Source organism: Kitasatospora sp. NPDC058063 (assembly GCF_042885395.1).
Classification (GTDB): Bacteria; Actinomycetota; Actinomycetes; order Streptomycetales; family Streptomycetaceae; genus Kitasatospora; species Kitasatospora lactacystinica.
Map to the genome: position 1 here is coordinate 1 of NZ_JBHVSD010000009.1, position 56,241 is coordinate 56,241.

Annotated in this window: 54 protein-coding genes (1 of these 54 only partly in view); 14 read left to right on the forward strand and 40 right to left on the reverse strand. The window is 73.0% G+C overall.

Translation table 11 applies throughout. The features are described 5' to 3' along the window. Positions 1-463: 463 nt before the first annotated feature. Complete coding sequence (gene tyrS / locus ACFVUY_RS17175; protein WP_387731090.1) at positions 464-1,732, reverse strand: tyrosine--tRNA ligase; 1,269 nt, start codon at positions 1,730-1,732, stop codon at positions 464-466. Positions 1,733-2,023: 291 nt separating this feature from the next. On the opposite strand from tyrS, the gene ACFVUY_RS17180 reads away from it, so the two are divergent. Beyond that, positions 2,024-2,554, forward strand: a complete 531-nt coding sequence (locus ACFVUY_RS17180; RefSeq protein ID WP_359911434.1) for an HNH endonuclease — start codon at positions 2,024-2,026, stop codon at positions 2,552-2,554. Positions 2,555-2,702: 148 nt separating this feature from the next. Here the strand turns inward: ACFVUY_RS17180 and ACFVUY_RS17185 are convergent, their stop codons facing one another. The 7 genes from ACFVUY_RS17185 to ACFVUY_RS17215 all read right to left on the reverse strand — a co-directional run bounded on the left by ACFVUY_RS17185 (position 2,703) and on the right by ACFVUY_RS17215 (position 8,835). Continuing rightward, positions 2,703-4,757, reverse strand: a complete 2,055-nt coding sequence (locus tag ACFVUY_RS17185; protein ID WP_387730704.1) for a PQQ-binding-like beta-propeller repeat protein — start codon at positions 4,755-4,757, stop codon at positions 2,703-2,705. Positions 4,758-4,875: 118 nt separating this feature from the next. Beyond that, positions 4,876-5,181, reverse strand: coding sequence for a 4a-hydroxytetrahydrobiopterin dehydratase (locus ACFVUY_RS17190; RefSeq protein WP_387730706.1), 306 nt, complete (start codon positions 5,179-5,181; stop codon positions 4,876-4,878). A gap of 97 nt (positions 5,182-5,278) precedes the next feature. Next, positions 5,279-5,458: a DUF1272 domain-containing protein gene (locus ACFVUY_RS17195; protein ID WP_360354225.1), complete on the reverse strand. Its 180-nt coding sequence runs from the start codon at positions 5,456-5,458 to the stop codon at positions 5,279-5,281. Positions 5,459-5,496: 38 nt separating this feature from the next. Next, positions 5,497-6,255: a sulfite exporter TauE/SafE family protein gene (locus ACFVUY_RS17200; protein WP_387685879.1), complete on the reverse strand. Its 759-nt coding sequence runs from the start codon at positions 6,253-6,255 to the stop codon at positions 5,497-5,499. A 185-nt stretch (positions 6,256-6,440) separates the two neighbouring features. Beyond that, the gene (locus tag ACFVUY_RS17205; protein WP_380632112.1) at positions 6,441-7,490 is read right to left on the reverse strand and encodes an SPFH domain-containing protein; all 1,050 of its coding nucleotides are present in this window, start codon (positions 7,488-7,490) and stop codon (positions 6,441-6,443) included. Between the two features lie 10 nt (positions 7,491-7,500). Continuing rightward, positions 7,501-7,923, reverse strand: coding sequence for an NfeD family protein (locus ACFVUY_RS17210; RefSeq protein ID WP_359911452.1), 423 nt, complete (start codon positions 7,921-7,923; stop codon positions 7,501-7,503). A 120-nt stretch (positions 7,924-8,043) separates the two neighbouring features. After that, complete coding sequence (locus tag ACFVUY_RS17215) at positions 8,044-8,835, reverse strand: ABC transporter ATP-binding protein (protein WP_359911455.1); 792 nt, start codon at positions 8,833-8,835, stop codon at positions 8,044-8,046. Positions 8,836-8,985: 150 nt separating this feature from the next. On the opposite strand from ACFVUY_RS17215, the gene ACFVUY_RS17220 reads away from it, so the two are divergent. Next, positions 8,986-9,789, forward strand: a complete 804-nt coding sequence (locus ACFVUY_RS17220; protein ID WP_387730709.1) for a hypothetical protein — start codon at positions 8,986-8,988, stop codon at positions 9,787-9,789. 1,024 nt (positions 9,790-10,813) lie between these two features. Here the strand turns inward: ACFVUY_RS17220 and ACFVUY_RS17225 are convergent. From ACFVUY_RS17225 to ACFVUY_RS17235, 3 genes are all read right to left on the reverse strand, one after another. Continuing rightward, positions 10,814-11,470, reverse strand: a complete 657-nt coding sequence (locus tag ACFVUY_RS17225; RefSeq protein ID WP_380353187.1) for a response regulator — start codon at positions 11,468-11,470, stop codon at positions 10,814-10,816. Further along, a complete protein-coding gene (locus ACFVUY_RS17230) occupies positions 11,463-12,560 on the reverse strand; it encodes a GAF domain-containing sensor histidine kinase (RefSeq protein WP_380353200.1) in 1,098 nt (365 codons plus the stop codon). The genes ACFVUY_RS17225 and ACFVUY_RS17230 overlap by 8 nt, the downstream gene beginning before the upstream one ends. Positions 12,561-12,846: 286 nt before the next feature. Next, positions 12,847-15,474 (reverse strand): FHA domain-containing protein, encoded by a 2,628-nt coding sequence (locus ACFVUY_RS17235; protein ID WP_387685874.1) that lies wholly within the window; start codon positions 15,472-15,474, stop codon positions 12,847-12,849. A gap of 222 nt (positions 15,475-15,696) precedes the next feature. Between ACFVUY_RS17235 and serB the strand changes: the two genes are divergently transcribed. Beyond that, positions 15,697-16,959, forward strand: a complete 1,263-nt coding sequence (gene serB / locus ACFVUY_RS17240; protein WP_359911467.1) for a phosphoserine phosphatase SerB — start codon at positions 15,697-15,699, stop codon at positions 16,957-16,959. Between the two features lie 148 nt (positions 16,960-17,107). Here serB and ACFVUY_RS17245 read toward each other — a convergent pair whose 3' ends face one another. The 3 genes from ACFVUY_RS17245 to ACFVUY_RS17255 form a co-directional block, all read right to left on the reverse strand. Then, positions 17,108-17,635, reverse strand: coding sequence for a histidine phosphatase family protein (locus ACFVUY_RS17245; protein WP_359911470.1), 528 nt, complete (start codon positions 17,633-17,635; stop codon positions 17,108-17,110). A 139-nt stretch (positions 17,636-17,774) separates the two neighbouring features. Beyond that, positions 17,775-17,897, reverse strand: a complete 123-nt coding sequence (locus ACFVUY_RS17250; RefSeq protein WP_359911473.1) for an SGM_5486 family transporter-associated protein — start codon at positions 17,895-17,897, stop codon at positions 17,775-17,777. Positions 17,898-18,041: 144 nt separating this feature from the next. Continuing rightward, a complete protein-coding gene (locus ACFVUY_RS17255; RefSeq protein WP_387730712.1) occupies positions 18,042-19,331 on the reverse strand; it encodes a CynX/NimT family MFS transporter in 1,290 nt (429 codons plus the stop codon). Between the two features lie 126 nt (positions 19,332-19,457). Here ACFVUY_RS17255 and ACFVUY_RS17260 point away from each other — a divergent pair, with 126 nt between their 5' ends. Further along, the gene (locus tag ACFVUY_RS17260) at positions 19,458-20,135 is read left to right on the forward strand and encodes a FadR/GntR family transcriptional regulator (protein ID WP_387730714.1); all 678 of its coding nucleotides are present in this window, start codon (positions 19,458-19,460) and stop codon (positions 20,133-20,135) included. 195 nt (positions 20,136-20,330) lie between these two features. On the opposite strand, the gene fabI is transcribed toward ACFVUY_RS17260, so the two are convergent. Both fabI and fabG read right to left on the reverse strand, forming a co-directional pair. Next, entirely contained in the window at positions 20,331-21,098 is a 768-nt protein-coding gene (gene fabI / locus ACFVUY_RS17265; RefSeq protein WP_359911482.1) for an enoyl-ACP reductase FabI, read from the reverse strand. 2 nt (positions 21,099-21,100) lie between these two features. Then, complete coding sequence (gene fabG / locus ACFVUY_RS17270) at positions 21,101-21,820, reverse strand: 3-oxoacyl-[acyl-carrier-protein] reductase (protein WP_359911485.1); 720 nt, start codon at positions 21,818-21,820, stop codon at positions 21,101-21,103. A 312-nt stretch (positions 21,821-22,132) separates the two neighbouring features. Between fabG and ACFVUY_RS17275 the strand changes: the two genes are divergently transcribed. The 6 genes from ACFVUY_RS17275 (at position 22,133) to ACFVUY_RS17300 (ending at position 28,143) form a co-directional block, all read left to right on the forward strand. Next, a complete protein-coding gene (locus ACFVUY_RS17275; RefSeq protein ID WP_387730717.1) occupies positions 22,133-23,278 on the forward strand; it encodes an MBL fold metallo-hydrolase in 1,146 nt (381 codons plus the stop codon). A gap of 214 nt (positions 23,279-23,492) precedes the next feature. Beyond that, positions 23,493-25,091: a TldD/PmbA family protein gene (locus ACFVUY_RS17280; RefSeq protein ID WP_387731092.1), complete on the forward strand. Its 1,599-nt coding sequence runs from the start codon at positions 23,493-23,495 to the stop codon at positions 25,089-25,091. Then, positions 25,091-26,488 carry a metallopeptidase TldD-related protein gene (locus ACFVUY_RS17285; protein ID WP_387730720.1) on the forward strand — a complete coding sequence of 466 codons (1,398 nt, stop codon included), beginning with the start codon at positions 25,091-25,093 and terminating at the stop codon, positions 26,486-26,488. Before ACFVUY_RS17280 ends, ACFVUY_RS17285 begins: the two co-directional genes overlap by 1 nt. 31 nt (positions 26,489-26,519) lie before the next feature. After that, on the forward strand, positions 26,520-27,068 hold the full coding sequence (locus ACFVUY_RS17290) for an RNA 2'-phosphotransferase (protein ID WP_387731095.1): 549 nt from the start codon (positions 26,520-26,522) through the stop codon (positions 27,066-27,068). 186 nt (positions 27,069-27,254) lie between these two features. Further along, positions 27,255-27,638 (forward strand): DUF3099 domain-containing protein, encoded by a 384-nt coding sequence (locus tag ACFVUY_RS17295; protein ID WP_387685862.1) that lies wholly within the window; start codon positions 27,255-27,257, stop codon positions 27,636-27,638. Between the two features lie 265 nt (positions 27,639-27,903). Further along, positions 27,904-28,143: a hypothetical protein gene (locus tag ACFVUY_RS17300; RefSeq protein WP_387730722.1), complete on the forward strand. Its 240-nt coding sequence runs from the start codon at positions 27,904-27,906 to the stop codon at positions 28,141-28,143. A gap of 82 nt (positions 28,144-28,225) precedes the next feature. Here ACFVUY_RS17300 and moaA read toward each other — a convergent pair whose 3' ends face one another. The 4 genes from moaA to ACFVUY_RS17320 form a co-directional block, all read right to left on the reverse strand. Continuing rightward, a complete protein-coding gene (gene moaA / locus ACFVUY_RS17305; protein ID WP_359911515.1) occupies positions 28,226-29,215 on the reverse strand; it encodes a GTP 3',8-cyclase MoaA in 990 nt (329 codons plus the stop codon). A 75-nt stretch (positions 29,216-29,290) separates the two neighbouring features. Beyond that, on the reverse strand, positions 29,291-30,898 hold the full coding sequence (locus ACFVUY_RS17310) for a cation acetate symporter (protein WP_387730725.1): 1,608 nt from the start codon (positions 30,896-30,898) through the stop codon (positions 29,291-29,293). Continuing rightward, positions 30,895-31,251, reverse strand: a complete 357-nt coding sequence (locus ACFVUY_RS17315) for a DUF485 domain-containing protein (RefSeq protein WP_359911500.1) — start codon at positions 31,249-31,251, stop codon at positions 30,895-30,897. Before ACFVUY_RS17315 ends, ACFVUY_RS17310 begins: the two co-directional genes overlap by 4 nt. A gap of 348 nt (positions 31,252-31,599) precedes the next feature. Continuing rightward, on the reverse strand, positions 31,600-32,643 hold the full coding sequence (locus ACFVUY_RS17320) for a zinc-dependent alcohol dehydrogenase family protein (RefSeq protein WP_387685856.1): 1,044 nt from the start codon (positions 32,641-32,643) through the stop codon (positions 31,600-31,602). Between the two features lie 125 nt (positions 32,644-32,768). Between ACFVUY_RS17320 and ACFVUY_RS17325 the strand changes: the two genes are divergently transcribed. Then, complete coding sequence (locus ACFVUY_RS17325; protein ID WP_387730728.1) at positions 32,769-33,764, forward strand: DEDDh family exonuclease; 996 nt, start codon at positions 32,769-32,771, stop codon at positions 33,762-33,764. Positions 33,765-33,795: 31 nt separating this feature from the next. Next, the gene (locus ACFVUY_RS17330) at positions 33,796-34,593 is read left to right on the forward strand and encodes an SURF1 family protein (RefSeq protein WP_387730730.1); all 798 of its coding nucleotides are present in this window, start codon (positions 33,796-33,798) and stop codon (positions 34,591-34,593) included. Between the two features lie 46 nt (positions 34,594-34,639). Here the strand turns inward: ACFVUY_RS17330 and trxA are convergent, their stop codons facing one another. Both trxA and ACFVUY_RS17340 read right to left on the reverse strand, forming a co-directional pair. Continuing rightward, positions 34,640-34,969, reverse strand: a complete 330-nt coding sequence (gene trxA / locus ACFVUY_RS17335; RefSeq protein WP_359903302.1) for a thioredoxin — start codon at positions 34,967-34,969, stop codon at positions 34,640-34,642. 3 nt (positions 34,970-34,972) lie between these two features. Next, a complete protein-coding gene (locus ACFVUY_RS17340) occupies positions 34,973-35,380 on the reverse strand; it encodes a MerR family transcriptional regulator (protein ID WP_387685906.1) in 408 nt (135 codons plus the stop codon). Positions 35,381-35,485: 105 nt separating this feature from the next. On the opposite strand from ACFVUY_RS17340, the gene ACFVUY_RS17345 reads away from it, so the two are divergent. Beyond that, positions 35,486-36,247 (forward strand): SDR family oxidoreductase, encoded by a 762-nt coding sequence (locus ACFVUY_RS17345; protein WP_387685850.1) that lies wholly within the window; start codon positions 35,486-35,488, stop codon positions 36,245-36,247. Positions 36,248-36,290: 43 nt separating this feature from the next. Here the strand turns inward: ACFVUY_RS17345 and ACFVUY_RS17350 are convergent, their stop codons facing one another. From ACFVUY_RS17350 to ACFVUY_RS17390, 9 genes are all read right to left on the reverse strand, one after another. Further along, entirely contained in the window at positions 36,291-36,947 is a 657-nt protein-coding gene (locus ACFVUY_RS17350; RefSeq protein ID WP_387730733.1) for an alkaline shock response membrane anchor protein AmaP, read from the reverse strand. Next, entirely contained in the window at positions 36,944-37,645 is a 702-nt protein-coding gene (locus tag ACFVUY_RS17355) for a DUF6286 domain-containing protein (protein WP_387730735.1), read from the reverse strand. Before ACFVUY_RS17355 ends, ACFVUY_RS17350 begins: the two co-directional genes overlap by 4 nt. Next, positions 37,642-37,959, reverse strand: a complete 318-nt coding sequence (locus tag ACFVUY_RS17360; protein ID WP_380545310.1) for a hypothetical protein — start codon at positions 37,957-37,959, stop codon at positions 37,642-37,644. The genes ACFVUY_RS17355 and ACFVUY_RS17360 overlap by 4 nt, the downstream gene beginning before the upstream one ends. 119 nt (positions 37,960-38,078) lie before the next feature. Next, positions 38,079-38,270 carry a hypothetical protein gene (locus tag ACFVUY_RS17365; RefSeq protein ID WP_359903317.1) on the reverse strand — a complete coding sequence of 64 codons (192 nt, stop codon included), beginning with the start codon at positions 38,268-38,270 and terminating at the stop codon, positions 38,079-38,081. A gap of 64 nt (positions 38,271-38,334) precedes the next feature. Continuing rightward, on the reverse strand, positions 38,335-38,823 hold the full coding sequence (locus ACFVUY_RS17370) for an Asp23/Gls24 family envelope stress response protein (RefSeq protein ID WP_387731097.1): 489 nt from the start codon (positions 38,821-38,823) through the stop codon (positions 38,335-38,337). Between the two features lie 282 nt (positions 38,824-39,105). Further along, on the reverse strand, positions 39,106-39,912 hold the full coding sequence (locus tag ACFVUY_RS17375; RefSeq protein WP_387685842.1) for an enoyl-CoA hydratase/isomerase family protein: 807 nt from the start codon (positions 39,910-39,912) through the stop codon (positions 39,106-39,108). A 331-nt stretch (positions 39,913-40,243) separates the two neighbouring features. After that, positions 40,244-40,477 carry a helix-turn-helix domain-containing protein gene (locus ACFVUY_RS17380; RefSeq protein WP_030059940.1) on the reverse strand — a complete coding sequence of 78 codons (234 nt, stop codon included), beginning with the start codon at positions 40,475-40,477 and terminating at the stop codon, positions 40,244-40,246. 327 nt (positions 40,478-40,804) lie between these two features. Then, the gene (locus tag ACFVUY_RS17385) at positions 40,805-42,403 is read right to left on the reverse strand and encodes an ABC-F family ATP-binding cassette domain-containing protein (protein ID WP_387685840.1); all 1,599 of its coding nucleotides are present in this window, start codon (positions 42,401-42,403) and stop codon (positions 40,805-40,807) included. Between the two features lie 257 nt (positions 42,404-42,660). Next, positions 42,661-43,701 carry a hypothetical protein gene (locus ACFVUY_RS17390; RefSeq protein WP_387730737.1) on the reverse strand — a complete coding sequence of 347 codons (1,041 nt, stop codon included), beginning with the start codon at positions 43,699-43,701 and terminating at the stop codon, positions 42,661-42,663. Positions 43,702-44,070: 369 nt separating this feature from the next. On the opposite strand from ACFVUY_RS17390, the gene ACFVUY_RS17395 reads away from it, so the two are divergent. Further along, positions 44,071-45,312, forward strand: coding sequence for a glycoside hydrolase family 26 protein (locus ACFVUY_RS17395; RefSeq protein ID WP_387730739.1), 1,242 nt, complete (start codon positions 44,071-44,073; stop codon positions 45,310-45,312). 4 nt (positions 45,313-45,316) lie between these two features. On the opposite strand, the gene ACFVUY_RS17400 is transcribed toward ACFVUY_RS17395, so the two are convergent. From ACFVUY_RS17400 to ACFVUY_RS17440, 9 genes are all read right to left on the reverse strand, one after another. Next, positions 45,317-46,477: a GNAT family N-acetyltransferase gene (locus tag ACFVUY_RS17400; protein ID WP_387730742.1), complete on the reverse strand. Its 1,161-nt coding sequence runs from the start codon at positions 46,475-46,477 to the stop codon at positions 45,317-45,319. Continuing rightward, complete coding sequence (locus ACFVUY_RS17405; protein WP_387730745.1) at positions 46,474-47,583, reverse strand: Wzz/FepE/Etk N-terminal domain-containing protein; 1,110 nt, start codon at positions 47,581-47,583, stop codon at positions 46,474-46,476. Before ACFVUY_RS17405 ends, ACFVUY_RS17400 begins: the two co-directional genes overlap by 4 nt. Before the next feature lie 49 nt (positions 47,584-47,632). Continuing rightward, positions 47,633-48,748 carry a glycosyltransferase gene (locus ACFVUY_RS17410; RefSeq protein ID WP_387685829.1) on the reverse strand — a complete coding sequence of 372 codons (1,116 nt, stop codon included), beginning with the start codon at positions 48,746-48,748 and terminating at the stop codon, positions 47,633-47,635. Beyond that, positions 48,745-49,596, reverse strand: a complete 852-nt coding sequence (locus tag ACFVUY_RS17415) for a polysaccharide deacetylase family protein (RefSeq protein WP_387730748.1) — start codon at positions 49,594-49,596, stop codon at positions 48,745-48,747. Before ACFVUY_RS17415 ends, ACFVUY_RS17410 begins: the two co-directional genes overlap by 4 nt. Then, positions 49,586-51,325: a lipid II flippase MurJ gene (locus ACFVUY_RS17420; RefSeq protein WP_387730751.1), complete on the reverse strand. Its 1,740-nt coding sequence runs from the start codon at positions 51,323-51,325 to the stop codon at positions 49,586-49,588. Before ACFVUY_RS17420 ends, ACFVUY_RS17415 begins: the two co-directional genes overlap by 11 nt. Further along, the gene (locus tag ACFVUY_RS17425; RefSeq protein WP_387730753.1) at positions 51,322-52,668 is read right to left on the reverse strand and encodes an O-antigen ligase family protein; all 1,347 of its coding nucleotides are present in this window, start codon (positions 52,666-52,668) and stop codon (positions 51,322-51,324) included. Before ACFVUY_RS17425 ends, ACFVUY_RS17420 begins: the two co-directional genes overlap by 4 nt. Positions 52,669-52,674: 6 nt before the next feature. Beyond that, positions 52,675-54,198 (reverse strand): sugar transferase, encoded by a 1,524-nt coding sequence (locus tag ACFVUY_RS17430; protein ID WP_387730755.1) that lies wholly within the window; start codon positions 54,196-54,198, stop codon positions 52,675-52,677. A 396-nt stretch (positions 54,199-54,594) separates the two neighbouring features. Then, entirely contained in the window at positions 54,595-55,749 is a 1,155-nt protein-coding gene (locus tag ACFVUY_RS17435) for a glycosyltransferase (protein ID WP_387730757.1), read from the reverse strand. 331 nt (positions 55,750-56,080) lie between these two features. After that, positions 56,081-56,241: the end of an SRPBCC family protein gene (locus ACFVUY_RS17440; protein WP_359903353.1), read on the reverse strand. Its footprint extends 280 nt past the window's final position; 161 of the gene's 441 nt are visible here — the last part of the coding sequence; the start codon falls outside the window, past its right edge; it ends in the stop codon at positions 56,081-56,083.

Below are 56,241 nucleotides of genomic sequence, written 5' to 3' on the forward strand. Positions count from 1 at the left end.
GACTTTTGGCACGCTGTTGAGTTCTCAAGGAACGGACGCTTCCTTCGGACCGCCTTCCAGCGGACCCTCCGGGCTTCGTTCTTTCGTGTTTCCAGTTTATCAGATGTTTTCCGCTCCGTTTTCCGGAGTTTCATTCATCCAATTTCCCGAACTGGCCGGGTCCGCTTTTCGCGACGTCCCCCACATTAGCTCATTCCGAGTGCTACCCGAAATTCACGCTCACTCGGTCGGCGGGAATGCCAAGAAACCCATTTCCATGGGGATCAGAGTGAGAGTGGGTCTTGCTGAGTGGGATGGCCGCTCCAGCGACTCGTTCAACACTAGGCCACCTGGACGACATCGTCAAACGTCGAGGGCCGGATCTGTCCAGATCCGGCCCTCGGGGCTCAAAGACGCAGCTCAGAGCGGGTGTGTTTCCAGCCAAGCGTCAGCCGGCCGGTCCGTCGACCAGCCCGTCGGCCGGTCAGCCGGCGGCGACCAGCTCCGCCGCCGCCAGGTTGCGCTTTCCACGCCGCAGCACGAGCCAGCGGCCGTGCAGCAGGTCGGCCTCGGTCGGCACGGCCTCCTCGTCCGTCACCTTGACGTTGTTGAGGTAGGCACCGCCTTCCTTGATCGTCCGGCGGGCGGCCGAGCGGCTCGGCGACAGACCGACGGCGACCAGCAGGTCGACCACCGTCTGGAGCTCGGACACCTCGGCCTTCGGGACCTCGGCCAGGGCGGCGGCCAGGGTCGGGGCCTCCAGATCGGCGAGGTCGCCCTGGCCGAACAGCGCCTTGGACGCGGCGACCGCGCGCTCGTACTGCTCGGCGCCGTGCACCAGCGTGGTGAGCTCCTCGGCGAGGGCGCGCTGGGCGAGACGGGCGGCGGGGCGCTCGGTGGTCTCGCGCTCCAGTTCCTCGACCTCCTCCTTCGAGCGGAAGCTGAAGATCCGCAGGAAGTTGGGGACGTCCCGGTCGTCCGCGTTCAGCCAGAACTGGTAGAAGGCGTACGGGGTGGTCAGCTCGGGGTCGAGCCAGACCGTACCGGACTCGGTCTTGCCGAACTTGGTGCCGTCGGCCTTGACGATCAGCGGCGTGGCCAGCGCGTGGACGGACTTGCCGTCGGCCTTGCGGATCAGATCCGTGCCGGCGGTCAGGTTGCCCCACTGGTCGCTGCCGCCGGTCTGCAGGGCGCAGCCGTACCGGCGGTTCAGCTCCAGGTAGTCCATGCCCTGGAGGATCTGGTAGCTGAACTCGGTGTAGCTGATGCCCGCGTCGGAGTTGAGCCGCCGGGCGACGGCCTCCTTGGCGATCATGTTGTTGACCCGGAAGTACTTGCCCACGTCGCGCAGCAGGCTGATCGCCGACATCCCGGACGTCCAGTCCAGGTTGTTGACCATGCGCGCCGCGTACGGGCCCTCGAAGTCGAGGAAGCGCGAGATCTGGCCGCGCAGGCGCTCGACCCAGCCGGCCACCGTCTCGGGGTCGTTGAGCACGCGCTCGGCGGTGGGCTTCGGGTCGCCGATCAGGCCCGTGGCGCCGCCGACCAGGCCGAGCGGGAGGTTCCCCGCCTGCTGGATGCGACGCATGGTGAGGATCTGCACCAGGTTGCCGAGGTGCAGGCTGGGGGCCGTCGGGTCGAAGCCGCAATAGAACGTGACCGGGCCGTCCGCGAACGCCTTGCGCAGTGCGTCCTCGTCAGTGGACAGGGCGATCAGCCCACGCCACTGCAGCTCGTCGACGATGTCCGTCACGGTCACGCTTCTCCTTCGATCGGGCGTCCGACCAGTGCTGGCCCGGTTCGATCGGGCCCCGGGTCGGTACGACTCCAGCCTGATAGAGCCTACGCGGTTCCGGCCAGCGAGTTTCCCCGAGGCACCCCCATCAAGCTGGGCCCCACTCTCCCCGTCCCTCCCCCGATACCGGAAATTCCGTTGTTCGACGGCTGTGGGCCCATTCAGAGTGGTTCCACCGCCGTGCGGCGGCAGTGACGTGTGTGGAGACGGTCGTGCCGCCGTGGCACGCCCGCGGGAAGGGTGTGCCGAGTGCGCAACACGCTGGTTCTGAACGCGAGCTACGAGCCCCTGACGACGGTGTCGCTCCAGCGCGCCGTCGTCCTGGTGCTCCAGGACAAGGCGGTGGTGGAGCAGGCGCATCCGCTGCGCTCGATCCGGGGGACGGGCGTGGCCGTCCCGGTGCCACGGGTGATCAGACTGCAACGGTACGTACGGGTGCCGTTCCGACAACAGGCTCCGTGGTCACGGCGGGGTGTCCTGGCCCGGGACCAGCACCTGTGCGCGTACTGCGGCCGGCGGGCCACCACGGTGGACCACCTCCAGCCCAGGTCGCGCGGTGGTGCCGACAGCTGGATGAACACCGTCGCCGCGTGCGCGGAGGACAACCAGCACAAGGCGGACCGCACACCGGAGCAGGCCGGGATGAAGCTTCTGCGGCGGCCGTTCGAGCCGACGCCGCAGGCCAGTCTGATGCTGGCGCTCGGTCTGCGCAGTTCGGAGGTCCGGGACCTCGCCGACTGGCTGCCGGCCGTACCGGGCCGGCCCGTCTCCGCGGCGTGAGGCGATTGCCGGGAGACGGTTCGCGGGAGACTGCTCGCGGGAGGCGGTTCCGGGGAACGGGAGCACTCTCGACGTTCTCGACCTGAGGGCACTCTCGGCGCCGGGGCGGCGGATGGGGCGGCGCCGGCGTGGTACAGGGCGGAAGGCCTCAGTCCTTCGCCTGGTACCCCGCCGCCGTGCCGTAGTTGGTCGAGTGCTCGGGCACCACGACCACCTGTCCGCCGCCGATCAGCACTCGTCCGGAGATCAGCAGTGAACCGGTGCCGGCCGGGAAGTTGCCGCCGGTCGCCTCCTGGCCGCCCGCCAGCGGGAACCTGCTGAGACGGGCGGGCTGGTCACGGCGTTCGTCGGCGGCGAGCACCAGCGATCCGCCGTCGATGCCGACCGCCCGGACGGCGCCCTTCGCGGCGCTCGGCACCTTCCAGTGCTGCTTGCCGGTGTCCAGGTCGTAGCCGACCGCGGCCACCGGCCCGCCGCCGTTCGGCGGTTCCAGGGTGGTGACCATTGTGCGGCCCTCGAAGTAGACGCCAGGAGTGGCCGAAAATCTACCGTGGGCGACGTCCAGCCGGCCACCGTCGACGGCCACCGGGATCTCGGCGGCCGGGTCGCCGGCCGCGCCCCAGGCGAACACCCGGTCGTCCTCGGGCTTCCCGCCGGTCGTGAGGACCACGGACGGCTCGGCGGACAGCACCGTCACCGTCTTCGGCTGGTTGTTCAGGCCCCGCCACCAGCCGACCTTGCCGTCCGCGATGTTCAGCGCGACGGCCTGGTCTGTGGGGGTCGAATCGGCGCAGGAGGACGCGACGAGCACGGTCTTTCCGCTGACGCCGCCGGACAGGGTGCAGAACTTGCCCTGGCCGGTGTACTGCCAGACGTCCTTCCCGTCGGCCGACTCCCAGGCCAGCGCCCGGTCGTCGCCGACGGCCACCACCTTGTCCTCGGTGACACCGACCCGCGCCGAGTAGGCGCCCTTCGTGTCCGAGAGGGTCTTGGTCCACGCGGTCCTGCCGGTCTTGGTGTCCACGGCGGACACCAGCGTGCAGGGACTCTTCGGATCGGCCTGCGGACGGAACAGCGCCGCGCCCACGCCCGCCTGGTTCACTCCCGCCGACAGCCCGCACGGGACGGCCCCGGCGGCCGGCGGCTCCACCGACCAGGTCGGCTTGCCGCCCGCCCGGTCGTAAGCGCGGACACCGGAGCCGTCGGCCCGGACCACCGCGTCGGCCAGCAGCCAGCTGCCGATCAGCGTGTCGTCGCCCCCGGCCGGACCGGCCACGGCGGGCTGCGCGGCCCAGGCCCTGGTGTGCGCCACCGCGAAGCCCGGCTCACCGCCGCTGCTCGCCGCCGCGCTGCCACCGCCCTCGGTCCCGACCATCAGCCCCGCCGCCACCAGCACTCCCAGCGCGGCCACCCCGGCACCGGTCCGCACCAGCAGGGCCTTGCGGCTGGGCACGTGATCCCCTGCCAGCACCGCGTCGGCGGCCTTCCGCGCCTTGGCGGAGAGCGAAGAGCCCGCGCCCGTGCCCGCGCCGGCACGAGCACCGGAGCCACGACCGGCCCCTCGGCGCGCGGAGGCCCGCGACGGCGAGGCGGGCTCGGCCTGCGACTCGGGGACCTGCTCCGTAGCTGTCTCCACGGACTGCTCCGGGACGGTCACGGGCACCTGCCCGGCCTCTTCGAGGTGCACGTAGCCGTCCGCCGAGTACTCCGCCCCGGCCGGGACGTACAAGCCCTCCCCCGCGGGCTGCCGCGGGGCGGCGTACGGTGTGGCGGCCTGATGCGGCTGCGCGTGGTCCGGGTACTGCGGATACGGCTGGTACTGCTCCTGAACGCCGTAGTGGCCTTGATCCTGGCCCTGGACGTAGCCGCCCTCGACATAGCCGGTCCGACCGTATCCACTGTGGTCGTAACCGCTCTGGTCGTAGCCGGCCCGGTCATGACCGGCCTGGCCGTAGCCGGTCTGGTAGCTGGTCTCGTAGCCGGTGTGTCCGTAGACGTCTTGGCCGAGCTGCGGCTGCTGCCCGTACTCGACCGAGCCGTAACCCGCCTGCTGCTGCGGCTGCCACTGCGACGGCTGCTCCGGCGTCTGCTGCTGCTCGGAGTACCCGCCGTGCCCGCTGTGCCCGCCGTTCTGCCAGTCCGAGTGGCCCTCGGACGGCCACGGCTGTTGGGGGTGGGCGTCTCCGAAGGGCTCCTGCGCCATCCGTTCCGTCCCTCCCGAGCCATCTGCCTGCCGATGCGGCAGTCAGCATCTCACGCCCGCCCGGAGAGGCGGCCCGGGCCCTCGGTCGGACGGGCCCGGGCTCCTCGGTCGTGCCGCGTCAGGCCGCCGACTCGACGCGCAGGGCCTCGTCGATCCGGGCGGCGAGGGTGAAGTCCAGCCCGGTGAGGCCGCCGGCGCTGTGGGTGGACAGGACGAAGCGCAGGGTTCGCCAGCGGATGTCGATGTCGGGGTGGTGGTCGAGCGCCTCGGCCTGCTCGGCGACGGAGACGACCACCCGGATCGCCGCCGGGAAGTCCGGCGCGTCGGCGGTGCGGGCGATGCTGTCGCCCGCCCGCTTCCATTGGGGCAGCGCCGCCAGGGCTGCCGTGATCTCGTCCTCGTTCAGCCGCGCCCTGCTGCTCATCGCCGCACTCCTGGTGGGTCGTCCGGTGGGTCGTCGCTCCGGAGCCGGGGCTCCGGGGCCGGGATTCCGGGCCGTTCAGAGTGCCCGGGAACCGGTGTCAGGCGGCCTTCCGGCGCGGACGGGCCACCAGCTCGCCACCGCAGTTGGGGCAGGTGGCGGCCATGGCCTCGGTGCAGTCCGGGCAGAAGGTGCACTCGTAGGAACATATCGAGGCGCGGCCGTCCGCGGTCAGCGACACCGCGCAGCGCTCGCAGCTCTCACGCATCTCCAGGGCCATGGCGTACTCCTCCGACCTGCATACGGTCTGACAGTCGTTCAACTCAACAACAGCTTGGTGACGGCCACGAGGCCAACCACCACGATGACAACGCGCAGCGCGGTCGGCGGGAGACGACGGCCGACCTTGGCCCCGAGCAGGCCTCCGACCAGCGAACCCGCCGCGATCAGACCGGCGGCGGCCCAGTTCACGGTCGAGGTGAAGAGGAAGAAGAGCGCGGCGACCGTGTTCACGATCAGCGCCAGGGCGTTCTTCACCGCGTTGATCCGCTGGAGGTCCTCCTGGAGCAGCATGCCCATCAGCGCCATCAGCAGCACGCCCTGCGCGGCACCGAAGTAGCCGCCGTAGATGCCGGTCAGGAACACCCCGACCAGCAGTACCGGGCTGCCGTCCGGATCGCCGCCGGGGCGGCGGCGGGCGGCGACGGCCTTGGCCACCCGGGGCTGGATCACCACCAGCACGAGTGCCAGCAGGATCAGCGCCGGGACGATCGCGTCGAAGGCCCCGCTCGGCAGCTTGATCAGCAGCAGTGCGCCGAGCAGCCCGCCGAGCAGGGAGGCGGTGCCCATGCGCAGCACGCGGCGCCCCTGGTCGGCCAGTTCGCGCCGGTACCCGATCACCCCGCTGAGCGAGCCGGGGACCAGGCCGAAGGAGTTGGAGACATTGGCGGTGACCGGTGGGATGCCCACGGCGAGCAGGACCGGGAAGGTGATCAGCGTGCCGGAGCCGACGATCACGTTGATCATCCCGGCGCCGACGCCGGCCACCAGGACGGCGATCGACTCCCAGAGCGTCATGGGTCACCTCTCCTCTCGGTCCTGTCCGAGGGGATCATGCCGGACGGCCCTGCGGGCCGACCAGACCCGCCCACGATTCGGGACGCACGCCACAGTGCCCAGTACGTACGCTTCGGCACCGTGAAAGGCCGAGGGCCCGCCACCTCTCGGCAGCGGGCCCTCGGCGAAGCACGGTTTTCGGCCGATCACTCCGGGTCGATCTTCGGGTACTCCCGGGCCGGGTCCACCCGGGGACGGGCGGCGCCCTTCTCGGTGTCCACCGGCCGCGGGCCGGACGCCGGGTCCAACGGCACCTGGGTGGCGGCCGGGATCGTCTGCGGGACACTGGGCGCCGCGACCGCGCCGCCGTTCACCCCGCCGTTGCCGGTCAGGCCGGTGAAGGCACCGCCGAGGCCCTTGAGCGCGTCGCCGACCTCGCTGGGGATGATCCAGAGCTTGTTGGAGTCGCCCTTGGCCAGCTCGGGCAGGGTCTGGAGGTACTGGTAGGCGAGCAGCTTCTGGTCGGCGTCGCCGTCGTGGATGGCCTCGAAGACCGTCCGGATCGCGGCCGCCTCACCGTCCGCACGCAGGACCGCGGCCTGCGCCTCACCCTCCGCCTTGAGCACCTCGGCCTGCTTCTCACCCTCGGCCTTGAGGATCTGGGCCTGGCGCTGGCCCTCGGCGGTGAGGATCGCGGCGCGCTTGTCCCGGTCGGCGCGCATCTGCTTCTCCATCGAGTCCTGGATGGAGGTCGGCGGCTCGATCGCCTTCAGCTCGACACGGTTGACCCGGATGCCCCACTTGCCGGTGGCCTCGTCCAGGACACCGCGCAGGCCGGCGTTGATGACCTCTCGCGAGGTCAGCGTGGACTCCAGGTCCATCGAGCCGATGATGTTGCGCAGCGTGGTGACGGTCAGCTGCTCGATCGCCTGGATGTAGCTGGCGACCTCGTACGTCGCGGCGCGGGGGTCGGTCACCTGGTAGTAGATGACGGTGTCGATGTTGACGACCAGGTTGTCCTGGGTGATCACCGGCTGCGGCGGGAACGGCACAACCTGTTCACGCAGGTCGATCCGGTTGCGGACGCGGTCGATGAACGGGACGACGATGTTCAGCCCTGCGTTGAGCGTCCGGGTGTAGCGGCCGAAGCGCTCCACGATCGCGGCGCTGGCCTGCGGGATGACCTGGATCGTCTTGATCAGCGCGATGAAGGCCACCACGACCAGGACGACCAAAACGATAAGGACGGGTTCCACGGACTCTCCCCTAGACGACCAGGGCGGTCGCGCCCTGGATTTCGACGACGTCGACCTGCTGTCCAGGCTGGTACACCTGGCCCGGGTGAAGCGCACGGGCCGACCAGATCTCACCGTTCAACTTGATCCGCCCGCCCTCCCCGTCGACGGTTTCCGCGACGACCGCGGTGGCGCCCTGGAGCGCCTCGATGCCCATCTTGACCTGCGGGCCCTTCTGAAGCTGCCGGTAGGCGATCGGGCGGACGAAGACCACCAGTGCGACCGAGACGACGACGAAGGTCAGGGTCTCGGCGACCACTCCCCCGCCCAACGCGGCCACGACGGCGGCGGCCAGCGCCCCGACCGCGAACATGGCGAACTCCGGCATCGCGGTGAGCACCAACGGTATGCCGAGCCCTGCGGCGGCCAGAAGCCACCAGATCCAGCTGTCCACACGTCCATCCTAGGGAGCGAAGGCCTTCGAAGCGGACAGTTCCCGCAGGTCGAGGGGCGGAAACCGGTCGCGCGTGCGACCGGTTTCCGACGGCCTTCCGGATGAGCGGACGAAGGGGCCTCAGCCCAGCGGCAGACCCTGGGCCGACCAGCGGTCTCCGTGCCGCTCCAGGGTGAGCGGCAGGCCGAAGCACTTGGAGAGATTACGGGCGGTCAGCTCTGTGTCGATCGGGCCGGCCGTGAGCACCTTGCCCTGTCGGATCATCAGGACGTGGGTGAAGCCCGGCGCGATCTCCTCGACGTGGTGGGTGACCATCGCCATGGCCGGGGCGAACTCGTCCTGGGCGAGCGCGCCGAGCCGGCGGACCAGGTCCTCGCGGCCGCCGAGGTCGAGGCCGGCCGCAGGCTCGTCGAGCAGCAGCAGCTCGGGGTCGGTCATCAGGGCGCGGGCAATCAGGGTGCGCTTGCGCTCGCCCTCGGAGAGGGTGCCGAACTTGCGGTCGGTGAGATTGGCCATACCGAGGCGGTCGAGCAGGGCGAGGGCGCGGACCTCGTCCGACTGCTCGTAGGTCTCCTGCCAGCTGACCGTCATGCCGTACGCGGCGGTGAGGACGGTCTGGAGCACGGTCTGCTCGGCCGGCAGCTTGTCGAACATGGCGGCGCCGGCCAGGCCGATCCGGGAACGCAGCTCGAAGACGTCGATCTCGCCGAGCTTCTCACCCAGCACCGTGACCTTGCCCGAGGTCGGGAACAGGTACGAGGAGGCGATCTGCAACAGCGTGGTCTTGCCGGCGCCGTTCGGGCCCAGGATGACCCAACGCTCGCCCTCGGAGATGGACCACGAGACCTGGTCGACCAGCGCGCGCCCCTCCCGGACCACGGATACGTCCACCAGCTCCAGCACGTCGCTCATGCCTACGCCTTCCCCAAAAAACAAGATTCTCGGCCGTCGGTGCGGGCGGCGAGCCTACTCCGGCAGCCGGTGGGCACGGGGTGGGTGCGCCGCACACGCATGGGCAAACCTACGCCACGCGGATGACCGCCGATTCCGTAGGCTGGCCGGATGCTCGTGACTCCTGCCGACAATCCGTACGAAGAGCCCCGTTCGGGGCGGCTCACCGCATGGGGCAATGCCTTGCTGGCGGGCCTGGTGCCGCCGGACGACGCCGCCACGGCCGTCCTGAGCCGGGACGAGATCCATCGGGTCACCGGACTGCCCGGCGACGAGCCCGGTGAGCAGCACGGGCTGACCTGGGCGCTGGGGCGGCTGCGGGTGCTCGGTGTGAAGGGCCTGCGTCTCGCGCTGCCCTCAGCCGGGCATCCGCTCGGGCTGGCCGGTCCGAAGGCCTTCAACGAGCAGGCCATGAGTGCGGGTGAGGCCGTCCTGGCCGTGGGTGCACCACTCGGGCTGGTGCCGGAGGTGGAGGTGTACGGCCCGGCCGGCGACCGCTCGGCCACGGTGCTGTGGCGTTGTTCCGAGGTCAACGACACACCTCCGGCGGACGTGCCGTCGCTCCACGAGGCCGAACGTGAACTGGCCGACGGGCTGCGGGAGGCGACCGTCATGCTCGCCCGCCTCGACGTGGCCGGCGCCGGACCTGAGGCCTTGCGCGCCCTGGATGCCTACCGCCGCCGTGGCCACAGCGAGCTGCTCGCTCCCGGGTACCCGCCCCGGGCCGTCCGTGTCCTGGAGTCGGCCCGCCAGGTGTCCGCCCTGCTCTCCATCGCCTCCGGCGGCCACGGCGCTGCCGTCAGCGCCTCCGAGATGGCGGCCCGCCAATCCGCCCTGGCCCCGCTGTGGCGTACCGCCCGGCGCGCCCAGGTCGCCGCCTACAACGCCCTCGTGGACGAGCGAGACGATCGCTGAGAGGTGCTGGGCCCCGGAGTCGGCGATGGCGAGCGCGATCACCTCGGCGCGCTCGTATCTGCCGTCGGGCCCGGCGGCCAGGCCTCCCTGCGCCGTCGTGGCCACCAGCCGGCACCGGGGCCACCCCAGGACTTCGACTGCCTCCTCCGCCGAGTAGCTCTCCGCGAGTCTCCGTTCCAGCGCCTCGGCCGCGGCCCGTGCCGTGGCCGCAGCCTTGTGCATGCGCTCCGTGACAGTCTGCTGCACCACGGCATACGGGACGGCGGCCAAGGCCTCCCGGCTGTAGGTCGGCCAGCCCCGGTATCCGCCGCAGGGGCGTAGCTCTCCTGCGGCCGCGAGCCGCCTGATGTCTTCGGCGATCACCAGCAGACCTGTGGTGTGGCCCAACACCGTGGCCGCCTTGGCCGCCCCCACGGGCGGCACGGCGCCGAGCGCGAGGATGATCTCCTCGGTGCGGGCCTTCAGCTGTACCTCGACGAGCGCCGACCAGGTGCCGTTGTCGAGGTCCGGCTCGGGGATCAGTTCACGTTCCCGTGCCAGGTTGAACTGCCAACGCCGCATCCGCAGTCGGCGTCTCAGCAGCTCCGGCCCGTAGGCCTCCCGGTCTCGGGCTGTCTCCCGGGCCAACCTCGCTCTGCGCTCGACGGCCTCTGCTGCACGATTCTCCGCCCCCGCCACCTGACACCCCGACAAGGGGCGTCCTGGCGCCCGCCCTCGGCCCCCGTCCTCGACAATCGGTTGCGACCCGGGCCCGGACATCGGAGGCTCGTCGAACAGGTGGCATGTCACCTCAAGCTCATGGGCCAGCACGACAGGCCCGCACTGATTGCGCATCGCGTTCATCCGGCCCTCCCTCGGGATCGGTGTCGGCGATCAGCCTGGCACAGCCGAATGGCGATGGATCACCTGAATTCGGGCTAGCCCTGCCGAACGGCACATGCTGGACCACCGTTTGACGCCCTGCCTGGTCGAAAACCTGCCGATCGGCACGGCGCCCGCGCCAGTACGTCGCGCCCCCGGCGCGCTACCCCTCTCGGGCCTCGCCGTGACGAACGGCCCAGAGTGCCGCCTGGGTGCGGTCGCTCAGGTCCAACTTCATGAGGATGTTGGACACATGGGTCTTCACCGTCTTCTCCGAGAGGTGCAGACTGCGGGCGATCTCCCGGTTGGAGCGGCCATCGGCGATGTGTCCGAGCACTTCGCGCTCGCGCTCGGTGAGCGTGCCACCTCGACCCTGCGGAACGCGCGGGCCGTCGTCGGCGAGCAGGGCCTCGGCCAGTTCGGGCTGGAGCAGAACGTGACCGGCGTGCACCGACCGAATCGCCCCGGCCAGCGCCTCCGGGTCCACGTCCTTGTACACGTACCCGGCCGCACCGGCCCTCAGCGCGGGAACCATCGTGCGGTGCTCGGTGAAGCTGGTGACGATCAGGATCCGGGCGCGGCTGCCCTCGCCCTTGAGCGTGCGCAGCGCCTCGATGCCGTCGACGCCGGGCATCTTGAGGTCCATCAGGACGACATCGGGGTCGAGCTCACGGGCCCGGTCAATACCTTCCGCCCCGTCGGCGGCCTCCCCGACCACCTCGATGTCGTCCTGGACCTCCAGGAAAGTGCGCAGCCCGCGCCGAACCACCTGGTGGTCGTCGACCAACAGGACACGGATCGACGGTGTGCTCTCAGGCACCGGGGACCTCCATCTCGACGAGCGTCCCCCGACCGGGGGCCGATTCCAGGGTGAGTGTGCCGCCGACGGCAGCCGCGCGGTCGCGCATCGAGGCCAGACCGAGGTGACGGCCTGCTCGCCGGACGGACTCCGGATCGAAGCCGCGCCCGTCGTCGTGCACGCGCAGCACCGCACCGCGCGCAGGCGTCCCGGCCAGGGTGACAGTGACCCTGCGGGCGCCGGAGTGGCGCAGCGCGTTGTGCAGCGCCTCCTGGGCGACTCTCAGCAGTGCGGCCTCCTGGGCAGGCGGCAGAGCCCGGACCCCGTCGGCGGCGAAGGCGACGTCGGCGGTGTGCGCCCGGTCCAGGACCTGCACCTGAGAGGCGAGAGTGGCGCTGAGCCCGTCCTCCTCCAGGGCTGCGGGACGCAGCTCCACGACGACCGCGCGCAGCTCGTCGGCGGCCTCGGCGGCGAGACGGGCGACCTCGGCGAGTTCGGCACGTGCCCGGACGGGGTCGCGGTCGACAAGCTTGGCGGCCGCCTTGGCCGTGAGCCGGAGCGAGAAGAGCTTCTGCGAGACGGCGTCGTGCAGGTCGTGGGCGATCCGGGCACGCTCGCCGGCCAGCGTGAGCTCGCGGCTGCGCTCGTACAGTCGGGCGTTGGACAGCGCGAGGGCCGCGTGCGCGGCGAGGATCCGCAGGAGCTCCTCGTCGTGATCGGTGAAGAGGCCGCCGCCACGCTTGTTGGCGAGGAAGATGACGCCCATCACCTGCGGCTCGTCCTCGGCCGCGTCGGTGTCCAGGATCGGCATGCCCAGAAAGGCGTCCATATCGGGGTGGGCTGCGGGCCATCCTTCGAAGGTGGGCGCCTTGCGGACGTCCGCCAGCCGGGTGGGGCCGGTCTCGTGCAGCATCACGGCGAGTACGCCGTGCTGTCGGGGCAGCGGGCCGATCGCCCGCCACTGCTCGTCGGTGACACCGTCGACAACGAACTGGGCGAAGCCCCCGTGGTCGTCGGGCACGCCCAGGGCCGCGTACTCGGCGCCGAGCAGTCCCCTGGCGGAGGCGGTGATGCGGCGCAGCACCTCACGAACCTCCAGGTGCCGGCTCATGGCGAGCAGTGCCTGGCTGACGGCCTCGATCCCGGACAGGCAGGGTTCGCAGGCGGGCAGCGGGCCCCGGTGGGTCCGGTGGTCTCCGGTGGTGCTGGACATACCGCCAAACTACCGCCGCCCCGGCGACCGCCGCGTCCGTCCGCGGCCGCCCCGGGCCCAGGTCCGGGGACCTAGGCCGCAGGGCCCGCCCGGAGCTTCGTGGGAGCGCCCGGAACGCCGAGAGGCGGCCCTCCCTGTTGGGAGAGCCGCCCCTCGGCCTGCCGCCGGAGAGTCGGAGAAGGGGTCAGCCCTTCTGCATGACCTCGGGTTCGTGCCGGCGCTGGAGCCGGGTCACGAGGACGCCGATGGCGACGGAGATGGCGATCAGCACACCCGCGTCGATCGCCCACTGGGCGACGCTGTGCTTCCAGAGCGGGTCGTAGTTGGGGTTCTGGAAGTCCTTGTTCCAGGGGCCCATGAGCACGGACAGGTCGAGCGTGGTGGACACGATGCCGGTGCCCCAGCGGGCCGGCATCAGCCAGGCGACCTGCTCCAGTCCGGGCTTGCTGAAGATCTGGAAGAGGCAGCCGGTGAAGACGACCTGGATGATGGCGAACATGACCAGCAGCGGCATGGTCTTCTCGGCGGTCTTCACCAGCGCGGAGATCATCAGGCCGAACATCATCGCGGCGAAGCTCAGCAGGATCATGCCGATGGTCATCTCGATGATCGGCAGGTTCTTGACGATCAGGCCGTGCTCGGGGAGCTTGCGCGGCAGGAAGCCGACGGCCGAGATGATGGCGCCCTGGATCACGCTGAAGAAGCCCAGCACGATGATCTTGGACATCATGTACGCCGAGCGGGAGAGGCCGGTGGCTCGTTCCCGCTCGTAGATCGCCCGTTCCTTGATCAACTCGCGGACCGAGTTGGCCGCCCCGGAGAAGCAGGCGCCGATCGCCAGGATCAGCATGATCGTCGCGGCGCCGCTGTTGAGGTGGAGCTGTGTCTTGGGGTTGGGTGCGAGCCCCGGTTCGTTGGGGATCAGCACGCTGACCGCGCCGATGACGGCGGGCAGCAGCACGGACAGCGCGAGGAAGCCGCGGTCCGAGGCGAGCACCGACATGTAGCGGCGCATCAGCGTCCACAGCTGCGAGCCCCAGCTCTGCGGCTTCGGCGGCTTGACGGCCTCCTGGGCGACCTGGACGTGCTGCACCTCACCCGCCTCCACGGTGGGCGCGGAGTACTGCTGGTAGTGCACCGAGCCGCGGTAGCGGCCGGCCCAGTCGTGGTCCGGGTAGTTCTCGAAGGCCTGGAAGACGTCCGCCCAGGTCTCGTACCCGAAGAAGTGCAGCGCCTCGTCCGGCGGGCCGAAGTAGGCCACCGAGCCGCCCGGCGCCATCACGAGCAGCCGGTCGCAGAGTGCGAGTTCGGCCACCGAGTGGGTGACGACCAGGATGGTGCGGCCGTCGTCGGCGAGGCCGCGCAGCATCTGCATGACCTCGCGGTCCATGCCCGGGTCGAGGCCCGAGGTGGGCTCGTCGAGGAAGATCAGCGAGGGCTTGGTGAGCAGCTCCAGAGCGACCGAGACGCGCTTCTGCTGGCCGCCGGAGAGCGCGGTGATCTTGTTGTCGGCTCGCTTGTCCAGGCGCAGCTCGTACAGCACCTCGTCGATCCGGGCGTCGCGCTCGCGCGCCTCGGTGTCGCCGGGGAAGCGCAGCTGGGCGGCGTACTTGAGGCCCTTCCGGACGGTGAGCTCGCGGTGCAGGATCTCGGACTGCGGCACCAGGCCGATGCGCGAGCGGAGCTCGGCGAACTGCTTGTAGAGGTTGCGGCCGTCGTACAGGACCTCGCCGCGGTCGGCCGGGCGGTAGCCGGTGAGGGCGCGCAGCAGCGTGGACTTGCCGGAGCCGGACGGGCCGATGACCGCGACCAGGGACTTCTCCGGGACGCCGAAGCTGACGTCGTCGAGCAGGACCTTCTTGCCGCCCTTGTGGTCGACCTCGACGGTCAGGTGGCGGGCGGAGAAGGAGACCGCACCGGTGTCGACGAACTCCTGCAGCTGGTCGCCGACCAGGACGAAGCTGGAGTGGCCGACGGTCAGCCGGTCCTGCGGGCCCATCAGCTGACGCTGCACCCGCTGGCCGTTGAGGAAGATGCCGTTGTGGCTGCCGAGGTCGACGATCTCGTAGCGGCCGTCCGGGAGCTGACGCAGCTCGGCGTGGTGGCGGGAGACCTGGAGGTCGGACACCACGATGTCGTTGTCGAGCGCACGACCGATCCGGGCGGTGCGCATCGACGACGTCAGGTTGCGGATGATGGTCGGCTGCGGCCCGCCGCCACCGTGCTGCGGCGGGGCCGGGAAATCCTGCTGCTGCGGGAAGCCACCGTGCTGAGGCTGGGGCTGGGGCTGCTGCGGGGCCGGCTGGGCCTGCGGCGGCGCGTACTGCTGCTGCGGGAACGGCGGCTGGTCCTGCGGCTGCCCGGGCCAGGCCTGCTGCTGCGGCTGCTGGTACGGGTCGTGCTGCGGCCAGCCCTGCTGCGGGGCGGGCTGCTGGGGCGTGGGCACCGGGCCTCGGCTGGTGGCGGCCTCGTGCATCGGGGTGGCCTGTGGAGCCGCGGCCTGCGGAGCGGCGGCGTGCACGGGTGCGGAAAAGCCGAGCCGGGGGCCGTTCTCCGGGTTGCCCAGGTTGACCACGGCACCGGGGAACAGCTGGGCCTGCAGGGTGCGGGCCCCGGCCACGTACGTTCCGTTGGTGCTGCCGTGGTCGTCCAGCTGCCAACCGCTGCCGTTGAAGCTCATGGTCCCGTGCTGCCAGGAGACCCTGGCGTCCTCGAACGGGAAGTCCGACTGAGGGTTGCGCCCGATGGTGTAGGACCGCCCGGGCTCCAGAGTCCGCTGCTGTCCGTTGATCTCAATGACGAGTTGCGGCACTGCTCGCCTGCCCCGCTCTCTCGGTTCCCCCGAATTGTGGCCCCCGGCCGGGGCTGCGATGTTTCTCTGACTGACGGGGGGAATCATTCCAGCCCGCCGACCGCCGGTGAAAGTCGGCCCGGGCGACTGTGACCAGGCTGCTACCGACCCCGGACCGCGCCGTCCCGCGAGGTGGGACGGGTGCCCCCGGGCCGTCGGGCGCCCGGTAGCGTGGGAGGCACCATGAACGCATCGCCCCTGGCCGCTGAGCCCCTCCCCGCCGCCCAGCACCGGACCGCGGACGAGCGCACCCTGCTCGTCAAGGTGTTCGGCAAGGACCGCCCCGGCATCACTGCCGGCCTCTTCGCGACGCTGGCCGGCTTCGGCGTCGACGTCATCGACATCGAGCAGGTCGTGACCCGTGGCCGCATCACGCTCTGCGCGCTGGTCACCCCGCCCCCCGTACCCGCCGCCGAGGGTGGGCTGCGGGCCACCGTCCACCGCTGGGCCGACGAGCAGAAGCTCCAGGCCGAGATCCTCTCCGGCATCGGTGACAACCGGCCGCGCCGTGAGGGCCGTTCGCACGTCACGGTGCTCGGCAATCCGCTGACCGCCGCCGCCGTCTCCGCGCTCACCTCCCGGATCACCGCCTCGGGGGGCAACATCGACCGTGTCTTCCGACTCGCCAAGTACCCGGTGACGGCGGTCGAGCTGGCCGTCTCCGGTGTGGCCACCGACGAGCTGCGGGCCGCGCTGGCCCAGGAGGCGGCCACCCAGCGGGTGGACGTCGCGGTGGTCGCCGCCGGGCTGGAGCGCCGGGCCAAGCGCCTGGTGGTCATGGACGTCGACTCCACGCTCATCCAGGACGAGGTGATCGAGCTGTTCGCCGCCCACGCGGGCTGCGAGGAGGAGGTCGCCGAGGTGACGGCGGCGGCGATGCGCGGCGAGCTGGATTTCGCCGAGTCGCTGCGGGCCCGGGTGGCGCTGCTGGCCGGGCTGGACGCCTCGGTGACCGAGAAGGTCCGCGCCGAGGTCCGTTTCACGCCGGGCGCGCGCACCCTGATCCGTACGCTCCAGCGCCTCGGCTACCAGGTCGCGGTGGTGTCCGGCGGCTTCACCCAGGTCACCGACCACCTGGTGGAGCAGCTGGGCCTGGACTTCGCGGCCGCGAACACCCTGGAGGTGGTGGACGGCAGGTTCACCGGCCGGGTGGTCGGCGAGATCGTGGACCGGGCGGGCAAGGCCCGCTGGCTGGCCCGCTTCGCCGAGCAGGCGAAGGTGCCGCTGGAGCAGACGGTGGCGATCGGCGACGGCGCCAACGACCTGGACATGCTGAACGCGGCCGGCCTCGGGGTGGCGTTCAACGCCAAGCCGGTGGTGCGCGAGGCCGCCGACACCGCGGTGAACGTGCCGTTCCTGGACACCGTGCTGTACCTGCTGGGCATCACCCGTGAGGAGGTCGAGGCGGCCGACGCGCTGCACGGCACCCCGACCGAGACCGAGTAGGAGCCGGCCCGGCAACGGCCGGTGGAGTGAGGCCCGAGGAACAGCCCGAGGAAGGCGCGCGGCCCGCGGACACGGACCGTACGGCCTGCGGGCACAGGTGAGGGGCGCGCGGATCGCATCCGCGCGCCCCTCACCTGTGTTCCCGGGGTCAGTCCTGCGGCGTGTGGTACGAGACCAGCTCGGCCACGCCCGGCTCGACGCCCTTCCAGGAGCCGCTGAAGCTGAGCACCGCGATCGCCGCCGTCGGGAAGCCACCGAGCCGCAGCCGCTCCAGCGCGTCACGGTCGCCCGCGTCCCCGGCCAGCACCTGGGTCAGACCCAGCACACCCGGGTTGTGGCCGACCAGCACCACGTCCGAGTACTCCTCCGGGGTCTCCTGGAGCACGGCGATGATCTCGCCGGGGCTCGCCTCGTAGACCCGTTCCTCGTAGACGGTCTTGAGGGGCCGCTGCGGCAGCTCGTGCACCGCCAGCTTCCAGGTCTCTCGGGTGCGCAGCGCGGTGGAGCAGACCACGTAGTCGGGGTTGATGCCGGAGTCGACCAGCCAGCGGCCGGCGTCCGGGGCCTGGTGACGGCCCCGGTCGGCCAGCGGCCGGTCGTGGTCGTCCACGCCGTTCGGCCAGTCGGCCTTGGCATGGCGGAGAACGATGATCCTGCGGGGCGTGTCGGCGCTCATACCCAGCAAGCTTGGCAGAAAAGCGGCCCGGCGGCGCGATGCTCCCGGACGCCGCCACTCCGAGGGACGACGAGTGTCACCGTGTCCCGTTCACCGGAGCGTCGGGTGGAGTACGGGCGCGGGGGCGCGGAGGCGTCCGTCAGCCGATCGAGGCCGCGACGGTGGCGATGAGCGCCACCAGCACCACGATGGCGGAGAAGGCGAGGGCGATGCGGCCGAGCTGCTTGCGGCCGTCGGTGGGATTGGGATCGAGAACGGGCATGTCCGGAATTCTCCCATCCCGAACACGCCCGCCGTCCGCTGGCCCCATCCCCTTGGCCGGGCCTTGACCTTCGCCGCCGGGCCCTGGGCCCGGGCCCGGGCCCCACCGCCGCGTCCGGCCGCTCGGTGTCAGGCTGTCAGGCTGTCAGGCCTCGGCCCGCTCCGCCGGGCGCACCGCCTCGTCCTCGATGTGCCGGGCCCGCGCGGCGCGCAGGCCGAACAGCATCTGCGGCACCAGCAGCAGCGACAGGAAGCCCAGCGGCCAGTACCACTCACCGGTGGCCCCGTAGAGCCAGCCGACCAGGATCGGGCCCGGGATGGACACCAGGTAGCCGATGCCCTGGGCGAAGGCGGAGAGTTGCGCGACCCCGCCCGCCGACCGGGCCCGCAGTCCGATCATGGTCAGCACCAGCGGGAAGGCACAGTTGGACAGGCCCAGCAGGACCGCCCAGAGCCAGGCGCCCCCGGCCGGGGCGAGTGCCAGCCCCGCGTACCCGGCGATGCCGCAGCAGGCCAGCACGACCACGAACAGCCGCTGGTCGCCGCGCCGTGCGGCCAGGTTGGGCAGCACGAAGGAGACCGGCACGCCGATCACCATGGTGACCGCGAGCAGCACCCCGGTGGTGCTCTCGCCGATGCCGGCGTCCTGGAAGATCTGCGACATCCAGCCCATGACCACGTACGCGCCGGTGGCCTGGAGGCCGAAGTACCCGGCCAGCGCCCAGGCGGTCCGGCTGCGGGTGATCGGCAGCCGGACGGGGGCGGCGGCGCCGTCGGCCCGCTCGCCGCGCTCCCGCTTGGCGATCAGCACCAGCAGCCAGAGCACCAGGGCGAGCGCTCCCAGGACGGCCCAGACACCCAGGCCGTAGCGCCAGTCACCGCCGAGCGACTTGGTCAGCGGCACGGTGACGGCCGCGGCCAGCGCGGTGCCGGCGGACAGCGCCATCGAGTAGAGGCCGATCATCGGCCCGACCTTGTCCGGGAAGTACCGCTTGATCACCACCGGCAGCAGCACGTTGGAGACCGCCACCCCGGCCAGGGCGAGGGCGGTGAGCAGCAGGAACACGGCAGTGCCCCCGGCGAACGAGCGGGCCAGCACGCCCGCCGTGATGGCGCCCATGCCCGCGGTGACGACCGCGATCGGACCGATCCGACGGGCCGCCGCGGGCGCGGCGAAACCGAACAGCCCGAAGCACAGCGACGGGACGGCGGTGAGCAGCCCGGCGAGCGTCGGGTTCATCCCGAGGTCGTCGCGGACCTGCTTGAGCAGCGGCCCGAGGCTGGTGACCACGGGGCGCAGGTTGAAGGCGGCGGCGGCGATCGCGACGGCGAACAGCCAGCCCAGGTACTTGGCCGAGCCGGAGGCGGCGGGCCGCTCGGCGGTCGGTGTCCGGCTCTCGGTCCGGGCGGAAACGGTGGTGTCTGCTGCGGGCATGGACAGCATCATAGAATGATGGGATGAATTGATGCACCTTGGAATTGGCATGATGTGCCGACCGTTCATCGTCCGGCCACTTCCCACCCAGGCCCCATCCGAGCCGTAGCCGTCAAGGAGTCCCCCGTGGCGCTGTCCTCGCCGAGGCGCACCCCGCTGTCCGACCAGGTGATCGCACAGCTGCGTGCCCAGATCACGTCCGGGGAGTGGCCGGTCGGCTCGCGCATCCCCACCGAGGCCGCCCTGGTCGAACAGCTCGGCGTCGCCCGCAACACCGTCCGTGAGGCCGTCCGCGCCCTCGCCCACAACGGACTGCTCGACATCAGGCAGGGCTCCGGCACGTACGTGCTGGCCACCAGCGAGCTGGCCGGAGTGATGCACCGCCGCTTCGCCGACGCCGACCAGGGCCAGGTCGCCGAGCTCCGTTCGGCGCTGGAGACCTCGGCGGCGGCCCTCGCCGCCCGCCGCCGCACCGCGCACGACCTGGAGCTGCTGGACGGCGCGCTGGCCCGCCGGGAGGCCGCCTGGCACTCCGGCGGCGCCGAGGACTTCGTCCAGGCCGACGCCGCCTTCCACCAGGCCGTGGTGGCCGCCGCCCACAACGACGTCCTGCTCGCGGTCTACGCCGACCTCGGCGAGGCCACCCGCGAGCTCCTGCGGCACGACGTCGGCCCCGAGCTGATCGCGGAGCGCTACATCGGCCACCAGTCCATCCTGGAGGCGATCCGGGCCGGTGACGCCGAGCGCGCCGCCGTCGAGGCCGGCCGCGCCGCCCCCGGTGGCTGCACCCCCGCCGATGCCTGACCGCCCCCGGCCCGACACCCCGGCCGCCCCGCCCCAGGAGGCCACTCCCGGAAGGCCACGCTCAGGAGGCTCCTCCCGAAAGCGACCGTCCCGAGAACCCCGGCCGGGCGGAGAACCCCGGCCGGACGAAGCACGAAACGCCGCTGCCCGGCACCCCCGCGAGGGAGGGCCGGGCAGCAGCGTACGGGCGGAGCGTCAGGCGCCGATGGCGTGCAGACCGCCGTCGACGTGGATGATCTCGCCGGTGGTCTTCGGGAACCAGTCCGACAGCAGCGCGACGATGCCGCGGCCGGCCGGCTCCGGGTCGCTCAGGTCCCACTTCAGCGGGGAGCGGTGGTTCCAGGTGTCGGCCAGGTCGCCGAAGCCCGGGATGGACTTGGCGGCCATCGAGCCGATCGGACCGGCCGAGATCAGGTTGCAGCGGATGTCCCGCTCGCCCAGGTAGCGCGCCAGGTAGCGGTTGGTCGACTCCAGGGCGGCCTTGGCCGGGCCCATCCAGTCGTACTGCGGCCAGGCGAACTGCGCGTCGAAGGTCAGGCCGACCACCGAGCCGCCGTCCTGCATCAGCGGCAGCAGCGCCGTGGTCAGCGACTTCAGCGAGTACGCGGAGACGTGCATCGCGGTGGCCACGGACTCCCAGGGGGTGTCCAGGAAGCTGCCGCCCAGCGCATCCTGCGGCGCGAAGCCGATCGAGTGGACGATGCCGTCCAGGGTCGGCAGGTGCTCGCGGACCTGGTCGGCGATGCCGGCCAGCTGCTCCGGGTTGGAGACGTCCAGCTCCAGCACCTTGACCGGGTGCGGCAGCTTCTTGGCGATCCGCTCGGTCAGGCTCGGGCGCGGGAAGGCGGTGAGGATGATCTCCGCGCCCTGCTCCTGCGCGAGCCTGGCGGTGTGGAAGGCGATGGAGGACTCCATCAGCACACCGGTGATCAGGATCCGCTTGCCTTCGAGGATTCCGCTCATGATCAGTGACCCATGCCCAATCCGCCGTCGACGGGAATGACGGCTCCAGTGATGTACGCGGCCTCGTCCGACCCGAGGAACCGCACGGTGGAGGCGACCTCGGCGGGCGCCGCGTAGCGGCCCAGCGGCACGCCCGAGACGATCTCCGCGCGGCGCTCGTCACTGAGCACGGCGGTCATGTCGGTGTCGACGAAGCCGGGGGCGACCACGTTGACGGTGATGTTGCGCGGGCCGAGCTCGCGCGCCAGCGACCGGGCGAAGCCGACCAGGCCGGCCTTGGAGGCGGCGTAGTTGGCCTGGCCCGGGGAGCCGGACAGGCCCACCACGGACGAGATCAGCACGACACGGCCCTTCCGGGCACGCATCATCAGCTTGGAGGCGCGCTTGACCACCCGGAAGGTGCCGGTCAGGTTGGTGTCGACGACGGAGGTGAAGTCCTCCTCGGACATGCGCAGCAGCAGGGTGTCGTTGGTGATGCCCGCGTTGGCGACCAGCACCTCGACCGCGCCGTGCTTCTGCTCGATCTCGGTGAAGGCGGCGTCGACCTGCGCGGCGTCCGTGATGTCGCAGCGGACCGCGAGGACGTCGTACTTGGCCAGCGCTTCGGGCACCTCGCCCGAGCGGCTGGTGATGGCCACCTTGTCGCCCGCTTCGGCGAAGGCCTGGGCGATCGCGAGGCCGATGCCCCGGTTTCCTCCGGTGACGAGAACCGAGCGGCTCAACGATCCACCTCTCTCCGTGTGTGAGCACGTACGTCGGAATGCGTACGCAGTGTGACGCTATCGGGCGGTCGGCGGCGGCGGCGCATCGGGCTCCCACAGCGCCTCCCCGGCGGATCTGTCGCAATCCGACAATCCGTGCCCGCTCGTACCGTCCCGGCGGCGGACATCTCCCAGGCCCCGGCGCTGCCCGGATCGGGGCGACTGTACGGGAACAACACGGACGGGCGCACCCGTTGCCCCCGTGGTGCGGTCCGGCCCGGGAGCGGCCGTACCGATCCCCGACCATCCCGGCGAGCGACGAAGGCAGAGCGGATGACCATGGCACGGCCCGGGAGCACCCACCGACGCGGACGACTGCTGGCCCTCACCGCCCTGGCGGCCGGCCTGGGCACGGCCGCCTGGGCGCTGCGCGACCTGCCGGCCGCGTTCGGGCGACGGCCGGACGGCGAGCGCGAGGAACGGGTGCGCAACTCCCCGCAGTACCGTGACGGCGTCTTCCACAACGCGCCCTCCACCCTCGCCCGCACGGCCGGCGCCCCCGGCTTCGACGGCGCCGCCGCGCGCCGGATGCTGTTCGAGCGGGCCGGCCGCGTCCCCGCCCGTCCGGTGCCGACCGTCCGCCCCGTCTCCCCGCCCGGGCCGGCCGCCGAGGGCGTGGAGGTCACCTGGTACGGGCACGCCTCCGCGCTGGTGGAGATCGAGGGCTTCCGGGTGCTGCTCGACCCGATCTGGAGCGACCGCTGCTCCCCCGCCGCGCACGTCGGCCCCAAGCGCCTGCACCCGGTGCCGGTGGAGCTGGAGGAGCTGCCGCAGGTCGACGCGGTGCTGATCTCGCACGACCACTACGACCACCTGGACATGGCGACGGTCAAGCGCCTGGTGCGCAGCCAGTCCGCGCCCTTCGCGGTGCCGCTCGGCATCGGTGCCCACCTGCGCCGCTGGGGCGTCCCCGAGCACCGGATCATCGAACTGGACTGGGACGAGACCTGCACCCTGGGCGACCTGGTGCTCACCCTCACCGCGGCGCACCACTTCTCCGGCCGCGGGCTGACCCGCAACACCACCCTGTGGGGGTCCTGGGTGGTCGCCGGCCCGAACCGCAAGGTCTTCTACACCGGCGACTCCGGCTACTTCGAGGGCTACACCCGGATCGGCGCCCAGCACGGCCCGTTCGACGCCGCACTGGTCCAGATCGGCGCCTACGACGCCGCCTGGGCGGACATCCACATGACCCCCGAGGACGCCGTCCTCGCGCACCGGGACCTGGCCGCCGGCCTGCTGGTGCCCGTCCACTGGTGCACCTTCAACCTGGGCCTGCACCCGTGGGCGGAGCCGATCGAGCGACTGGTGAAGGCCGCCAAGGAGCAGGCCGTCCCGCTGGTCGTGCCGCGCCCCGGCGAGCGGGTCGACGTCGACAACCCGCCGGAGCTGAACGGCTGGTGGGAGACCGTCGGCTGACGGCTCGCGCGGGCGCGCCGGGAAGGCGGGCCGGGAGGGCGGACGGGCGCGCCGGGAGGGCGGGCCCCGGTGGCCGGACCGTCCCGGCCGAAACCGCGGCGCACCGGTGGAAATGCGCTGGCCGGAAACCCGGTGGGCGGGAAATGATGCGGTGCGGGCGCCCCTGTGGCGCCGCACCGCCACCCTCCGCGACCTGGGAGCACGATTGCCTCCGATCCCTCCGGCCGATCGCTCCGGCGCCCCGCACGGGCGCGCCGTCGACCCGCTGTTCCTCGCCCTGCCGCTGCGGCCGCTCGCGGACGCCGCCCTCGCCCGGGCCCGCGAACTGGGCGCGAGCCACGCCGACTTCCGCCTGGAGCGGATCCGCAGTGCCTCCTGGCGGCTGCGCGACGCGCGTCCGGCCGGCACCTCCGACGGCGTGCAGCTCGGTTTCGCCGTCCGGGTGGTGCTGGACGGCGCCTGGGGCTTCGCCGCCGGCGTCGACCTCACCCCCGACGCGGCGGCCCGGGTCGCCGAGCAGGCCGTCGCGGTGGCCCGGCTCTCCGGCGGGATCAGCCGGGCGGCCGGCTCCACCGAGCGGGTCGAGCTGGCCGACGAGCCGGTCCACCGGGACGTCACCTGGGTCTCCGCGTACGAGGTCAACCCCTTCGAGGTGCCGGACGCCGAGAAGACCGCCCTGCTCGCCGAGCGCAGCTCCCGGCTGCTGGCCGCCGAGGGCGTCTCGCACGTCCGGGCGGCCCTGCGGACCGTCCAGGAGAACAAGTTCTACGCGGACACCGCGGGCACGGTCACCACCCAGCAGCGGATCCGGGTGTACTCCGACCTGGAGGCCACCTCGGTCGACGAGCGCACCGGTGCCTTCGAGTCGATGCAGACCCTGGCCCCGCCGGTCGGCCGCGGCTACGAGTTCATCGTGGGGGCCCGGGGGTCGTCCCCCGACGGGCGCGGCCTCACCGGAGCCGGCACCGGCTGGGACTGGGACGCCGAGCTCGCCGAACTGCCGGTCCTGCTGGCCGAGAAGATGCGGGCCCCGAGCGTCCAGGCGGGCCGCTACGACCTGGTCATCGACCCGACGAACCTCTGGCTGACCATCCACGAGTCGATCGGCCACGCCACCGAGCTGGACCGCGCGCTCGGCTACGAGGCCGCCTACGCCGGCACCTCCTTCGCCACCTTCGACCAGCTCGGCTCGCTCAAGTACGGCTCCGAGCTGATGCACGTCACCGGCGACCGCACCGCCGAGCACGGGCTGTCCACCATCGGCTACGACGACGAGGGCGTGGCCACCCAGTCCTGGGACCTCGTCAAGGACGGCATCCTGGTCGGCTACCAGCTCGACCGCCGCATCGCCGAGCTGAAGGGCTTCGAGCGCTCCAACGGCTGCGCCTTCGCCGACTCCCCGGCGCACGTCCCGGTGCAGCGGATGGCCAACGTCTCGCTGCAGCCGGCCGCCGACGGCCCGGACACCGAGGGCCTGTTCGCCGGGGTGGAGAACGGCCTGTACATCGTGGGCGACCGCTCGTGGTCGATCGACCAGCAGAGGTACAACTTCCAGTTCACCGGGCAGCGCGCCTACGCCATCAAGAACGGCGAACTCGCTGGTCAGGTCAAGGACTTCGCCTACCAGGCCACCACCACCGACTTCTGGGGCTCGATGGCGGCGGTCGGCGGCCCGCAGACCTACTTCCTCGGTGGCGCCTTCAACTGCGGCAAGGCGCAGCCCGGTCAGATCGCGGCGGTCAGCCACGGCTGCCCGTCGGCGCTGTTCCGCAACGTCAACGTGCTCAACACCCAGCAGGAGGCGGGTCACTGATGACCGCGAAGCAGCCCCACGAACTCGTCGAGCTGGCGCTCGGCTTCTCCCGCGCCGACGGCTGCGTGGTAATCGCCGACGAGGAGTCCACCGCCAATCTGCGCTGGGCGGGCAACGCGCTGACCACCAACGGCGTCACCCGCGGCCGCCGCCTCACCGTGATCGCCACCGTGGCCGGCGCCGAGGGCACCGCCTCCGGCGTGGTCTCCCGCGAGGCCGTCACCGAGCAGGAGGTGGAGGAACTGGTGCGGGCCGCCGAGGAGGCCGCCCGCGCAGCCGGACCGGCCGAGGACGCCCAGCCGCTGATCGCCGACCGGCCGTCCTCGCCGGACTTCACCGAGCCGCCCGCGCTGACCTCCGTCGAGGTGTTCGACGCCTTCGGCCCGGCCCTCGGCGAGGCCTTCGCCCGCGCCGCCGCCCAGGGCGAACTGCTGTACGGCTTCGCCCGGCACGAGATGACCTCCAGCTACCTGGGCAGCTCCACCGGCCTGCGGCTGCGCCACGACCAGCCCACCGGCATGGTCGAGATCAACGCCAAGACCGCCGACCTGTCCAGCTCCGCCTGGGTGGGCGCGTCCACCCGGGACTTCGCCGACATCGACGTCGCCGCCCTGCACACCGAGCTGACCAGGCGGCTCGGCTGGGGCGCCCGCAAGGTGGACCTGCCGGCCGGGCGGTACGAGGCGCTGCTGCCGCCCTCGGCCGTGGCCGACCTGCTGATCGTCCTCAACTGGTCCTCCGGCGGCCGGGACGCCCAGGAGGGCCTGACGGTCTTCTCCAAGCCCGGCGGTGGCACCCGGATCGGCGACAAGCTCAGCGGCCTGCCGCTGACGCTGCGCTCCGACCCGCACGAGCCCCACCTGGAGGCCGCGCCGTTCGTGCTCACCCACTCCACCGGCGGGGACTACTCGGTCTTCGACAACGGCCAGCCGGTCGCCGCCACCGAGTGGATCCGCGACGGCGTGCTGAACGACCTGATCACCAGCCGTCACGCGGCGGCACTCACCGGCCTGCCGCTGCGCCCGGCGATCGACAACCTCGTCCTGGAGACGGCCGACCAGGAGTCGGCGCCGACCCTGGACGAGATGATCGCCCGCACCGAGCGCGGCCTGCTGCTCACCTGCCTCTGGTACATCCGCGAGGTGGACCCGGCGACGCTGCTGCTCACCGGGCTCACCCGGGACGGCGTCTACCTGGTGGAGAACGGCGAGGTCGTCGGCGAGGTCAACAACTTCCGGTTCAACGAGTCCCCGGTGGACCTGCTGAACCGGATCACCGAGGTGGGCCGCACCGAACGCTGCCTGCCCCGCGAGTGGAGCGACAACGTCACCCGCACCGCGATGCCACCCGTGCGTGTCACGGATTTCAACATGAGTTCGGTCAGCCGGGCCTCCTAGCCGCTGACCAACGGGGGATACGAGAGACATGATGGACGAGAAGCGCATGGTCAGATCGAGCAAGATGCTGTCGCGCATCCTGCGGCACGAGCCCGGGCTGGTGGGGATCACGCTGGACGGGGCCGGCTGGGTCCGGGTCGACGAGCTGCTCGACGCGCTCGCCGCCCGGGGCAGGCCGCTCACGCGGGCCGAGCTGGACCACGTCGTGGCGAGCAACAACAAGCGCCGCTTCGGCTACTCGCCGGACGGTCTCTCGATCCGCGCCAATCAGGGCCACACGGTGGCGGTCGACCTCGGTCTGGCCGCCGCCGTACCACCGCCGGTGCTCTACCACGGCACCGCCGACCGGCACCTGGCGGCGATCTTCCGCGAGGGCCTGCGCCCGATGGCCCGCCAGGACGTCCATCTCTCGGCGGACACCGGGACGGCGACCGGGGTCGGCGCCCGGCACGGCCGTCCGGTGGTGCTGACCGTGAACGCGGCGGCGATGACGGCGGCCGGCCACGAGTTCCGGCTCAGCGAGAACGGTGTGTGGCTCACCGACGCCGTGCCCCCGCAGTACCTCTCCCGGCGCTCGTAGCCCGCCGGGCCGCGCCCCGCGCCGGCGCCCGCCACCGTTGGGCCTGTCCGCTCCGCCGGACAGGCCCTTCGCGTACCCGACCGGGTGGGTCCGGCCCACCCGGTCTCGTCGCCACCCGTGCCCGGGCGTACCGTGAGGAGGCCGCGCGGCCAGGCGCGCGGGTGCGCGACGAGGGCGGTAGGACACATGGGCAAGAGCGCCGACGACGGGCGGGTCTTCCGGATCACGGGGGCGCGCAGCAGCCTCACCGAGGACGTCCGGGGACGCCAGCGCCGCTACGTCATCTCGATGCTGGTCCGCACGGCCTGCGTGCTGCTCGCGGTGGTGCTGTGGGACGTCCAGCGGGTGCTGGCGTTCGCCGCCCTGGCGGGCGCCGTCCTGCTGCCGTACTTCGCGGTGCTGATCGCCAACGCGGGCCGGGAGCGGGCCCCGGGGCTGCCGAGCACCTTCGACTTCCCGCTCGACACCCCGTTGATGCTCGGCCCCGGTGGGACGGGTGGGGCTGGTGCGAAGGCTGGTACAGGAGAGGCAAAGGCCGTTCCCACCGATCCTTCACAGGACGTGGACTGACCGTCCGTTTCACGCCACTTCGCCCTCGTTCAGCTCGTCGAAAGCTCAAAAGAAGCTCAGATTAATCATGCAAGACCTCCCCATCCGAGGGTGGTGGCGTGACATACTGCGTACGCGCTCCGCATCCCCCGTCGGAGCGACGGACCGACGCCGGGCGGCTCCCCCCGTGGCTGCCCGGCGTCGCCATGCCCGGATCCGGTCGGCCCGAGCGGGCGTGACAGACTGGCGGTGCAGACGTCACCCGCCAATCGTTGAGGACGGCCCGATGGACACCCCGCAGACGCCGACCTGCTCCGCCAAGGGCTGCCGGGCGGACGCCGGCTGGGTGCTGGTGTGGAACAACCCCAAGCTGCACACCCCGGACCGCCGCAAGACCTGGCTCGCCTGCGACGAGCACCGCGAGCACCTCTCCCAGTTCCTCGGGGTGCGCGGCTTCCTCAAGGAGGTCGTCGCCTTCGCCGACTGGACCCCCGAGGCCGTCGAGAGTTCCGGCGGGGCCGCCTAGCAACCCGTCCGAGGGTTCCGGCGAGTCGATCCGGATGTACCGGTGAGTCGGTCCGGAAGCCGGTCGGCCGCCGAGGGGCCGCCTAGCCGCCGATCGCGGACATCGGCCGCTCGGGCTGGAGGAACTCCGGGTCGTCGATCCCGGCCCCGGCCTTCTTGCCCCACATCGCCGCCCGCCACAGCGCGGCGAGTTCGGCGTCGTCCGCGCCCGAGCGCAGCGCGGTGCGCAGGTCGGTCTCGCCGGTGGCGAACAGGCAGTTGCGCACCTGGCCGTCGGCGGTCAGCCGGGTGCGGTCGCAGGCCCGGCAGAACGGACGGGTGACCGAGGCGATCACGCCCACCCGGCCGGGGCCGCCGTCCACCAGCCAGCGCTCGGCGGGTGCCGCGCCCCGGCGCTCGGACGGCTCCGGGGTGAGCGCGAAGCGGGCCCGCAGCAGGTCGAGGATCTCCGTCGCGGTGACCATCGACGCGCGGTCCCAGCCGTGCTGGGCGTCCAGCGGCATCTGCTCGATGAAGCGCAGCTCGTAGCCCCGCTCCAGGCACCAGGCCAGCAGGTCGGCCGCCTCGTGGTCGTTGACCCCGCGCATCAGTACCGCGTTCAGCTTCACCGGCGCGAGCCCGGCGGCCTCGGCGGCGGCGAGCCCGTCCAGCACGTCCTGGTGGCGGTGGCGGCGGGTGAGGGTGTGGAAGACCTCGGGGTCGAGAGTGTCGAGCGAGACGTTGACCCGGTCGAGGCCGGCCTCGCGCAGCGCCGTCGCGGTGCGGGCCAGCCCGATGCCGTTGGTGGTCAGTGAGAGTTCCGGGCGCGGTTCCAGCTCCGAGCAGGCGGCGACGACGGCGACCAGCCCGGGGCGCAGCAGCGGCTCGCCGCCGGTGAAGCGGACCTCGCGCACGCCCAGGTCGCGCACGGCGACGGTGACGAGTCGCACGATCTCCTCGTCGGTGAGCAGGTCCGGCTTGGCGAGCCACTGCAGGCCCTCCTCCGGCATGCAGTAGGTGCAGCGCAGGTTGCACCGGTCCGTGAGGGAGACCCGCAGGTCGACGGCCTGTCGTCCGAAGGTGTCGAGCAGCACGTGCGTCCTTCCCCGAGATGCGGCCGGCCCGGCCACCGTCACGGCGGGCCGGGCCAGCATAGTCACGCGGGACGATCAGTGGGCGCCCAGCCCGGTCAGCGAGCGCACCTCCAGTTCAGCGTACTTCGCCGGGTCGGACCGTTCCCTGGACAGCAGCGTGCCGAGCCAGCCGGCCAGGAAGCCGACCGGGATGGAGACCAGGCCGGGGTTCTCCAGCGGGAACCAGTGGAAGTCGGAGTGCGGGAAGAGCGAGGTCTTCGCGCCGGAGACCACCGGGGAGAAGACCACCAGCGTCACCGAGGTGATCAGTCCGGCGTAGACCGAGCTGACCGCGCCGACGGTGGTGAAGCGCTTCCAGAACAGCGAGTAGAGCAGGGTGGGCAGGTTCGCCGAGGCGGCGACCGCGAAGGCCAGGGCGACCAGGGCGGCGGTGTTGAGCTTGTCCGCGAAGAGGCTGAGCACGATCGCGACGGCCCCGATCGCGACCGCGGCCCACTTCGCCGAGCGCACCTCTTCCTTCTCGCTCGCCTTCCCGCGCCGGATCACGTTGGCGTAGAGGTCGTGCGCGAAGGAGGCCGAGGAGGCGAGCGTGAGCCCGGCGACCACGGCCAGGATGGTGGCGAAGGCGACCGCCGAGATCACCGCGAGCAGGATCGCGCCGCCGGTGGTCCCGGCGCCTCCGCCGAGCGCCTCGGCCAGCTGGGGCGCCGCGGTGTTGCCCGCCGCGTTCGCCGCCTTGATCGCCTTGGAGCCGACCAGCGCGGCGGCGCCGAAGCCGAGCGCCAGGGTCATCAGGTAGAAGACGCCGATGATGCCGATCGCCCAGAGCACCGACTTCCGGGCCGCCTTGGCGGTGGGCACGGTGTAGAAGCGGACCAGGATGTGCGGCAGGCCGGCGGTGCCGAGGACCAGCGCGATGCCCAGGCTGATGAAGTCGAGCTTGGCGGTGCCGCTGCCGTACTTCTGCCCCGGTTGGAGGAAGGCCTCGCCCTTGCCGCTCGCGCTCGCCGCCGCGCCGAGCAGTTCGGAGGGGTTGAAGTGGTACTTGGCCAGTACCAGGACGGTCATCAGCGCGGCGCCGGCGATCAGCAGTACCGCCTTGACGATCTGCACCCAGGTGGTGCCCTTCATTCCTCCGATCACCACATAGATGATCATCAGCGCGCCGACCCCGACGATGGTCCAGCGCTTGGCGGCGTTCCCCTCCGCGCCCAGCAGCAGCGCGACCAGGGTGCCGGCGCCGACCATCTGGGCGAGCAGGTAGAAGATCGACACCACGATGGTGGAGACGCCCGCCGCGGTGCGCACCGGGCGCTGGCGCATCCGGAACGCGAGGACGTCCGCCATCGTGAAGCGACCCGAGTTGCGCAGCGGTTCGGCGATCAGCAGCAGCGCGACCAGCCAGGCGACCAGGAAGCCGATCGAGTAGAGGAAGCCGTCGTAGCCGGTGAGCGCGATGGTCCCGGCGATGCCGAGGAAGGACGCGGCGGACATGTAGTCGCCGGAGATGGCCAGGCCGTTCTGGAAGCCGGTGAAGCCGCGGCCGCCGGCGTAGAAGTCGGAGGCGCTCCTGGTCTGCCGCCCGGCCCAGACGGTGATGCCGAGGGTGGCCAGGACGAAGACGCCGAACAGGGCCATCGTCAGACCGCGGTGCTCGGTGGCGGAGCTGGCGAGCAGAGTCATTCGGCGGGCTCCCGGGGTGCGTGGACGACGGCGCCGTGCGCCTCGCGGATCGCCGCGGCGGACGGGTCGATCCGCCGGTCCGCGTAGCGGGCGTACCAGGCGGCGATCGCGAAGGTGGTCACGAACTGCAGCAGCCCGAGCACCAGGGCCACGTTGACGTGCCCGAGGACCTTGGTGCGCATCAGTCCCGGCGCGTAGCAGGAGAGCAGGACGTAGAGCAGGTACCAGAGCACGAAACCGATGGTGACCGGGAAGGCGAAGCTCCGGAACGAGCGCCGCAGGGTTCGGAACTCCTCGCTGTCGTCGATGAGTTGGGCTTCCGTGGCGGCGGTGGTGAGCGGCGGCGAATCCACGCTGTCTCCTCACTCCTTCGGCGTATTTGTCACACGGGGGGAACGATCGAACGTGAGGGGCGTCACATGTCTGGCGCCGCGCAATGCTAGGAGCGTCCTGCCCGCCCCGGAAGGGGTTGACCGCGATCAGTCGAGCGTTCACCCCCTCGCACCATCCGATTGGCCGAAAAGCAGTCCATCTCAGCGACTTCGCCGCACCGGACCGACCTCGACCCCCGACCCCCGACCCCCCGGCCGCCGCCCGCGCCCTCCCCCGCGCCCTCCCCCGGGAAACGACACCGGTAACGACACCGGCCCGTGCCGCACCCCGAAGGGGCGGCACGGGCCGGGTGCCGGGAGGCCGAGGTCTCAGAACGCGATCCGCACCTTCAGGGCCGAGCGGTCGTCCATCGCGCGGTAGCCGTCCGGAACGCCGTCCAGGCCGACGGTGCGGTCGAAGACCAGGCCCGGCTCGATGGCGCCCGAGAGCACGTCCGGCAGCAGCTCGGGGATGTACGCGCGGGCCGGGGCGACGCCGCCGTTCAGCGAGACGTTTCGGCCGAACATCTGACCGATGTCGACGCCCGCGCTGCCGCCGTGCGGCACCCCGACGTAGCCCACCGCGCCGCCGTCCCGGGTGATCGAGATGGCCGTCCGCATCGACTCCTCGGTACCGACCGCCTCCAGCACCGCGTGCGCGCCCTGGCCGCCGGTCAGCTCCTTCACCGCCTCGACCGCGGCCTCGCCGCGCTCCGCCACCACGTCCGTCGCACCGAAGCGACGGGCCAGCTCGGTACGGGCCGCGTGCCGGCCCAGCGCGATGATCCGGCCCGCGCCCAGCCGGTGCGCCGCCAGCACCCCGCACAGGCCCACCGCGCCGTCGCCGACCACCGCGACCGTCGCACCCGGCCGCACCCGCGCGGAGACCGCCGCGTGGTGCCCGGTCGACATCACGTCGGACAGCGCCAGCAGCCCGGGCAGCAGCTTCGCATCACCCGCCGCCTCCTTCGGCAGCTTCACCAGAGTCCCGTCCGCGAACGGCACCCGCACCGCCTCGCCCTGGCCGCCGTCCGAACCGACCTGCCCCCAGAACCCGCCGTGCGGACAGGAGGTCTGCAGCCCTTCGAGACAGAAGTCACACGTCCCGTCCGACCAGACGAACGGCGCCACCACCAGGTCGCCCCTGGCGAAGCCGCGCACCTCGGCGCCGACCTCCTCGACCACGCCCAGGAACTCGTGCCCGATCCGCTGCCCGGCCACCCGCTGCGCCACGCCGCGGTAGGCCCACAGGTCGCTGCCGCAGATACAGGCGTTCACCACCCGGAGCACCACGTCCGTCGGATGCTGGATCACCGGGTCCGGGACCTCTTCGATCCGGATGTCGTTGGGGCCGTGAATCACGGTGGCACGCATGCGCTGTTCCTTAGCTGAAAGATCTCGACCAGGTGTACGACACCCCCGTCGACCACTCTATTCCGGCCGGTCGGTCGCAACATTCCGGCCGGAGCCCCCCGCCCCGCCCCTTATCCTGTTGGACCATGCAACCGATCCAGCCCGAGACCTACGGAGTGCCGCGGACCGCGCCGGTCCCCGCGCAGCGCTCCGCCGTCCCCACCGGGGGGTTCGCGGTCGTCGACGTCGAGACCACCGGTCTCGGCCGCTCGGACCGCGTCATCTCGGCGGGCGTCTACCAGCTGGACGCGGACGGCGACGTCGTCGACCACTGGTACACCCTGGTCAACCCCCAGCGGGACCCGGGCCCGGTCTGGATCCACGGCCTCACCGCCGAGCTGCTCGCCACCGCCCCGACCTTCCCGCAGATCGCCGACGAGTTCGCCACCCGTCTGCAGGACCGCGTCCTGGTCGCGCACAACGCGCTCTTCGACTGGAACATGATCTCCCGCGAGTTCTCCCGGGCCGGCCTGCGCGCCCCGGTCGAGCAGCGGCTGTGCACCATGGTCCTCTCCCGCGACCTGCGCCTGCCGCTGCCCAACGGCAAGCTGTCCTCGCTCGCCGCCCACTTCGGCGTCCAGCAGCGCCACGCCCACAACGCCCTGGACGACGCCCGGGTGCTCGCCGAGGCCTTCCGCCCCAGCCTGCGCCTCGCCCGCGACGGCGGCGTGCCGCTGCCGCTCCAGAACTGCGTCGCGGTCACCGACCTCGGCGAGGAGGAGCCGGCCGCCCCGGGCCGCAGCACCTGGACCGGCGCCACGTACCGCCAGGCCAAGAAGCGCCCGCCCTGCCCGTACCCCAACCCGGGGCGCTGGGAGGACGGCAAGCCCCTGGTGCAGGGCATGCGGGTGGCCGTCACCGGCGACACCGCCACCGACCGCGAGGTCCTGGAGGACCGCGCGGTCGAGGCCGGCCTGCACATCGCCACCTCGGTGAGCCGCCTCACCAGCCTGCTGGTCACCAACGAGCCGGACAGCTGGAGCGGCAAGGCCCGCCGGGCCCGCGAGTTCGGCACCCCCGTCGTCGGCGAGGACGCCTTCCTCCAGCTGCTGCGCGAGGTCGCCCCGCACCCCGGTGCGTGAGCCGTTTGTGAGGTCGGCGTACCGTTCCCATGTGTACCGTTTTCTGCTGACCCGACAGTGGCTGATCACCATGCTGGTCGCGCTGCTGCTGATCCCCGCGACGATCAAGCTGGGCTTCTGGCAGCTGCACCGCCACGAGGCACGGGTGGCCCGGAACGAGCTGATCGGTCAGGCCCTCACCGCCGCGCCGGTCCCCTTCGACACCCTGTCGCCGGCCCCCGGCTTCGCGGTCCCCAAGGACCTCACCTGGCGCGCGGCGACGGCCACCGGACAGTACGACCCGGCACACGAGTTCGTGGTCCGCAAGCGGACCGACTCCAACGGCAGCATCGGCTACTTCGTGGTGACCCCGTTCCGGCTCGCCGACGGCAGGGGCACCGTCCTGGTCAACCGCGGCTGGGTCGCCTCCGGCGACGGCGCCACCGAGTACCCGCCTGTCCCGGCCGCCCCCACCGGCGAGGTCTCCCTCACCGGCCGCGTGCGCGCCGAGGAGACGTACGGCGCCAGCGGCATCAAGGACCGCACCGGCCTGCCCGACCGCCAGTTCAACCTGATCAACACCGACGAGCAGGCCAAGCGGACCGGCGCCCCGCTCCTCGGCGGCTACCTCGAACTCACCGGCACCACCCCCGCCCCGGCCGACCAGCCCCAGCTGATCCCCGAGCCCAACCACTCCGACATCGGCCCGCACATGGCCTACGCCATCCAGTGGTGGCTGTTCACCGCGATGATCCCGGTCGGCGTCTGGGTCCTCGCCCGCCGCGAGGCCAAGGACCGCGCCAAGCAGGCCGCCGAAGCCGAGGTCCCGCTCGACGCCGTCCCCGCCTAGAGCACGTCGCCCGCCTGGAGCACGTCGCCTGGCTGGAGCACGTCGCCTAGAGCACGTCGTCCAGCTCCCGCAGCAGCCGCGCCTTCGCCCGCGCCCCCACCACCGACCGCACCGGCTGCCCGCCCCGGAACACCATCAGCGTCGGCATCGACAGCACCCCGTACGCCGCCTGCGTCCGCGGATTGTGGTCCACGTCCACGCTCACCACCCGCAGCCGGTGCCCCTCCTCCCGCGCGATGTCCGCCAGCACCGGCGCCATCATCCGGCACGGCGGGCACCAGTCCGCCGTGAAGTCCACCAGCACCGGCCCCTCGGCCCCCAGCACCTCAGCGGCGAACGTCTCGTCCGTCACCGCCGGCACACCCGTGATCTCCACCGTCTACTCCTTCACCAGTTCGCAAACAGGCGGCTCCTGAACGGCGGCCAGCTCGTCCCGCGCCCTCACGGCCCGATCGAACTGCCCCGCCACCTGGGCCCGCACGTCCTGGAGCCGGGCGATGCACTCGTCCAGCTCCCCCAACTTCCGCCGGTACACCTCCAGGGAGGCCGGACAGGAGTCCCCCTCCGGGTGCCCCGCCCGCAGGCACTCCACGAACGGCCTGGTCTCCTCCAGCCCGAACCCGAAGTCCTGCAACATCCGGATCTCCCGCAGCAACCGCAGATCCGCCTCGTCGTACGCCCGGTACCCGTTGCCCGCCCGCCGGGCCGGCAACAACCCCAACTGCTCGTAGTACCGCAACGCCCGCGTGGTCGTCCCCGCCCGCTCCGCCAACTCCCCGATCCGCACGCCGAACCACTCCTCCCGCACTTCCGGCAACGACCGTAAACCTTCCCCTCGGCGTCAACGCCAGCCCCGAGCCGCCCCCACTCCCCGACCGGGCAAGATGTCCCCATGGATCTCGGACTGAAAGACAAGGCCTACATCGTCACCGGCGCCACCCGAGGCCTCGGCCTGGCCGGCGCCCGCGAACTCGCCGCCGACGGCGCCCGCGTGCTCATCAGCGGCCGCACCCGGCAAGCCGTCGACAACGCCGTCGCCGAACTCGAGACTCTCGGAACCGCCCGGGGCCTCGTCGCCGACAACGCCTCCCCCGACACCCCCGAGCGCCTCATCGCCGAGGCCCGGCACCACTTCGGTCGTCTCGACGGCATCCTGATCAGCGTCGGCGGCCCCCAGGCCGGCCCCGTCGAGACCACCCCCGAGGACGCGTGGCGCGACGCCTTCGAGTCCGTCTTCCTCGGTGCCCTCCGGCTCGCCCGCGCCACCGCCGCCGCGCTCACCGACGGCGGTGTGATCGCCTTCGTGCTCTCCAGCTCGGTCCGCCAGCCGATTCCCGGTCTGGGCATCTCCAACGGCCTGCGTCCGGGTCTCGCCATGGCCGCCAAGGCCCTCGCCGACGAGCTGGGCCCCCGCGGCATCCGCGTGCTCGGTCTGCTCCCGGCCCGGATCGACACCGACCGGGTCCGCGAGCTCGACGGCCTCGCCGCCGACCCCGACGCCGCCCGCGCCCAGGCCAGCGCCGCCATCCCGCTGGGCCGCTACGGCACCCCCGAGGAGTTCGGCAAGGTCGCCGCGTTCCTGCTCTCCCCCGCCGCCTCCTACCTGACCGGCGTCATGATCCCCGTCGACGGCGGCGCCCTCCGCACCCTCTGACTCCCGCCTCCACTCTCGATTGCTCGACCCGACCGTTCCTGGACTACTCCACCCGCGACTGGCTCCGCCCCCGCCGCCCCCGTCGGCCCCACCCGTGCCGCGGCTCGGCGGGGGCCGCCTGCAGGACCCTGATCCGCAGATCGGCCGGCAGCGCCGCCAGCCGCAGGCTCCCGCAGGCATCCGCCCGAGGCCCGTCCTCGAAGTGCTCCACCAGCGCGGCCGGATCCCCGCCCGGCCGCAGCCGCACCGCACCGCGCAGCCGCGGATGCCTCGGCGCCCGCACCAACCGCACCGCGGCCCGCTCGACCTGCGGCAGCACCACCGTCCGGTTTTCCAACGCCTCCTCCAGCGCCCGCGCACCGACCCGCAGTCGAAGCCCGCCCGCCCCCGGCGTCGGCACCTCGATGCTCGACAGCTCCGTGCGCCTCAGCTGCGCCACCAGGCACCACACCATCCCCGCCACCAGTACGGTCAGTCCGCCGATCACCGTCGGCCACCACCACGCCGACGCCACCCACTGCCCCCGCGAGCGCGCGCCGACCACCGGCTGGTCGGGCGAGGTGAGCGGCCACCAGTGCGGTGGATGCACGCCCAGCCTCCGGTACAGGTCGAGCCCGCCCGCCAGCACCAGCACCCCGACCCCCAGCAGCACCGCCCCCACCACCCCCAGCAGCACCCGGTTGACGACCGTCCGCCTCACCCCGCCACCCCCGCACCGCCGGCCGTCCCGGCCCCCGTACCGGCACCGAGGTCACCGGCACCCGGGTCCGACTCCCCGCCCGGTTCCTCCCCCACCACACGCGCGGTTCCCCGCGCCGCCCGCACGTCCAGCCGCATCGGCCGTCCCAGCCCCACCCGTCCCAGCTCGTCCCGCAACTGCCGCTGCACCAACGCCGGCTCCGCCGTCCCCGCCAACGAGATCCGGATCCGCCGCCGCCCGACCCGGATCCGCAGGTGGTCGATCCCGTCCAGTCCGGCCGCCCGGTCCGTCAGCAGGTGCCCGACCCCGGCCCGGTCGATCGCCGCGCTCGTCCCCCCGTACGGCCGCAGTACGAGCCAGCGCCGCAATCCGGGCGCGACGGCCAGCCACAGCAGCCACCCGCCGAGCAGGGTCGCCGCTCCGGCCCCCACCAGGACCGCCAGGTCGTCGAGGTGCCGCGTCGCCAGCTCGTCCGCGATCTGCGCCCGCCACCGCCGGGCCGGCTGCCCGAGCCGCACCGCGATCACGTCGTACAGCAGCGCCCCCGCCACCACCAGCACCGCCGTCGCCACCAATGCGGCCGCAGCCGTACGGGGCGCCCGCAGCCGTCCCACCTTGTCCGCCCGCAGCTCCGATGCCGCCCCCCGCACCTCCTCCGCCCCCTGCGCCCCCTCCGCCTCAGGGGCCTGCGCGCTCACGAAGCGCCCCCCGTCACCAACTTCTCGACCACGACGACCACTTCCGAGACCCTGACCCCGGTCAGCCCCGCCACCCGCTCGGCGATCCGCGCCCGCACCGCCCCGGCCAGCGTCGCAACGTCCGAGGGGAACGGCAGCTCAAGAGCCACCCGGACCCGCACCGTGCTCCCCGGTACGGTCACCGAGACGTGCGGCGGCGCCCCCTTCGCCCGCCCGGCGGGCCAGGCCTCGGCCAGCACCTCCCGGGCCGCCCGAGCCGCGATCCCGGCGTACACCCGGTCGGCGATCCGAAGCCGTCCCCGACGCCCCGGCACGGACCCGGCCCCCGAAGCCGACCCCGAAACAGAACCCGAACCCGAACCCGAACCGTGACCGGGCCCCGAGCCCGACCCGGAACGGGAGACCACGACCGGAACCGACACGGGGCCCGTCATCAGCGGCGCCGGTCCCGGCCGCGGAGCAGATCCCCGAGGTCGCCCAGCTCGATGTCGCCCTCCAGCAGGCGTCCGATCACGAAGCCGACCAGCCCGAGCACGGCCACCAGCAGGAAGGCCGCGAACCCGCCGAAGTACCCGGCGAAGCCGAGGGCCATGCCCACCACCAGGCCGACGATGGCCAGGTTCATCCGCTACTCCCTCGTTTCCCGCTACTCCGTCGGGCCCGACGCCCCCGGCCTGCCGCCGAACTCGCTACTTGAGCTTCGGCCGCTGCCCGGTCGGCGCCACCGGTTCCTCTTCCTCCTCGAACTCCGGTTCGTCCGGGAGGTGGACGTCGTTGACCGCGATGTTGACCTCGACGACCTCCAGGCCGGTCATCCGTTCGACCGCGTTGACGATGTTCTCCCGGACCTGGCGGGCGAGTTCGGGAATGACCACGCCGTACTCGACCACCAGGGCGATGTCGATCGCGGTCTGCTTCTCGCCGACCTCGGCCTTGATGCCCCGCCCGACGCTGGGCTTGCCGCCGGGCACCCGGTCCCGCATCGCGCCGAAGGTACGGGCGAGGCCGGACCCGAGCGCGTGGATTCCGGCGACCTCGCGGGCCGCCATGCCGGCGATCTTCTCCACCACGCCGACGGCCAGCACGGTGCGGCCGCGCTCCCCCACCGGCTTGGCACCGCCGCCGGCACCCGGCGGACCGGGGGTCGGGGCGCTGCCACCACCGGTGTGCTTGTGCATGGTCGCGGGCGTCGGAGTGTCAGGCATGGGCGCTTCTCCCGTCGTACGGCACCAGCTATATCGCAAACCTCCCCAACTCTGGCATTTCGCCACGTTCCCCGCCCCCTGAGCGCCGGCAGCCCACCCCGGCGCCCGCCCCTGCGCGAGAGATTCCGTCCCCCCACACGGGAGGCTCAGCGGGAGACACACCCGGGAGACCCGCGCGAAAGACCCCGCACAGGAGAAAAGGGACCGGCCCCGGGGAAGTCCCCCGGGGCCGGTCCCTGCGCCGTCGCCGTGCGGTCAGTCGCCGATCCCGGCGAGCTCCCGCAGCCGGCGGGCCTGCGCCGCCCGTTCGGCCGAACGCTGCTCGTCGAAGGAGCGCCCGGCGGCCCCCTGCAGCAGGGCCTTGGTCTCGATCACGGCCCCGCGCGGAGCGGCCAGCAGGGCCGCCGCGAGGTCGCGGGCGGCCGCCTCCAGGTCCTCGCCCGACACGGCGAGGTTGGCCAGCCCGATCGCGGCGGCCTCCTCGGCGCCCACCCAGCGGCCGGTCGCGCAGATCTCCAGGGCCCGCGCGTAGCCGACGAGCTCGGTGAGCGGCTTGGTGCCGGCCAGGTCCGGAACGAGGCCCAGCGAGGTCTCCTTCATCGCGAACTGGACGTCCTCGGCGACCACCCGCAGGTCGCAGCCGAGGGCCAGCTGGAAGCCCGCGCCGACGGCGTGGCCCTGGACCGCCGCGATGGAGATCAGGTCCGGACGGCGCCACCAGGTGAAGGCCTCCTGGTACGAGGCGATGGCGTCGTCCAGCTCCCGGTCGGTGGAGGCGGCGAGCTGGAGGAAGGTGGGCTCGCCCGGGATGCCCTCGGGGGTGAACATGGCCCGGTCCAGCCCGGCGGAGAAGGAAACCCCCTCCGCGCGCAGCAGCACCACCCGGACGCTGCCGGGCAGCTCGCGGCCGGCGTCGGTGAGGGCGCGCCAGAGCGCGGGCGACTGGGCGTTGCGCCGCTTGGGTCGGCACAGGGTGACGACGGCGAGTTCGCCCTCGATCTCCAGGCGGACGCCGTCCCGCTCCCAGCTCGGGGCCTGCGGGTCGATGGCGGGAGCGGTCATGCGGGGACCTCCGGTGGCGAGGGACTTGGCTACCGGAGAGTAACAAAACTCGACGCGCCTGGGCAGGGCTCCGACCCGGAGAGATCGACGGGGCCTGCGGCACTCCACGACGCCCCGCGAGGCGCGAATGCGAGGCGAGGCTCGGCGCAGCTCGGCGAAGAGCGAAAGGGAAATGAACGGTATTGAAGAATGGGGGAAGGACCTCACCCCGGACATGACGATCGGCGGCCGGCTCGCACGGCTCGAGGGCGGACGCCCAGCTGACGGTCAGCTGTCGTCTCCTCGGCCGGCACCCTGCCGCCGCGTCATCCAGCCACTGGCTGACGAACCGTCAGGAACCGGCCCCGGCAGTCGCCTTGTTCTTGCCCCGCGTGGCACCGCCGCGGCCCCGGAGAATCACTCCGGACTCGCTCAGCATCCGGTGCACAAAGCCGTACGAACGACCGGTCTCCTCCGCGAGAGCGCGAATGCTCGCCCCGGAGTCGTACTTCTTCTTGAGATCGGCCGCGAGCTTCTCACGCGCGGCACCGGTCACCCGGCTGCCCTTTTTCAGAGTCTCGGCCACCCGTGCCTCCTCGTAGCGTTGCTCGGTCAGATTCCCATGATCACCCATCCATCGCGTCCTGGCCACCCATTCGACAAGGTCGATGTCGGAAATGCGTGGTCCTTCGGTGGTGATCCGAGCGCATCAGGGCGCTCACGCAGAGTGCACGCCCCCTGGCCGATCCGGCCGTTCGCCGAGAAAGAGCTGATCAGCAACGTCGGCCCGACCACGATCGAGTGGCGGGCCGACGGAAAGTCCTTGAACGGAATCCGGGTCTACTTCATTCCCGGACACGCCGAAAGGACTAGATATTCTCATCCGAAAAGCGGATCTCGCGTCTACTTCTGGTCAGGCCAAGGAGACCAGATCGGCGTAGGACGGGTTCCAGAGGTCCTCCACGCCGTCCGGCAGCAGGATGATCCGCTCCGGGTCGAGCGCCTCGACCGCACCCTCGTCGTGGGTGACCAGCACGACCGCGCCGGAGAACTCGCGCAGCGCGCCCAGGATCTCCTCGCGGCTGGCCGGGTCGAGGTTGTTGGTGGGCTCGTCGAGCAGCAGCACGTTGGCGGAGGAGACCACCAGGGTGGCCAGCGCCAGACGGGTCTTCTCGCCGCCGGAGAGCACCCCGGCCGGCTTGTCGACGTCGTCGCCGGAGAACAGGAAGGAACCGAGGATCTTGCGGATCTGCACCAGGTCGGTGTCGGGCGCGGCCGAGCGCATGTTCTCCAGCACGCTGCGGTCCGGGTCGAGCGTCTCGTGCTCCTGGGCGTAGTAGCCGATCTTCAGGCCGTGGCCCGGGATCACCTCGCCGGTGTCCGGCTGCTCCACCCCGGCCAGCATCCGCAGCAGGGTGGTCTTGCCGGCGCCGTTGAAGCCCAGCACGACGACCCGGGAACCGCGGTCGATCGCCAGGTCGACGTCGGTGAAGATCTCCAGCGAGCCGTAGGACTTGGACAGGCCACTGGCGGTCAGCGGGGTCTTGCCGCAGGGGGCCGGGTCCGGGAAGCGCAGCTTGGCGACCTTGTCGTTCACCCGGGCCTGCTCCAGACCGGAGAGCAGCTTGTCGGCGCGGCGGGCCATGTTCTGCGCGGCCACCGTCTTGGTCGCCTTGGCCCGCATCTTGTCGGCCTGGGCGTTGAGGGTCGCGGCCTTCTTCTCGGCGTTGGCCCGCTCGCGCTTGCGGCGCTTCTCGTCGTCCTCGCGCTGCTGCTGGTACTGCTTCCAGCCCATGTTGTAGACGTCGATGCAGGAGCGGTTGGCGTCCAGGTAGAAGACCTTGTTGACGACCGTCTCGACCAGGTCGACGTCGTGCGAAATGACGATGAAGCCGCCCTTGTAGGTCTTCAGGAAGTCCCGCAGCCAGACGATCGAGTCCGCGTCCAGGTGGTTGGTGGGCTCGTCGAGGAGCAGCACGTCGGAGTCCGAGAAGAGGATCCGGGCCAGCTCGACCCGGCGGCGCTGACCGCCGGAGAGGGTGTGCAGGGGCTGGCCGAGGATGCGGTCCGGCAGGCCCAGCGCGGCGGCGATGGTGGCGGCCTCGGCCTCGGCGGCGTACCCGCCCTTGGTGAGGAACTCGGTCTCCAGCCGGGCGTACTTCTTCATCGCGTTGTCCCGGGTGGCGCCCTTGCCGTTGGCCATCCGCTCCTCGTTCTCGCGCATCTTCTTCAGCACGGTGTCGAGGCCGCGGGCCGAGAGGATGCGGTCCTTGGCGAGGACCTCCAGGTCACCGGTGCGCGGGTCCTGCGGGAGGTAGCCGACCTCGCCCGAACGGGTGACGGTACCGGCGGCGGGCAGGCCCTCGCCCGCCAGCACCTTGGTGAGCGTGGTCTTGCCGGCGCCGTTGCGGCCGACCAGACCGATCCGGTCGCCGGCGGCGACCTTGAAGTTCGCGGACTCGATCAGGATCCGGGCACCGGCACGCAGTTCGAGGGCGTTGGCGGAAATCATGGCTGGGAGCTGCTCCTGGGACGTGGGCGGGCGGCCGGGCAGGACTGACCCGGGGCCGGGTTGGCGTGAGGGGGACTTCATCGGCGGTCGGCGCGGCCCTCCTGGCGCCGCCGCCCGCTATTGCCCGGAGAAAATAGCCATGGCGGCAAGTCTACCGGGCCCCGTGTCACCCTCGGAGGTGTACCGGCCCGGGGTATCCGGCGGCCTGCCGCCCGCCGGTTCCGGGGCCGAAGGCCGTCGTCCGCGGGTCGTCCCCGTTACTGCGGCTGCGCGCCCGACCGGTCCTCCGCGGGCGCCGGGATGTCCGGCGTGGTACCGGTGGCCGCCGGGGCGTCCGGCGCGGTACCGGTGGCCGCCGGGTCGCCCGCGGCCGGGTTCACCGACGGGTCCGCCGCGCAGCCGCCCTGCGGACGGACCGCCGCGAACGGCGCGTCCACGCTGCCGCAGGCCGTCTCGGGCGCGGCCGCCTTGGTGTCGAACACCTTGGGCGGGACGATCGGGCCGTCGGTGATCTCCACCCGGCTGCGGTCCAGCACCTTGACCGTGGCGGTCGGACCGGTGTTCATCGCCCAGCCGTTGCTGTCCAGCCGGTAGCCGGTGATGCCGCCGGAGACGGCCTGCCCGCTGCTGTTTGCGCAGGTGCGCGGGATGAGCACGGCGTAGTCGGTGTGGACGGCGCGCAGCGGGTCGTAGACGCAGCTGCCGGAGGGCTTGTCGTTGTAGCGCAGGTCGCCGTCGGCGTCGCGCAGGCCCATGGTCAGGTTCGGGGTGACCAGGGCCAGCCAGGGCGAGCCGTCCCGCTGGACGGTGTGCAGCGCGGCCGCGGCCCGCTGCTTGGCGAGCGCCTTGCGTTGGGCGTCGGTCCGCTTGTCGGCGCCGGGCTCGCCGTCGCCGTGCAGCCAGTCGGCCAGGCCCGGCACCGCGCGGTGCCAGCGCACCTCGTGGTCGCCGGGGCGCACCGAGGTGACCATGCCGTCGTCCCAGACCACGATCGCGTTGTCGCCGGCCATCGCCAGGTAGAGCGCCTCGGCGCCCTCGCGGCGGTAGGACCAGGCCTGCTCGCCGGTCCGCTTGTGGAAGGCCTCCAGGCCGGGGCCCACCCGCAGGTCGAGGTCGGCCGAGCTGAGCGACTCGGAGTTCACCGGTGTCGCCCCGGCGTCGCCCGGTCCCGCGACCCGGTCGCCGAACGGCACCGGCTTGTTCGCGTGCGCCGCCGCTCCGGCCGCAAGGACCAGCATCACCGCCGAGGCAGGCAGGATCGAGCGGGGGGTCAGTACACGCAGCGGCTTCCAGGACACCGCCGGAGCGTACCTTTCACCGGGCACGCGAGTCAGCCCGGTTCCGCCGTCGCCGTGTCCCGCCGGGCGTCCGCCGGGCCCCGCGCGCCCTTCCCGCACGTCCACCCGCCCACCTGCGCCGTCGGGGTTCCGGCCGCCGCGCCGGGCGTTGCGGAGCGGGCCGCGGTGGCCCGACAGGACCGTTACCAAGCTGATACATGACCGCGGGTCGCCGGTCTTTGCGGCAGACGGCGTTCGATCGGCGCCCACTTTAGGGTGACATTCGGCTTTTTCGTCCCCCTTCGGGCCTACTGTCGGCGAGCGGGGCGCCACGGTCCGTCCACGCCGAGACCGTGCGCCCCGCCCACGAGACGTCCGGAGGAGAGCACCATGCGAATCGGCCGCCTGACGCTGGCCGCCGCCACCCTGCTGCTGATGGCCACGGCCAGCGTCCCGGCCGGGACGCCGTTCAGCCAGACCGAACGGCACACCCTCTCCTCGGAGACCATCGAGCCCCGCGGCGCGGCTCCCCGCCCGCCGGTCCAGCGGCCGAACCACGAGCCGCCGTTCGGTGCCTTCGTCGGTTCCTGGGACGACTACATCCCGCAGATCGGCCGGTACGCGCAGTGGCTGGGCGACGCGAACATGCAGGTCGGCCACACCTATCTGGCGGGCAACAGCTGGAGCGACATCGAGGGCGAGCCGATGGTGCTCGGTCTGTGGTCGCAGTGGCGGCAGGCCGATCCGTCCCGGCTGCTGGTGCTCGGGGTGCCGATGCTGGTGCCCAGCGAGGCGAAGGTGCCGGACGGCGAGGTCGCCGACCTGCTGGCCCAGGGGGCGCGCGGGGACTTCGACGGGCACTTCCTCAAGCTCGCGCGCCGGCTGGTCGCGCTGGGCGGCGCGGACACCGTGCTCACGCTCGGCTGGGAGATGAACGGCACCACCTACACCCACCGCTGCAAGCCCGACCCGGCCGCGTGGAAGACGTACTGGCGGCGGATCGTCGGGGTGATGCGCTCGGTGCCCGGGCAGCGGTTCCGCTTCGACTTCGCCCCCAGCCGGGGCCTGGACGCCGTCCCGTGGACCAAGTGCTACCCCGGTGACGACGTGGTCGACATCATCGGCATGGACAACTACGACCAGCCGGCGGGCGGCACCTTCGACGACTACGTGCGCGAGCCGTACGGCCTCCAGGACCAGGTGGAGTTCGCCGCCAAGCGCGGCAAGCCGGTCTCGTACCCGGAGTGGGGGCTGTTCCGCAACGGCGACAACCCCGAGTTCGTGCAGCGGATGGTCGACTGGATCCGCACCCACGACACCGCCTACCAGACCGTCACCGACTACTGTCCGCACGGCTTCTTCCAGTGCGAGCGCAATCCACGCTCGGCGGCCACGTTCAAACAGCTGATGGCCGGTTCGAAGGGGGCGCCGGCGCCGGCGGACGCACCGGCCCCGACGGACGTGCCCCCGGCGCAGGGCCCGCCCAGCCCGCCGGACCCGCCCGCCGTGCCGGCCGCGCCCGCCGCGCCCGGGGGCGGCACCGCGCCGAGCAGGACGGCGAGCCCGTCGGCCCGTCCCGCGAAGGGCAAGTCGACGGGCCGGCCGACGGGCGCGCCGCACGCCCGGCACTGAGCGCTCAGCTGCGGCGGCGGGCCAGCAGCGCTTCCTTGAGCCGGGGGAAGCGGGTGCGCAGCTGGTGCGCCGCCGCCTGCCGGGCCCGCACCGCCCCGGCGCGGACGGCCGCCGCCGGCGCCGCCCCCGCCGGGCCGAGCAGCAGCCGGTGGTTGGACAGCTGGTCCGGACGCCAGCGCTGCTTGTACGGCTCCTGGCCGCGCAGCAGGCCGAGCAGCGGGACGCCCGCGCCGACCGTCTCGTCCAGCGCCGCGCTGAACAGCAGCCCGGCGATGTCCAGCCGCTCGCGCAGCACCGGGTGCGCCCCGTACATGTACAGGCCGCCGAAGGACGGGCAGAGCAGCAGCAGGTTCACCGCGACCAGCTGGCCGTCCAGGTGGAACTGGTGGACGGTGGCCCTGCCGGAGGCGACCAGTCCGGTGGTGGACTCGGTCAGGTGCCTGGCGAACCGCTCGGTGCGGTGCTCGGGCGTGACACCGCGCGCCTGCCACTGCTGGAAGTGCAGCCGCAGCAGCCCGTCCAGCGCCTGCGGCACCTCGGCCGCCGGGGTGGAGCGGACCGTCACCCCGGCCTCGGCGATCTTGCGGAGCTTCACCCGGCTGCGCTGGGCGGTCTTGCCGGGCACCCGCTTGAGCAGCCGGTCCATCGGGACGGCCGGCAGGTACTGGCAGAGCGAGTCCCGGTAGCGGCGGCGGCTGCCGCGCCAGTGCGCGTACACCCGCTGCACCGCCGCCTCGGGGTGCACCTCGCGCAGTTCCAGCCAGTGCCAGGGGCGGGTGAGCGGGAGCGCGGCAGCGAACTCGGCGGCGGCCCGGTCGGCGCACTCGTCGTCGAGCAGGACGTCGGTGTAGTCGACCAGTCCGCCGCCGAGGCCGGTCAGTCCGCCGAACGGTCCGCCGCGGCGCACGAAGGCGCCCGCGCCGACCAGCCGGCCGTCCCGGCGGACCAGCACCACGAGCAGGCTGCCGGGGCGGCCGTAGTGGCGCCACCAGGAGCGCTGCCAGTCGGCGGCCTGGAAGAAGGTGGCGGTCCGACAGCGGCCGGCCAGGTCGTCCCACTCCTCGGCGAGGAGGTCCAGGGCATCGTCCTCGCCGTGGAGCTCGGTGGTCCAGGTCGGCGCCGTCGCCTGGGCGGGCAGGCCGCTTCTGCGGGTCTCGGTGCTCATCGTGCGCTCCCGGCCGGCGCCTTGGCCTGGGTGGCGGGCCGGTCCTCGACGGCGGGGGCCTGCTCCTCGACGGCGGAGGGCTGGTCCTCCACCGCGGGGGTCCGGTCCTCGGCCGGGGGCTGCTCCGCCGCCGCTGGCCCGGCGCCGGGCTTCCTGGCGGGCTTCCCGACGGGCTTCTTCTCGGCCTTCGTGCTCCCCTTCTTCACGCCTTCGGCCTTCACGCTCCCGGCCGTCACGCTCTCGGCCTTCCCGTTCCCGGCCTTCACGCTCACGGTCTTCACGCTCCCGGCCTTCGCCCCTTCGACCTCGGCACCGGCCTCGGCGCCGGGCGCGGGCGCGGGGTCGCCACCGGACTCGGTCCTGGCCTTGGCCGGCTCCTCGCGGCGCGGGCGCGGCGTCGTCGGGACCGCCACCGGCGCGGAGGCGGCGGGGGCCTCCGATCCCTCCGATCCCTGTGCGGCCTGTGCGGCCTGTGCCGCCTGCGATGCCCGCGCTGCCCGCAGGACCCGCGGCATCTCAGGACTCCCGGCGGCCTCCGGCGTCCCCGCGCCGCCCCGGCGGCGGTTCATCATCACCAGGGCGCCCAGCAGCAGCCCGGCCGCGCCGCCGACCGCGACGTCCAGCTTCCCGGAGGGCGTGGTCGGCCTGTCCGGCGCGGCGGCCGGGGACAGCGTCACCAGCCGGACGTTGGTGTCCTTGCTGCTGGTGTTGGCGAAGGCGACCAGCGAGCGGGCCACCGCGTCGGCGGTCCGAGCGGCCTCCTGGGGGAGCCGCCCGGTGCCGGTGAGCTCGATCATCGGGGCGTCCGGCGAGGTCGTCCCGTGCACCAGGGACTCCAGCTCGGACCGGGTGTGGCCGGTCTCCGCGGCCGCGACCGCGAGCACCTGCGGCTGACCGGCCAGCCGGCCGTACGCCTGGGCGAAGTTGGTCGCGATCGCGGCTTCCCCGGGGTTCTGCGCGACCACGAGGACGTAGGCGTTGGCGGCGTACGACGGCGGCGAGACGACGGCGTACCCGGCGCCGGCCGCGGCGCCCAGCGGTACCGCCAGCACCACCGGCCACCAGCGGCGGACCAGGCGACGGGCGCTTCGGCGCGGTGTGGTCATGGGTCTTGCTCCTTGGGTCTGGTACGGCGGTTCCGGCGGTGGCGGGCGGTCAGACGCGGGCCAGCCGGTCGTAGAGGGCGCCCAGGTCGGCGGCGACCCGGGCGATGTCGTAGTGGCCGACGGCCGGGGGGTGCGGCAGCGGGTCGGCGATGTGCCCGCTGAGCGGCCGCAGGTCGCGCAGCGCGGCGGTGTAGGCGGCCGGCTCGGAGGGGATGCGGCGGGCCTGCGGGGCGGCGCTGGGCGGCAGTTCGTCGAGCGCCGGGCAGGCGCTGTGGCGCACCGGCAGTCCGGCCGCGAGGCCCTCCAGGACGCCGAGGCCGAAGGTCTCCGCGGCTGAGGGGGCGGCCAGCACGTCCAGGGCGGCCAGCAGTTCGGGCACGTCGTCGCGCTCGCCGGTGAGCACGAGTCGCTCCCGCACGCCGAGTTCCTCGGCCCGGCGCTCCAGCGCGGCGCGTTCCGGGCCCTCGCCGACCAGCACCAGCCGGGTGGCCGGGTCGAGCCCGGGGAGCGCCTCGACCAGCACCTCGAAGCGCTTGCCGGGCACCAGCCGGCCCACCCCGCCGACCGCCCAGCTCCCCTGCGGCAGGCCGATCTCGGCCCGCACCCGGCGGCGGGCGGCGGCCCGTTCGGCGGGCGGGAGGCGGTAGCGGGAGGTGTCGATGCCGTTCGGGATCAGCTCGATCCGGGCCGGCGGGACGCCCCAGGAGCGCAGTGTCTGGGCGACCTGCCGGGAGACCGCGACGGTGGTGCTGCCGAGCCGTTCGGCCGCCAGGTAGAGGCCCTTGACGCCCCGGGTGACGGGACGGCCCTCGATCACCCCGGCGTGCAGCGAGTGCTCGGTGGAGACCACCGCGCGCACCCCGGCCAGCCGGGCGGCCAGCCGTCCGTACAGCTGCGCCCGGTAGAGGTGGGTGTGCACCAGGTCGTAGCGGCCGGCCCGGACCAGCCGGACCAGCCGGGGCAGCGCGCCGAGGTCCCGGTTGCCGCGCATGCCGAGGTGGTGGACGGTGACGCCGTCGGAGCGCAGCGCGGCGGCGACCGCGCCCGGGTTGGTCAGGGCGAGCACCTCGCACTGCTGGTGCGCCGGCAGGTGTCGCAGCAGCAGGTGGAGCTGGCGCTCGGCACCGCCGGCGGCGAGTCCGGTGACGATGTGCAGCACCCTCATGGCCGCGCCTCCCGGCGGGCGTGGCGCAGCCCGGTGACGGCCTCGCGCAGTCGGTGCCGGCCCTGCTTGGCCCGCAGCCGCCAGGCGCCGTCGCGGTCGCCGACGTAGCAGCGGGGCAGGGCGAAGCGGCCGGTGAGCGGGGAGTGTGCGATGGCGCAGGCGTGGTCGTACCCGGCGTCGCGCACCGCCAGGGCGGCGGGCAGGTCGACGGCGCCGTACGGGTAGCAGAACCCGGTGACCGGGCCGCCGACGGCCTCCTCCAGCAGGCGCCGGCTCTCCCGGGCCTGGACGGCGAGGGCCTCGGCGGGCAGGCCGGGCAGCGGCCGGTGGCCGAGGCCGTGCGAGCCGATCTCCCAGCCCGCGGCGGCGAGTTCGGTGACCTCCTGGACGGTGAGCAGCTTCTTGCGCGGGCCGTCGGTGTCCCAGTCGTTGTCCCGGCCGAGCAGGTCGGCGACCACGTACGCGGTGGCGGTGAAGCCGTAGGCGCGGAGGATCGGCACCGCGTACCGGGCGAAGTCGGCGTAGCCGTCGTCGAAGGTGAGGCCGACCAGCCTGTCATCCCGGCCGAGGGCGCGGGCCCGCATCAGCTCGCGGACGGAGACGCCGCGCCGGCCGCGCCGGTGCAGCCAGGCGATCTGTTCGGCGAACCGCTCGGGGCTGACGGTGAGCCGGTAGGGGTCCTCCGTCTCGACCGCCACCGAGTGGTACATCAGGATCCACGGCGAGGCGGAGCCGGGGATCGGCGGTTCACCGACCGGGTGGCGGCTCCTGGGCAGTCGTGCCCGGTGCGGCGGTGCGCCGCTGACGCCCGCCCGGGCCGAACGGACGGTGCCCCGTTCATTGTCCATCGGGACGCTTCCCTTCTTCGGCGACGGTTGGCGGGTTCCGGACGGGCCCCAGCGCCCGGGCGACGGCGAGGACCGGGCCGCGCACCTCGCGGGCGCCGAGCCCGGTGCCGAGGGCCGCGAAGGCCAGCACGACGGTGAGGCCCCCGAGGAGGGTCGAGAGCAGGGGGTCGGCGGTCGGTCCGGCGACGGCGGCGCCGAGCACGGCGGCCCCGGCGGCGGCGGCCACCAGCCGGCCGTGGCCGCCGAGCACCCGGCGCAGCCGCAGCGGGATGCCGCGCAGCACCAGTCCGTGCAGCAGCAGGGCGGCGGTGGCGCTGATGCCGGCCGCGTTGCCGGCGGCGAGCCCCAGGGCGCCGAAGCGGGGCGTGGCGAGCAGGCCGGTGGCGACGGTGACGCCGAGGCCGAGCACCATCGCGGCGGCCGGGTACCAGTCCAGCAGCCGGCGGCGGCCGTCCTCGCCGCCCGGGTCGTCGGCCCGGCGGACCACCGGGCGCAGCGAGAAGTAGGGGCGGATCATCACGCCGGTCAGTGCCTGGGCGGGCAGGCCGAAGCTGTACACCCGGATGACGTCGGCGGTGGCGGCGGTGTCGTGCGGGCCGAAGGCGCCGCGTTCGAACAGCAGCGAGACCACCGAGGGGGCGCAGGCCATCAGGAAGGCGGTGCCGAGCAGGACGACGGCCGCCGCCTGGCCGAGGTCCTTCTCCACCCGGTCGCGGGCGGCGGTGAGGTCCCCGGCGGCGAGCGCCCGGGCGACCAGCGGGAAGGTGACGGTGCAGATCAGGAGACCCGCCGTCATGGCGAGCTGGGAGACCTTGGCGGCGTAGTTGAGGTGCGAGATGGTGCCGGGCGGCAGCGCCGAGCCGAGGTAGCGCTCGACGAAGACCTGGGACTGGCGGGTGAGGGTGAAGGCGGCCACCGGCAGCAGGGCCAGCGGCATCAGCACCAGGGCCCGGCGCGAGCGGCGGCCGCGGCCGGTGTCGGGCGGGCCCTGGCGCAGCCGGCGCAGGAAGGGGCCGACCAGCAGACCGGCCATCAGCAGGCTGCCGGCCGCGACGCCGAGGGCGGCGGAGCGCACCCCGAGGTAGGCGTGGAGGCAGAGCAGGACGGCGAGGATGCCGAGGTTGTAGGCGACGTAGATGCCGGCCGGGGCGGGGAAGCGGTGGTGGGCGCGCAGCGCGGCGGCCAGGTAGCCGGCCACGCCGAAGGGCAGCACGGTGATCGCGGTGATCCGGGTGCAGGTGACGGCCAGGGCGGGGTCGGGGAGGCCGGGGGCGAGCAGGTCGACCAGTTCCGGGGCGCCCAGGACGACGGCCAGGGCGAGGCCGCCGAGCGCGATCAGCAGCCAGGGCAGGGTGGCGCGGACCAGCTGGCGGACCGGGTCGGGGGCGTCCGGGTCCTCCTCGCGCAGCACCAGGGCGAGGGCGAAGGCGGGCACCATGAGGAAGGACATGGCGTCCTCGATCAGCAGCGGTGCGGCGGTCTCGGGGACGGTCCAGGCGACCAGGAAGGCGTCGGTGCCCTGGTTGGCGCCGAAGTAGCGGGCCAGCAGGAGGTCGCGCAGCAGGCCGAGGCCGGAGCCGGCGGCGCTGAGGACGGCGGTGATGCCGAAGGCCTTGGCGAGGAAGCCGCGCCGGGGGGCCGGGTGGGGCTCGGCGGGCGGGTCCTCGCCGGTGGCGCCGCGGGGGGCCGGGAGGGAGGGGACGACGGCGGCGGGCGGGTCGGTGGTCACCGGGCCGCTCCGGTGGCCACCGGGCCGGTGGCGGGGAGTTCGGGTCGGTGGGCGGCCGCGCGGGCGGCGAGGCCGAGGACGACGGAGGTCAGCACGGTGGTGGCGCCGCCGATGTCCGCGTACAGGAAGTCGACCAGCACCCAGGTGAGCAGGGCGAGTGCGGCGAGCCCGGGGCCGTGGCGGTGGCGCAGGCAGCCGGTCAGCAGGGCGAGGAAGAGCGCGGCGTAGGCGGTGATGCCGATCAGGCCCTGCTCGCTCAGCACCAGGAGGTACATGTTGTGCGGGGAGAGCAGCGGTTCGCGCTGGAAGCCGATGGTGGCGTCGGCGGCGTCGCTGCCGGAGGACAGCCGCAGCGGGGCGTGGCTGTCGCGCAGTTGCTGGAAGGCCTTGGGTCCGGCGCCGTGCACGGGGTGGTCCTGCCAGATCCGTCCGGCGGTGGACCAGAGGTCGTACCGGTCGGAGACGGACTGGTCGGGGGCGGCGGAGACGGAGCCGATCGAGCTGAGCCGCTTGGTGACGCCGGAGCCGCCGAGGCCGAGGCCGCCGACCAGGACGACCGCGGCGGCCAGGCCGAGGACCGCGGCGCGCACCAGCAGCCGGGCGTCGACGCGCAGCAGCAGCACGGTGGCGGCGAGGCCGGTGGCGATCCAGCTGCCGCGGCTGAAGGAGACGGCCAGCGGGAAGGCGAGGAAGGCGGCGGCGGCGAACATGGCGCGGCGCAGCCGGGCGTTGCCGTCGGGGCCGCGCTCGGCGAGGCCGAGCGCGAGGGCGGCGAGCAGCCCGTAGCTGACCACGCTGGACATCGCCATGATGTCGAGGGCGCCGAAGGTGCCGACGGCCCGGATCGGCTGGCCGGTGTAGGAGGCTCCGGTGTCGGTGAGGTACTGCTTGGCGCCGACCACGCCCTGGATCAGTGCGGCGAGCACGAAGGAGCCGAGGACCAGGCGCTGGTCGGTGCGGTCGCGCAGGGAGCAGAGGACGGCGGCGGGGACCAGGACGAACACCTGGGTGAGGCGGACGAAGCCGGTGGCGCTCGCGGCGGGGTCGATCGAGCCGAGGGTGGCGACGGCGGCGGCGACCACGACGGCGCCGAACAGGGTGCAGGCGGTGCGGCTGATCGCGGGCAGGCGTCCGCGCAGCAGGTCGAGCGCGGTGAGGGCGACCAGGGCCAGCGAGGCGAGGTCGGCGGCGGTGATGTGGACGGCGGCGGCGACGTCCTTCTGCCCGGTGGGCACGCAGACCAGCAGGACGGTGGCGGCGGCCAGCGGGCTGGTGCGCTGTGCGAGCGCGGGCAGGGCCCCGCGTAAGACCGGGCGGTGGAGGGCGGGGAGGGTCAGGGCCACGCGGGGTCAGCTCCCGTCCGGGTGGAGCATCAGGGCCGCGGTGCGGCACAGGATCTTGACGTCCTGCCAGAGGCTCCAGCTCTCGATGTAGCGGTTGTCGAAGCGGGCCCGGTCCTCGATGGAGGTGTCGCCGCGCAGACCGTTGACCTGGGCCAGGCCGGTGAGGCCGACCGGGACCCGGTGGCGGTCGGCGTACTCGGGGTAGGCCTGGCCGAACCTCATGACGAAGTACGGCCGTTCGGGACGCGGCCCGACCAGGCTCATGTCGCCGCGCAGGACGTTCCACAGCTGGGGCAGCTCGTCCAGCGAGCTCTTGCGCAGCAGCCGGCCGACGGTGCCCATCCGGTGGTCCTGGGAGATGTTCCAGCGGGTGGCGGACTCGTGCTCGTTGCTCGGGCGCAGGGTGCGGAACTTGAGGACGGTGAAGATCCTGCCGTCCAGGCCGGTGCGCTGCTGGCGGAAGAGCACGCCGGGGCCGGTGTCGAAGCGGACGGCGAGCGCGCAGAGCACCAGGACGGGGGCGAGCAGCAGCAGGCCGACGGTGGCGGCGGTGACGTCCAGGGCGCGCTTGACGGCCCAGCCGGGGCGGCGCCGCGCGGGGCGGCCGACCCGCAGACAGGGGAAGCCCCACAGGTGGTCGCCGCCGGTGACCGGGGTGGCGGGCAGCGAGCCGTACTCGCGCAGCGCGGGCACCAGCCAGACCTGGCAGCCGAGCCGGGCGGCGTCGCGCAGGGTGGCGGCGGTCTCGGCCTCGTCGGCGGCGCCGGCGGTGGCGACCACGTGCTGGACGCCGTGCCGGCGCACTTCGCGCTCCAGTGCCTCGCGGCCGCCGAGGACGGGCAGGTCGGTGCCGCCGGGCAGCAGCGGCGGGTCGGCGTCGAGGAAGCCGACCGGGCGCATCCCGTACTCGCCGTGCTCGCGCAGGGCGGTGGCGACCCGGCGGCCGAGCCGGCCGGCGCCGAGCACCAGGACGGGGCTGGGGCGGCTGCGGCGGATCCGCCGGACCAGGTGGTAGAGGACGGCGCGGCCGACGGCGGCGATCAGCAGCTGGGCGCCGAGCAGGACGGTGAGCCGGGCGGGGCTGGCCGGGCCGCAGTCGGGCCAGTGGCCGTCGAGGCAGCCGGACAGGGTGACGGCGAAGGCGGTGGCGACCACGGCCCGGGCGGTGAGGGCGGGCAGTTCGTCCAGGACGGAGAGGGTGAGCCGGGAGCGGTAGAGGCCGCCGGCCAGGTTGAGCAGGAGCAACAGGGGCAGGACGGCGGGGACGCCGAGCAGGGGGTCGAGCGGGGCGGCGGGGTCGACGGCGTGGTTGGCGATGCCGCCGGCGGAGCACAGCGCGATGATGTCGGCCTGGACCAGGGCGAGCGACAGGGCCAGCCGGGAGCGGACCGCCCCGCGGGGCCGGCGCGGCGACGTGACCACCCCAGGGCGCGCCGCTCCCGCCGGCCGGTCGAGCAGCCCGGTACCGGGCCGGCGGGGACCGGAGAGGGGCCCTCCCGAGCGCGGCACACTGTCGTGGTCAATGGTCATCAGCGCACGATCTCCCCTGCTGTGTGCCCGGGGTGACGGCGCCCCGGCACCGGCTGGCGCGGGGCTGCCGTCCCGGCCCGGTGGGCGCGGTCCTGACAGCGCCTGCTGCCGCTGGCGGCTTCCGGATGTCCGGTGGCGGGGCCGATTGCGAAGGAACCGGTCACGAAGGAGTCGGTCGCACGGAGCTCAGCCGTGAATTCCCGGCATGAAATCTGAACGAAGCAGGCAAAATCCGACAATACAGAACCGGGCGGTACGGAGCGGAAGTTGACTTGCCGATTCATTCCAGCCGCCCATTAATAGGTATTTCGGATTTAATGCCTCGCCTCCGCATCCAATCGAGGGTGCGAATACGACAACACCGGAAACGGCGGGCATTCACGGCATGTGAAACGATCAGATCCGCTCTGGGACACGGGCCCGGCGCCGCCCCGACGCCGGTCCCGCACCCAGCAGGTGACGGTAGAGAACATCCACTTGTTCGACCACGGTGCGCACGTCGTGCCGACCGATCACGTGGTCGCGCAACCGGGCACCGCGTCGCTCGCATTCGATCGAATCGGACAGCGCGTCCCCCATTCGGGTGGCGAGGGCCCGCACGTCCTCGGGCGGGACCACCGCCCGCGCGAGCTCGGACGGCGGCAGGCACTCCCGGGCACCGGGCACATCGGTCAGCAGCACCGGACGGGCGGCCGCCATCGCCTCCAGCGGGGCCAGCGCCATCCCCTCCCAGCGCGAGGGCAGCACCACCAGATCGGCCGCCGCCAGCCACGGGCGCGGATCCGGCACGTCCCCGACCAGCCGGATCCGGGCGGGCTCGGCGGTCTGCCGGACCAGCTCCGCCACCCGCTGCTCCTCCGGCCCGCCGCCGACCAGCGCCAGCCGGGCCCGCGGCACCCGGCGCAGCACCTCCGGCCAGGCGGCCAGCAGCACGTCCTGGCCCTTCTGCCGGCACAGCCGCCCGACGCACACCGCAAGCGGGGCGTCCAGGTCCAGACCGAGCGCGATCCGGGCGGCGCGGCGATCGGCGGGCGCGTAGTGGCGCACGTCCACGCCGTTGGGCACCACCGCCCAGTCGGCGTGCACCCCCGCCGCCACGCCGTCGGCCCGCTCCTGGACGCTGACGCACAGCACCCGGTGCGCCCAGCGGGTCGCGAACCGCTCCCAGCGCAGGGTGGCGGCGCCCAGCGCGCCGTCGACGGCGGCGAAGGACCAGGCGTGCGGCTGGAAGACGGTCGGCACCGTTCCGCGCACCGCGAGCCGGCCCGCCAGGCCGGCCTTGGCGCTGTGCAGGTGGACCACGTCGGGCGCCGCCGCCCGGACGATCCGGCGCAGCCGCCAGGCCTCGGCGGGGGTGCCCGGCCCGGGCGAGCGCCGCGCGGGCCAGTCCTGGACCAGCGCACCCACCGCGGCGGCCTCCCCGGCCAGCCGCCCGCCGCGCGGGCAGGCGACCATGACCCGGTGGCCGGCCTCCCGCTGGCCCCTGACCAGATCGGCGACGACGCGGGCGACGCCGCCGTCCACCGGTTGTGAGATGTGAAGGATCGTCATATGCACGGCGGCGAGCCTAGGGTGGCTCGCCGGTTCCGGGCGGCCCTCGTCACCCGCAGGTGGCGGTTCGGCCACCCGTACGGCTTTCGGCTCGTACGGGAGACCGAAGCGCTCGAATCGGCAGGCGATTCGAGCGCTTCGATGGATCCACGCGCGCGAATCGCGCGGTTGGCGATTCCGGCGGGCCCCGACGGCTGCGGCGGCCGCAGTGGTTCTCGGGAGGTCCCGGTGGACCGCCGGAAAAGGACCCGGCTGTCCCTGAGCGGGCTCAGCGCTCAGGGCCCAGCGCTCAGGACTCAGGACTCAGCGCCCAGGGCTCAGGGCTCAGCGCTCAGCGGACCTCGGCGGCCAGGTTGGCCAGCACCTGGTCGTGGATCCGGTTGAGGCCCTTCGGGGCGAAGGTGCGCTCGAAGAAGCCGCCGATACCGGTCGCGCCCTGCCAGGTGGCGGTCACGGTGACCTTGGAGCGGCCCTCGCCGACGGCCGAGACCG

What these genes read in the sequence shown, in the direction of transcription:
- ACFVUY_RS17185 (WP_387730704.1), bottom strand. Translation starts at nt 4,757, where the DNA reads ATGGCGCAGGAGCCCTTCGGAGACGCCCACCCCCAACAGCCGTGGCCG.
- ACFVUY_RS17190 (WP_387730706.1), bottom strand. Translation starts at nt 5,181, where the DNA reads ATGAGCAGCAGGGCGCGGCTGAACGAGGACGAGATCACGGCAGCCCTG.
- ACFVUY_RS17195 (WP_360354225.1), bottom strand. Translation starts at nt 5,458, where the DNA reads ATGGCCCTGGAGATGCGTGAGAGCTGCGAGCGCTGCGCGGTGTCGCTG.
- ACFVUY_RS17200 (WP_387685879.1), bottom strand. Translation starts at nt 6,255, where the DNA reads ATGACGCTCTGGGAGTCGATCGCCGTCCTGGTGGCCGGCGTCGGCGCC.
- ACFVUY_RS17215 (WP_359911455.1), bottom strand. Translation starts at nt 8,835, where the DNA reads ATGAGCGACGTGCTGGAGCTGGTGGACGTATCCGTGGTCCGGGAGGGG.
- ACFVUY_RS17220 (WP_387730709.1), top strand. Translation starts at nt 8,986, where the DNA reads ATGCTCGTGACTCCTGCCGACAATCCGTACGAAGAGCCCCGTTCGGGG.
- ACFVUY_RS17230 (WP_380353200.1), bottom strand. Translation starts at nt 12,560, where the DNA reads ATGAGCCGGCACCTGGAGGTTCGTGAGGTGCTGCGCCGCATCACCGCC.
- serB (WP_359911467.1), top strand. Translation starts at nt 15,697, where the DNA reads ATGAACGCATCGCCCCTGGCCGCTGAGCCCCTCCCCGCCGCCCAGCAC.
- ACFVUY_RS17245 (WP_359911470.1), bottom strand. Translation starts at nt 17,635, where the DNA reads ATGAGCGCCGACACGCCCCGCAGGATCATCGTTCTCCGCCATGCCAAG.
- ACFVUY_RS17250 (WP_359911473.1), bottom strand. Translation starts at nt 17,897, where the DNA reads ATGCCCGTTCTCGATCCCAATCCCACCGACGGCCGCAAGCAGCTCGGC.
- ACFVUY_RS17255 (WP_387730712.1), bottom strand. Translation starts at nt 19,331, where the DNA reads ATGCCCGCAGCAGACACCACCGTTTCCGCCCGGACCGAGAGCCGGACA.
- fabI (WP_359911482.1), bottom strand. Translation starts at nt 21,098, where the DNA reads ATGAGCGGAATCCTCGAAGGCAAGCGGATCCTGATCACCGGTGTGCTG.
- ACFVUY_RS17275 (WP_387730717.1), top strand. Translation starts at nt 22,133, where the DNA reads ATGACCATGGCACGGCCCGGGAGCACCCACCGACGCGGACGACTGCTG.
- ACFVUY_RS17285 (WP_387730720.1), top strand. Translation starts at nt 25,091, where the DNA reads ATGACCGCGAAGCAGCCCCACGAACTCGTCGAGCTGGCGCTCGGCTTC.
- ACFVUY_RS17290 (WP_387731095.1), top strand. Translation starts at nt 26,520, where the DNA reads ATGGACGAGAAGCGCATGGTCAGATCGAGCAAGATGCTGTCGCGCATC.
- ACFVUY_RS17295 (WP_387685862.1), top strand. Translation starts at nt 27,255, where the DNA reads ATGGGCAAGAGCGCCGACGACGGGCGGGTCTTCCGGATCACGGGGGCG.
- ACFVUY_RS17300 (WP_387730722.1), top strand. Translation starts at nt 27,904, where the DNA reads ATGGACACCCCGCAGACGCCGACCTGCTCCGCCAAGGGCTGCCGGGCG.
- ACFVUY_RS17310 (WP_387730725.1), bottom strand. Translation starts at nt 30,898, where the DNA reads ATGACTCTGCTCGCCAGCTCCGCCACCGAGCACCGCGGTCTGACGATG.
- ACFVUY_RS17320 (WP_387685856.1), bottom strand. Translation starts at nt 32,643, where the DNA reads ATGCGTGCCACCGTGATTCACGGCCCCAACGACATCCGGATCGAAGAG.
- ACFVUY_RS17325 (WP_387730728.1), top strand. Translation starts at nt 32,769, where the DNA reads ATGCAACCGATCCAGCCCGAGACCTACGGAGTGCCGCGGACCGCGCCG.
- ACFVUY_RS17345 (WP_387685850.1), top strand. Translation starts at nt 35,486, where the DNA reads ATGGATCTCGGACTGAAAGACAAGGCCTACATCGTCACCGGCGCCACC.
- ACFVUY_RS17365 (WP_359903317.1), bottom strand. Translation starts at nt 38,270, where the DNA reads ATGAACCTGGCCATCGTCGGCCTGGTGGTGGGCATGGCCCTCGGCTTC.
- ACFVUY_RS17370 (WP_387731097.1), bottom strand. Translation starts at nt 38,823, where the DNA reads ATGCACAAGCACACCGGTGGTGGCAGCGCCCCGACCCCCGGTCCGCCG.
- ACFVUY_RS17375 (WP_387685842.1), bottom strand. Translation starts at nt 39,912, where the DNA reads ATGACCGCTCCCGCCATCGACCCGCAGGCCCCGAGCTGGGAGCGGGAC.
- ACFVUY_RS17385 (WP_387685840.1), bottom strand. Translation starts at nt 42,403, where the DNA reads ATGATTTCCGCCAACGCCCTCGAACTGCGTGCCGGTGCCCGGATCCTG.
- ACFVUY_RS17395 (WP_387730739.1), top strand. Translation starts at nt 44,071, where the DNA reads ATGCGAATCGGCCGCCTGACGCTGGCCGCCGCCACCCTGCTGCTGATG.
- ACFVUY_RS17400 (WP_387730742.1), bottom strand. Translation starts at nt 46,477, where the DNA reads ATGAGCACCGAGACCCGCAGAAGCGGCCTGCCCGCCCAGGCGACGGCG.
- ACFVUY_RS17405 (WP_387730745.1), bottom strand. Translation starts at nt 47,583, where the DNA reads ATGACCACACCGCGCCGAAGCGCCCGTCGCCTGGTCCGCCGCTGGTGG.
- ACFVUY_RS17410 (WP_387685829.1), bottom strand. Translation starts at nt 48,748, where the DNA reads ATGAGGGTGCTGCACATCGTCACCGGACTCGCCGCCGGCGGTGCCGAG.
- ACFVUY_RS17415 (WP_387730748.1), bottom strand. Translation starts at nt 49,596, where the DNA reads ATGGACAATGAACGGGGCACCGTCCGTTCGGCCCGGGCGGGCGTCAGC.
- ACFVUY_RS17430 (WP_387730755.1), bottom strand. Translation starts at nt 54,198, where the DNA reads ATGACCATTGACCACGACAGTGTGCCGCGCTCGGGAGGGCCCCTCTCC.
- ACFVUY_RS17435 (WP_387730757.1), bottom strand. Translation starts at nt 55,749, where the DNA reads ATGACGATCCTTCACATCTCACAACCGGTGGACGGCGGCGTCGCCCGC.